General features: G+C 50.4%; 53 protein-coding genes and 1 tRNA gene (2 of these 54 running past the window's edge). 21 read left to right on the forward strand and 33 right to left on the reverse strand.

What is annotated here, in order from left to right:
* From J2X05_RS00765 to J2X05_RS00790, 6 genes are all read right to left on the reverse strand, one after another.
* Positions 1-1,172 carry the 5' portion of an alpha/beta hydrolase gene (locus tag J2X05_RS00765; RefSeq protein ID WP_310067414.1) on the reverse strand. It extends 430 nt beyond the left edge of the window, so 1,172 of the gene's 1,602 nt are visible here — the first part of the coding sequence; the start codon lies at positions 1,170-1,172; its stop codon lies beyond the left edge, outside the window.
* A gap of 49 nt (positions 1,173-1,221) precedes the next feature.
* Positions 1,222-1,596, reverse strand: a complete 375-nt coding sequence (locus J2X05_RS00770; protein ID WP_310067417.1) for a GntR family transcriptional regulator — start codon at positions 1,594-1,596, stop codon at positions 1,222-1,224.
* Positions 1,596-2,969, reverse strand: coding sequence for a hypothetical protein (locus J2X05_RS00775; protein ID WP_310067420.1), 1,374 nt, complete (start codon positions 2,967-2,969; stop codon positions 1,596-1,598). The genes J2X05_RS00770 and J2X05_RS00775 overlap by 1 nt, the downstream gene beginning before the upstream one ends.
* Positions 2,966-3,841, reverse strand: a complete 876-nt coding sequence (locus tag J2X05_RS00780) for an ABC transporter ATP-binding protein (protein WP_310067422.1) — start codon at positions 3,839-3,841, stop codon at positions 2,966-2,968. Before J2X05_RS00780 ends, J2X05_RS00775 begins: the two co-directional genes overlap by 4 nt.
* Before the next feature lie 19 nt (positions 3,842-3,860).
* Positions 3,861-4,742 carry a TraB/GumN family protein gene (locus tag J2X05_RS00785; protein ID WP_310067424.1) on the reverse strand — a complete coding sequence of 294 codons (882 nt, stop codon included), beginning with the start codon at positions 4,740-4,742 and terminating at the stop codon, positions 3,861-3,863.
* Between the two features lie 203 nt (positions 4,743-4,945).
* Positions 4,946-7,759: a DUF4397 domain-containing protein gene (locus tag J2X05_RS00790; protein ID WP_310067427.1), complete on the reverse strand. Its 2,814-nt coding sequence runs from the start codon at positions 7,757-7,759 to the stop codon at positions 4,946-4,948.
* A 277-nt stretch (positions 7,760-8,036) separates the two neighbouring features.
* Here J2X05_RS00790 and J2X05_RS00795 point away from each other — a divergent pair, with 277 nt between their 5' ends.
* From J2X05_RS00795 to J2X05_RS00805, 3 genes are all read left to right on the forward strand, one after another.
* Positions 8,037-8,639: a sigma-70 family RNA polymerase sigma factor gene (locus J2X05_RS00795; protein ID WP_310067430.1), complete on the forward strand. Its 603-nt coding sequence runs from the start codon at positions 8,037-8,039 to the stop codon at positions 8,637-8,639.
* Positions 8,636-9,307 (forward strand): ChrR family anti-sigma-E factor, encoded by a 672-nt coding sequence (locus J2X05_RS00800; RefSeq protein ID WP_310067434.1) that lies wholly within the window; start codon positions 8,636-8,638, stop codon positions 9,305-9,307. The genes J2X05_RS00795 and J2X05_RS00800 overlap by 4 nt, the downstream gene beginning before the upstream one ends.
* Positions 9,308-9,543: 236 nt before the next feature.
* A complete protein-coding gene (locus J2X05_RS00805; RefSeq protein ID WP_310067435.1) occupies positions 9,544-10,251 on the forward strand; it encodes a Crp/Fnr family transcriptional regulator in 708 nt (235 codons plus the stop codon).
* 105 nt (positions 10,252-10,356) lie between these two features.
* Here the strand turns inward: J2X05_RS00805 and pnp are convergent, their stop codons facing one another.
* The 15 genes from pnp to bioB all read right to left on the reverse strand — a co-directional run bounded on the left by pnp (position 10,357) and on the right by bioB (position 26,768).
* Entirely contained in the window at positions 10,357-12,480 is a 2,124-nt protein-coding gene (gene pnp / locus J2X05_RS00810; protein ID WP_310067436.1) for a polyribonucleotide nucleotidyltransferase, read from the reverse strand.
* Positions 12,481-12,700: 220 nt separating this feature from the next.
* Positions 12,701-12,970, reverse strand: coding sequence for a 30S ribosomal protein S15 (gene rpsO, locus J2X05_RS00815; protein WP_310067437.1), 270 nt, complete (start codon positions 12,968-12,970; stop codon positions 12,701-12,703).
* 170 nt (positions 12,971-13,140) lie between these two features.
* Complete coding sequence (truB, locus tag J2X05_RS00820; RefSeq protein ID WP_310067441.1) at positions 13,141-14,130, reverse strand: tRNA pseudouridine(55) synthase TruB; 990 nt, start codon at positions 14,128-14,130, stop codon at positions 13,141-13,143.
* Complete coding sequence (gene rbfA, locus J2X05_RS00825) at positions 14,130-14,549, reverse strand: 30S ribosome-binding factor RbfA (RefSeq protein WP_310067442.1); 420 nt, start codon at positions 14,547-14,549, stop codon at positions 14,130-14,132. The genes truB and rbfA overlap by 1 nt, the downstream gene beginning before the upstream one ends.
* Before the next feature lie 95 nt (positions 14,550-14,644).
* Entirely contained in the window at positions 14,645-17,410 is a 2,766-nt protein-coding gene (gene infB, locus J2X05_RS00830) for a translation initiation factor IF-2 (protein ID WP_310067444.1), read from the reverse strand.
* A gap of 60 nt (positions 17,411-17,470) precedes the next feature.
* Positions 17,471-18,952: a transcription termination factor NusA gene (gene nusA, locus J2X05_RS00835; protein WP_310067446.1), complete on the reverse strand. Its 1,482-nt coding sequence runs from the start codon at positions 18,950-18,952 to the stop codon at positions 17,471-17,473.
* Between the two features lie 120 nt (positions 18,953-19,072).
* On the reverse strand, positions 19,073-19,567 hold the full coding sequence (rimP, locus tag J2X05_RS00840; protein WP_310067448.1) for a ribosome maturation factor RimP: 495 nt from the start codon (positions 19,565-19,567) through the stop codon (positions 19,073-19,075).
* 284 nt (positions 19,568-19,851) lie between these two features.
* Positions 19,852-19,928 (reverse strand) — tRNA-Met (locus tag J2X05_RS00845).
* A 196-nt stretch (positions 19,929-20,124) separates the two neighbouring features.
* Positions 20,125-21,060: a putative metalloprotease CJM1_0395 family protein gene (locus tag J2X05_RS00850; RefSeq protein WP_310067451.1), complete on the reverse strand. Its 936-nt coding sequence runs from the start codon at positions 21,058-21,060 to the stop codon at positions 20,125-20,127.
* A gap of 35 nt (positions 21,061-21,095) precedes the next feature.
* Entirely contained in the window at positions 21,096-21,338 is a 243-nt protein-coding gene (locus J2X05_RS00855) for a hypothetical protein (RefSeq protein WP_310067452.1), read from the reverse strand.
* A gap of 182 nt (positions 21,339-21,520) precedes the next feature.
* Positions 21,521-22,201: a DUF2459 domain-containing protein gene (locus J2X05_RS00860; RefSeq protein ID WP_310067455.1), complete on the reverse strand. Its 681-nt coding sequence runs from the start codon at positions 22,199-22,201 to the stop codon at positions 21,521-21,523.
* A gap of 13 nt (positions 22,202-22,214) precedes the next feature.
* Positions 22,215-22,910 (reverse strand): dethiobiotin synthase, encoded by a 696-nt coding sequence (bioD, locus tag J2X05_RS00865; protein WP_310067457.1) that lies wholly within the window; start codon positions 22,908-22,910, stop codon positions 22,215-22,217.
* Positions 22,903-24,471 (reverse strand): malonyl-ACP O-methyltransferase BioC, encoded by a 1,569-nt coding sequence (gene bioC, locus J2X05_RS00870; RefSeq protein ID WP_310067459.1) that lies wholly within the window; start codon positions 24,469-24,471, stop codon positions 22,903-22,905. The genes bioD and bioC overlap by 8 nt, the downstream gene beginning before the upstream one ends.
* Entirely contained in the window at positions 24,464-25,645 is a 1,182-nt protein-coding gene (gene bioF, locus J2X05_RS00875) for an 8-amino-7-oxononanoate synthase (protein ID WP_310067460.1), read from the reverse strand. The genes bioC and bioF overlap by 8 nt, the downstream gene beginning before the upstream one ends.
* A gap of 64 nt (positions 25,646-25,709) precedes the next feature.
* Positions 25,710-26,768, reverse strand: coding sequence for a biotin synthase BioB (gene bioB, locus J2X05_RS00880; protein ID WP_310067463.1), 1,059 nt, complete (start codon positions 26,766-26,768; stop codon positions 25,710-25,712).
* Positions 26,769-26,940: 172 nt separating this feature from the next.
* Here bioB and J2X05_RS00885 point away from each other — a divergent pair, with 172 nt between their 5' ends.
* The 6 genes from J2X05_RS00885 (at position 26,941) to gcvH (ending at position 32,611) form a co-directional block, all read left to right on the forward strand.
* Positions 26,941-27,657, forward strand: a complete 717-nt coding sequence (locus J2X05_RS00885) for a ComFC family protein (protein WP_310067465.1) — start codon at positions 26,941-26,943, stop codon at positions 27,655-27,657.
* A gap of 215 nt (positions 27,658-27,872) precedes the next feature.
* A complete protein-coding gene (locus tag J2X05_RS00890; RefSeq protein WP_310067468.1) occupies positions 27,873-29,309 on the forward strand; it encodes a S1 family peptidase in 1,437 nt (478 codons plus the stop codon).
* On the forward strand, positions 29,306-30,370 hold the full coding sequence (locus J2X05_RS00895) for an FHA domain-containing protein (RefSeq protein WP_310067470.1): 1,065 nt from the start codon (positions 29,306-29,308) through the stop codon (positions 30,368-30,370). The genes J2X05_RS00890 and J2X05_RS00895 overlap by 4 nt, the downstream gene beginning before the upstream one ends.
* Before the next feature lie 24 nt (positions 30,371-30,394).
* Positions 30,395-30,961, forward strand: coding sequence for a YbhB/YbcL family Raf kinase inhibitor-like protein (locus tag J2X05_RS00900; protein ID WP_310067471.1), 567 nt, complete (start codon positions 30,395-30,397; stop codon positions 30,959-30,961).
* 114 nt (positions 30,962-31,075) lie between these two features.
* A complete protein-coding gene (gcvT, locus tag J2X05_RS00905) occupies positions 31,076-32,164 on the forward strand; it encodes a glycine cleavage system aminomethyltransferase GcvT (RefSeq protein WP_310067472.1) in 1,089 nt (362 codons plus the stop codon).
* A gap of 54 nt (positions 32,165-32,218) precedes the next feature.
* Positions 32,219-32,611 (forward strand): glycine cleavage system protein GcvH, encoded by a 393-nt coding sequence (gcvH, locus tag J2X05_RS00910; RefSeq protein ID WP_310067475.1) that lies wholly within the window; start codon positions 32,219-32,221, stop codon positions 32,609-32,611.
* 75 nt (positions 32,612-32,686) lie between these two features.
* Here gcvH and J2X05_RS00915 read toward each other — a convergent pair whose 3' ends face one another.
* The 8 genes from J2X05_RS00915 to J2X05_RS00950 form a co-directional block, all read right to left on the reverse strand.
* Positions 32,687-34,432 carry an AAA family ATPase gene (locus tag J2X05_RS00915; RefSeq protein ID WP_310067477.1) on the reverse strand — a complete coding sequence of 582 codons (1,746 nt, stop codon included), beginning with the start codon at positions 34,430-34,432 and terminating at the stop codon, positions 32,687-32,689.
* A gap of 27 nt (positions 34,433-34,459) precedes the next feature.
* Positions 34,460-35,542 carry a 3-dehydroquinate synthase gene (gene aroB / locus J2X05_RS00920; RefSeq protein ID WP_310067481.1) on the reverse strand — a complete coding sequence of 361 codons (1,083 nt, stop codon included), beginning with the start codon at positions 35,540-35,542 and terminating at the stop codon, positions 34,460-34,462.
* Between the two features lie 114 nt (positions 35,543-35,656).
* A complete protein-coding gene (aroK, locus tag J2X05_RS00925; RefSeq protein WP_310067485.1) occupies positions 35,657-36,172 on the reverse strand; it encodes a shikimate kinase AroK in 516 nt (171 codons plus the stop codon).
* Positions 36,172-38,313, reverse strand: coding sequence for a type IV pilus secretin PilQ (locus tag J2X05_RS00930; RefSeq protein ID WP_310067487.1), 2,142 nt, complete (start codon positions 38,311-38,313; stop codon positions 36,172-36,174). The genes aroK and J2X05_RS00930 overlap by 1 nt, the downstream gene beginning before the upstream one ends.
* A 36-nt stretch (positions 38,314-38,349) precedes the next feature.
* Positions 38,350-38,874: a pilus assembly protein PilP gene (locus J2X05_RS00935; RefSeq protein ID WP_310067491.1), complete on the reverse strand. Its 525-nt coding sequence runs from the start codon at positions 38,872-38,874 to the stop codon at positions 38,350-38,352.
* Positions 38,871-39,488, reverse strand: coding sequence for a type IV pilus inner membrane component PilO (locus J2X05_RS00940; RefSeq protein WP_310067493.1), 618 nt, complete (start codon positions 39,486-39,488; stop codon positions 38,871-38,873). Before J2X05_RS00940 ends, J2X05_RS00935 begins: the two co-directional genes overlap by 4 nt.
* On the reverse strand, positions 39,489-40,076 hold the full coding sequence (locus tag J2X05_RS00945; RefSeq protein ID WP_310067495.1) for a PilN domain-containing protein: 588 nt from the start codon (positions 40,074-40,076) through the stop codon (positions 39,489-39,491). It abuts the gene before it with no gap.
* On the reverse strand, positions 40,076-41,143 hold the full coding sequence (locus J2X05_RS00950) for a pilus assembly protein PilM (RefSeq protein ID WP_310067496.1): 1,068 nt from the start codon (positions 41,141-41,143) through the stop codon (positions 40,076-40,078). The genes J2X05_RS00945 and J2X05_RS00950 overlap by 1 nt, the downstream gene beginning before the upstream one ends.
* Positions 41,144-41,246: 103 nt before the next feature.
* On the opposite strand from J2X05_RS00950, the gene J2X05_RS00955 reads away from it, so the two are divergent.
* Positions 41,247-43,712 (forward strand): penicillin-binding protein 1A, encoded by a 2,466-nt coding sequence (locus J2X05_RS00955; RefSeq protein ID WP_310067499.1) that lies wholly within the window; start codon positions 41,247-41,249, stop codon positions 43,710-43,712.
* A gap of 5 nt (positions 43,713-43,717) precedes the next feature.
* Here J2X05_RS00955 and J2X05_RS00960 read toward each other — a convergent pair whose 3' ends face one another.
* Positions 43,718-44,548: a thermonuclease family protein gene (locus tag J2X05_RS00960; protein ID WP_310067501.1), complete on the reverse strand. Its 831-nt coding sequence runs from the start codon at positions 44,546-44,548 to the stop codon at positions 43,718-43,720.
* A gap of 4 nt (positions 44,549-44,552) precedes the next feature.
* A complete protein-coding gene (gene rpmE / locus J2X05_RS00965; protein WP_310067502.1) occupies positions 44,553-44,777 on the reverse strand; it encodes a 50S ribosomal protein L31 in 225 nt (74 codons plus the stop codon).
* 226 nt (positions 44,778-45,003) lie between these two features.
* Here rpmE and J2X05_RS00970 point away from each other — a divergent pair, with 226 nt between their 5' ends.
* From J2X05_RS00970 to J2X05_RS00990, 5 genes are all read left to right on the forward strand, one after another.
* A complete protein-coding gene (locus J2X05_RS00970) occupies positions 45,004-47,229 on the forward strand; it encodes a primosomal protein N' (protein WP_310067505.1) in 2,226 nt (741 codons plus the stop codon).
* Between the two features lie 109 nt (positions 47,230-47,338).
* Positions 47,339-47,887, forward strand: coding sequence for an SPOR domain-containing protein (locus J2X05_RS00975; protein WP_310067509.1), 549 nt, complete (start codon positions 47,339-47,341; stop codon positions 47,885-47,887).
* A gap of 86 nt (positions 47,888-47,973) precedes the next feature.
* Positions 47,974-48,498, forward strand: a complete 525-nt coding sequence (gene hslV / locus J2X05_RS00980) for an ATP-dependent protease subunit HslV (RefSeq protein ID WP_310067510.1) — start codon at positions 47,974-47,976, stop codon at positions 48,496-48,498.
* Positions 48,499-48,520: 22 nt separating this feature from the next.
* Complete coding sequence (gene hslU, locus J2X05_RS00985; protein WP_310067511.1) at positions 48,521-49,843, forward strand: ATP-dependent protease ATPase subunit HslU; 1,323 nt, start codon at positions 48,521-48,523, stop codon at positions 49,841-49,843.
* Positions 49,844-49,858: 15 nt separating this feature from the next.
* Positions 49,859-50,239 carry a gamma-butyrobetaine hydroxylase family protein gene (locus J2X05_RS00990; RefSeq protein ID WP_310067513.1) on the forward strand — a complete coding sequence of 127 codons (381 nt, stop codon included), beginning with the start codon at positions 49,859-49,861 and terminating at the stop codon, positions 50,237-50,239.
* A 40-nt stretch (positions 50,240-50,279) separates the two neighbouring features.
* Here J2X05_RS00990 and J2X05_RS00995 read toward each other — a convergent pair whose 3' ends face one another.
* On the reverse strand, positions 50,280-51,098 hold the full coding sequence (locus J2X05_RS00995) for an undecaprenyl-diphosphate phosphatase (RefSeq protein ID WP_310067515.1): 819 nt from the start codon (positions 51,096-51,098) through the stop codon (positions 50,280-50,282).
* Positions 51,099-51,252: 154 nt separating this feature from the next.
* Here J2X05_RS00995 and J2X05_RS01000 point away from each other — a divergent pair, with 154 nt between their 5' ends.
* Together J2X05_RS01000 and J2X05_RS01005 are read left to right on the forward strand one after the other, a co-directional pair.
* Positions 51,253-51,798: a DUF4136 domain-containing protein gene (locus tag J2X05_RS01000; RefSeq protein ID WP_310067518.1), complete on the forward strand. Its 546-nt coding sequence runs from the start codon at positions 51,253-51,255 to the stop codon at positions 51,796-51,798.
* A gap of 71 nt (positions 51,799-51,869) precedes the next feature.
* Entirely contained in the window at positions 51,870-52,811 is a 942-nt protein-coding gene (locus J2X05_RS01005) for a DMT family transporter (protein WP_310067521.1), read from the forward strand.
* Here the strand turns inward: J2X05_RS01005 and sfsA are convergent.
* Positions 52,777-53,487, reverse strand: coding sequence for a DNA/RNA nuclease SfsA (sfsA, locus tag J2X05_RS01010; RefSeq protein ID WP_310069409.1), 711 nt, complete (start codon positions 53,485-53,487; stop codon positions 52,777-52,779). The two genes, J2X05_RS01005 and sfsA, sit on opposite strands and share 35 nt — an antisense overlap.
* A gap of 252 nt (positions 53,488-53,739) precedes the next feature.
* Between sfsA and dksA the strand changes: the two genes are divergently transcribed.
* The 4 genes in view from dksA to J2X05_RS01030 are tightly spaced (at most 56 nt apart) and all read left to right on the forward strand, a layout consistent with a single transcriptional unit that may run on beyond the window.
* The gene (dksA, locus tag J2X05_RS01015) at positions 53,740-54,183 is read left to right on the forward strand and encodes an RNA polymerase-binding protein DksA (RefSeq protein WP_310067523.1); all 444 of its coding nucleotides are present in this window, start codon (positions 53,740-53,742) and stop codon (positions 54,181-54,183) included.
* A gap of 41 nt (positions 54,184-54,224) precedes the next feature.
* Positions 54,225-55,193 (forward strand): tRNA glutamyl-Q(34) synthetase GluQRS, encoded by a 969-nt coding sequence (gene gluQRS, locus J2X05_RS01020; protein ID WP_310067525.1) that lies wholly within the window; start codon positions 54,225-54,227, stop codon positions 55,191-55,193.
* A gap of 42 nt (positions 55,194-55,235) precedes the next feature.
* Positions 55,236-55,418, forward strand: coding sequence for a hypothetical protein (locus J2X05_RS01025; RefSeq protein ID WP_062061659.1), 183 nt, complete (start codon positions 55,236-55,238; stop codon positions 55,416-55,418).
* Positions 55,419-55,474: 56 nt separating this feature from the next.
* Positions 55,475-57,671 carry the 5' portion of an ATP-binding protein gene (locus J2X05_RS01030; RefSeq protein WP_310067530.1) on the forward strand. It continues 773 nt past the right edge of the window, so 2,197 of the gene's 2,970 nt are visible here — the first part of the coding sequence; the start codon lies at positions 55,475-55,477; its stop codon lies off the right edge, out of view.

Genomic DNA, 57,671 nt, shown 5'->3' on the forward strand with positions numbered 1-57,671 from the left:
AAAGGAATACCAAAAAACGGGATGCTCTGCTCGATATCACTCACTGATAATAGCGGCCAGTCTTCATTGCAAATCACACTGTAGCGCATGCCTTCCGCAATGTTCATCAACTGCGCATTCTCCGATGACAAGGCCGATAAGGCCGCAAGCAAACGATAATCTTCTTTTTCGGCAAAACTAATCGCACGCGGCAATAACACCGTTAAATCGCGCGAGTAGAGCGACATAAATATCAATGATGAAAACGTGCGCGGCGTTAAGTGCAGTGATTCCGTCTGTTGGTTGCGCGGATGTTCATAGCTAATTTCCAGCGGCTCACCCTTTGCCTGCAACGCATTCAAACGCTGCAGTACGGTTTCTGCTTTTTGCACTATGTTGCCAAACTCTGCCGCACAATCTGTTTGCGCAAGGCATTCATTATTCACCGCTACCAAAGCCGCCATAGCATCGCGTGCAAAATATTTGGGAAGGGCGATGCTCACAGGTGCCACGCCATCCAAAATAATCGTGCGCGCCTGCTCTGGATAGCGACGCGCATATTCAAGTGCAACACGGGTACCGTAGGAACCACCCCAGAGATTAATTTTTTCATACCCTAATGCGATACGCACCGCATCCAAATCCTGCACGGCATCTACTGTGGTATAGAAAGCAGCATTGTGTTGATATTTTTCGGCGCAGTTTTTCATCAGTGCAATATATTTTTCAGTCTGCTTCGCCTCTGGCAGTTTTAAATCCTCTGGCGATGCCTGTTCACAGCGCAGCGGATTGGATTTGCCGGTGCCGCGCTGATCGACAAAAATTAAATCGCGATTTTTGCGCACATCCGCAAAAAAGCTGTGGATCTGGTTAGCCATCTCAATCGAAGAACCTCCAGGCCCACCCTGAATTAAAAAGAGTGGATCGGCATTGGCTACCGGGCTGATCGCAGGCAAACGTAAAATCGCCACACTAATGTCTTTGCTATTGGCGTCGGCAGGATTTTCTTTCAGGGTTAATTCACCACACTCCGCACCATACACCAGCGGGGGCTTACCGGTTTCCACAAATCCAGGGCACGGCTTGAGAATGGAAACTGCAGCAGCTTTTCGCTCTATTTTTTCACTGCATGCGGGCAAAAGACCTAGTAGCAACAAGCACAAAATACCGTAAGCCGACCAAGAGATATTCATTCGTTCATTCCTTATTTGTACAAATGTGAATTTATTGATCACCGAGCAACTACTTATCCGCGAGCAATTCGCGCAGGCTAGCCAGTAATACTTTATCGGGAATTTCCAACTGCCGTGCCGCGAGCACCAGTTGCTCTAACTGCGGATGCAAGTGATGTAAACGTTCCTGTTCAGAATTTTTTTGTTTATCCTGCGGAGCAATTTGCATCGGTTTACCGCGCTGCCGCATGAGCAAACCTTCAACCTCCAACAAACTATAGGCTTTGGAAATCGTCATGGGATTGACTGCATGCTCAAACGCCAGCTCACGCACCGAGGGCAATTCATCGCCCTCTTTCAATTGACCACCGGCAACCATACGCCGAACCTGCTCGGCAAGCTGGCGATAAATAGGGATACCGGATTGGGGATTAAGTGTGAACATTAATTTTTTACCCGGTAAAAATTAACACTTTCCCAGCTCGATTTAACCCACGCGCGCGCCAGTAAAGTCAACATTAACAATGCGCCCGAAAACCATAGATAACCAGCATGCTCATGGCTAGGGCTCGGGCCCCAAAGAATATTCAAATAGACCATGATGCCGATGAGGCCGATATTTACAATAGGGGTAATCCAATTAAGCAGAACAAAACTGGCAGCGCATTTTATATAAACAAACAGCCCCACATAGAACGCAAGACTGCTGAACAAAAAGCCAATGAATAAAACGTACGCGCCCTTAAATAAACCCAGCAAATCATTCAATAGATAATGATTTATCAGCACAAAAACCAGCGTGACAGGAACTATAGAGGAGACCAACATTAAAAAATAACGTTTTTCGATATAAGTCAGTATTTCCCCTCTGGAATAACTACCGTTAATCCACAAGCGATACAAATTTCGAAAAAAGCTTTGGAAGATAATCCCACCGCGAATACAAATATAGATAAATGCATAAATCGAGACCATCATACTTGCTACATTGGCAGGTATTTGCCTTACCCAGTACAGCATAAACATGAGCATCAACAGAAAAAACACTAGCTGACCTAACTCGCGCTTACACCAGGCTTGAATACCGTCAGATACACCAGCCAACAATGAACCCGCAAGTGTTTTAGGGGTAGCAGAAAATACGTTGGTTATCGCCTGAATGTTATTCGCCTGCTGCCGCTGCATTTCAGCAGCGGGCAATGTCATAAAATTAATCAGATACTTTTGTGGCTGCCAGCGAACCCACCAAGCAAACATCACCAGCCATAGCAGTGCAGTCACTAGCCAATAAACTCCTGTGTTAACTGCGGACAATAAATCGGTGCTTTTTGCCGAGAAAAATACAATCCACACCAACAGCGGGACAAAACCCTGCGCGGTTTGCATATACGATCCGACCACTGCGAACAAAACTGCTGCGCATGTTAAAGCCATGGTTGTCAAAGCAAATATTGAATAAAAACTAAATTCTTTTGGATTTAATAGCACGAGGGTGATAGATAACCAAAATGACACTAACAACCAAAAAACCATGGCAATAAAAAATAATGGGTAGCGCAGATCTGCCATGTACTGAAACTGCTTACTGCTTCGTAATGCCAGCATTTGCCCCGGCACTAGCATCCCCACCATCATAACCAGTAGAAAACTAAACGCTGATCCAAGATACAGCAAAACGGAGTGGCCAAAAAAGCTCAGTATTGCGCCGGGAATTAACACCGCCAGGGTCAACACACCAAGCCATTTGACATAGCGGGCGGGCAATAGCATAACCAGTATCAAGCGCCAATATTGATTCAATACTCCTTGAGCACTCATGGATTCATCTCCAGAAAAATATCCTCCAAACTCAAATACTGCACGTCAATTTGCGCAGCAAACTGATTGGTAAGCTGTTGTTCACGCGCGGCAGACCAATTAATGAAAGTAAGCTGTGCACTATTGCCCTGTATTTTTTGATTGATTAAATCGGGCAAATCCAGCTTTTCCGGGAATTTTTCAGCGGCAAGTAAAGTAACGCGCGCAACCGATTCTTTTAGCTCATCAAGCCCGCCCTGATAGGCGAGGACACCTTCACGCAACATCCACACTTGATTGGCGACACGTTCTACATCGCCGACAATATGGGTAGAAAAAATCACTGCACGGTTTTCATCGGCAGCAATATCCACTAGCTGCTGTAAAAATTGGCGGCGGGCGATAGGATCGAGACTGGCTACTGGCTCATCCAGAATTAACAATTCCGGTTCATGAGCAAGCGCCAATAAAATAGATAATTTTTGGCGCTGGCCAACCGACATTTTCCCGGTCGCCATAGTCATTGGAATTAACCATTCAGCAATTAATTTATCTACCAGTGGTTGATTCCAGTGCGGGCGAAAACTTTTAAATAATTTCAGGTGGTCACCACCGGTTAAGCTAGGCAACAACTCGTCTTGCTGTGGTACAAAACCAATGCGCTGTTTAGTTTCACCAGCGATTTTTGTTGCATCAAGCTGCCAAAGCCTGGCCTCGCCTGCCGAGGGAAAACCAAAACCCAAAATTGTTTCCAGCAAGGTGGTTTTACCTACGCCATTTTTTCCCAATAGGGCAATGACCTGCCCAGGCAATACTTCGGCATTGATTCCTTTAAGAACAGTGACGCGTGAAAATTGACGTTGCAGATTTTTTAGCGATACACAGGCAGACATAAAAGCTCCTTTTATCTGATTAGGGTTGTGTGATGAGATAAGGTTTTACATGATATCCACGCTGTTTTAAATGCGCGAGCAAACCGTCTTTACTGCTGAGATGCAAACTGCCCACTAACACCAACTCAACCTCTGGCGATGCAAACATCTGCTCAATTTTTGGCAACCAAGCTTGATTGCGCGCAACTAATAATTGTTGATAAATTTCCGGCGTTTCTTTGCGCATATCCGCCGCCATTTCTTTATCTAACTTTTCCAATTCACCTGCACGCCAATAGCCGACGGATTTTTCCAACATGCCATCCATTCTGTGCAAATCGCGCAGCGTGGCTTTAATGATGAGATTGGCATCTACATCGGCGAGCATTGTTAAGTGCGTTAATACTTCACCAGTTGTTTCCAATTCCTGTACGGTTTTTCCACTGACAATTGCCTTCTGATAAAAATAGGCGTCCACGCCCTGCCCCACACCAAATCCCTGGCGCTGCATTTCTGCTATCGACAAACTGAGGCTCACAAACATGGCTTTAAATATGCTCATTTGCCCGAGCGGGAATTGACGCTCATCGGCAAAAGATTGCAACTCCTTCCACAACGCCGGTTTTAGATCCTGGGATAAATTTTTTCCGTCGCTGTACATAAATGCCTGCGCCATCTGCTGACCAAATTCGGGCGAGCTGGCTTTTTTCATATCGGTTTCGAGCACCAGAATTTTTGCATTTTCGTAAGCCTGCTCAAATTCGGGCGGAAGCGGATAATCGCTAATGCGCAACACATGAATAGTGCCGCCGAGATAAATTTTTTGAGCGCCTTTGGTGATTTCGTAAAGACTGGTTTCTGCGCTGGCAGAAATGCTGACAAACACTAACAAACCGGTAATTAATCTAAAACAGGATTTCATGGCTCACTCCTTGGTTGGCTGTTTATTAGGTGATGGATTAAGGGGACATCACACAAATCAATGTGTATTACTACACTAATACACGAATCCAATCCTGACAAGTGCAGACGGGAAACTTTTGCAGATACCGCCATAAATTTCAGGCAAAAAAATACCCGGACGAATCCGGGTATTTTTCATAAGCATCAGTGAATGGTTAATAATCAGGGGGCAAGTGCGTCCAAGCCAATCACACCTAACGGGCTGCTCAAGCCTGCACCGTCGCGCGCGACTGCGGTATACACCATCGCGTTGGCAAAGGTGAGCGTGGCTTTGATCGCCTCGGTTTTGGTGCCGGTGGGTGCGATGATCACATCGTAGCTACCTGCAGCCAATGAAACATATCCGGTATCAGCCTTAAACGGAACATTGGCAAATGCGGGCATAGCGTTGGCGATGGAAGCACCTGCAGCAACGACATAAATATCCACATTGCCTGCCAGGGTTGACGCATGCACCAGACGCACTTTCGCTTCCGTTGCTACTTTGCGATTGTTATCGGTCAGCAGCAGCGGCTCGATATTCGCGAGAGCACCCACGGCCAGCAAGCTGTACTCCATACCATTGGCGAGCGGGACATCGGCATTGATTACCACTGGCGTTGTTACACCGGTTGGTACCACTTTGAAGTTGTAGGTCGCCGCAGGCAGATTCAGGTAATTAGTGAACGCCGGGAAGGCAAGATTACTGATTGCCGGAGTCACGCCATTGTTTGCCAACACATCAACCGCCGGTGCATTGGCCGACGCATGCACTACACGCAAATTCGCACCTGCTGCTGCATCGCTCAGCACCGCCACATTGGCACCATCCAACACCACCAGTTGAATAGGTGATGAACCTGTACCGACATTGGGCAAAGCGCCGATCAGCAAATCTTTACCGCTGGTGAGGGCAACAGAGCCTGAATCAAACACGACTGTGTTGTTGGGCAGGGTGACGCGAATGCGATAGGTTCCCGCAGGTACTTCCAATGGGCCGAGTGTTTCTTTGAATGAGAAACTACCGACAGAAGTTGCGTCTGAGATGGCATCGCCAGGCGCAGTCACATGTACTTTCACTTCTGGCGCAGCAGCAGCCAAGTGTGCAACACGCACGCGCACGTTGTTGGCATTGGCGAGCTTGCCCATATCGCTCAGGATCAAGGGTTCGATATTGGCAACTGAATTGACCGCAATGACGTCGTAGCGAGTATTGCGCTCCAACTCCAAATCAACCGGGCCGATTACCACCGCATTGCCGCCAGGAATAACACCTTCAACTGCAACATTGTAAGTATCAGCATCCAGTTCCAGATAACCGGTCGATTTTTGGTAATCCAGACCTGACGCAGCCACCGCACCATCCACCCACAAATTCACTTTGGGGGCATCGGCAGATGCATGGAATACACGCACATGGGTTTTGTTGGGGGCCAAGCCGTCCAAACCGATCACGCCCAGTGCAGCGGTCAAGCCAGCACCATCGCGCGCAATTGCGGTGTAAACACCACCAGCCTCCAGCGCAACGCCGACTTTAATCGCCTCGGTTTTGGTACCGGTCGGGGCGATAATCACATCGTAATCGCCCGCAGCAAGGCTCACATAACCAGTGCTGGCTTTGAATGGGATGTTGCTAAAGGCAGGGGTCGCCGTTGCAATGCCAGCACCGGGTGCGGTTACATAAATATCTACATTACCGGCAAGGGTCGAGCCGTGCACCAAACGCACTTTTGCTTCGGTGGCGACTGAGCGGTTGTCGTCGGTCAACAGTAGCGGTTCGATAGTGGCCAAGGAACCCAAAGCAATCAGGGTGTAAGCAGCGCCATTCATCAGCGGCACATCGGCATTGATCACTACCGGCATAGTCGCCGCATTAGGAGTGACTTTGAAGTTGTAGGTCGCCCCGGGCAGATTCAGGTAGCCAGTCGCATCAGGGAAAGCGAGATTGGCAATCGCAGGCGTTGCACCATTGTTAGCAGTCACATCTACCGCAGGAGCATCGGCCGAGTTGTGCACTACACGCAAATCTGCACCGGCATTTTTATCGCCAATAATGGCGACCGCATTACCGTCCAACACAGCGAGGCTGATAGGCGATGACCCTGTACCGACATTCGGCACAGCACCCACCAACAAGTCTTTACCAGCGGCGAGATTCACGGTACCGGAATCAAATACCACAGTGTTATCGGCAAGGGTTACGCGGATTTGGTAATCGCCCGCAGCAACTTCTACCGCGCCCAAAGTCTCTTTAAACGCAAAGCTGCCCAATGCAGTTGACGCTGCGAGATCTGCCCCGGGCGCCGTTACAAATACTTTCACCGCAGGTGCAGCAGCTGCCAGATGCGCTACACGCACACGCACTTTGGTGTTATCGCTCAAGCTGCCGGTATCGCTGATAACCAGCGGCTCAATGCTAGCGACGCTGTTCACGGCGATAACGTCGTAGTCAGTTTTGCCAGCCAGAGGCAGATTGACTGGGCCGATCACTGTTGCATTGCCGCCAGGGATAACACCCTCCACTGCTACTTTGTAGGTGCCTTCGTCCAAAGTGAGGTAACCAGTCGATTTTTGATAATCCAAACCTGAAGCGACCACTGCATCATTCACCCAAAGATTCACCTTGGGAGCATCGGGTGACGCATGGAAAACACGCACCATGGTTTTATCGAGCGGCGTTACTGTGACCGTTGCGGTCGCGCTCTTTTTGGTATCGGCTGAACTAGTCGCCGTTACGTGATAAGTACCGGCGGTGAGCGGTGCTGTGTACAAGCCGGCCGCCGTTACAGTGCCGCCATTGGCCTCATCAACTTTCCAGGTAACGGCGGTGTTTTTACTGCCGGTAATACTGGCCGTAAATGTTTGGGTAGTCCCGGCTTTGATCGTTGCCGTCATGGGGCTGATGGATACACTCACTTTCTCTTTATCGTCATCGCTGCCGCAAGCGACTAGCACGAGACTTAGCAATGCGAGAAAAATACCTCTGATTAGCTTCATTTCCTTACCCTCTTGTTGACCGAATCAACATGTCATTAATGTTAGATAAAAGGTAAAACCCGTCGTGTCGGGTCGGTATTAGCAGGGTGGATTACGCCGCGACTTTTTTCAGGGATCAAAAAACGGAGCAAAAAAAATGCACTAGGCAATGAAAATCAGCACTGCTTGGCAAAATAGAGGGAATACATTGGCTGGAATGATCTGCACTAAATAACCCTGCGTATCAGTGGCGTATGGGCTATCTAAAAACTACTGGTAAGCGATAATGAGACTTCACATGACGACTAAAAAGGCCGTGTCAATGAATGACTCTACCGCCGCAAACGATGCGCCCGATTGGGGGGCGCTGCTGGCACGTGTAGCCGAGAATGACGATAAAGCGGCATTTCGCGCAATTTACCAACACTTTGCACCGCGTATCAAAGCCTATGCAATCAACCAGGGCTTTAGCCAGCATGCCGAAGTATTGGTGCAAGAAGTAATGACCAGCGTGTGGCGCAATGCGGATAAATATTCCGAGTCGCTTGCGTCGGTATCGACCTGGATCTTTACGATTACACGTAACCAGCGCATCGATATCTTGCGCAAGTTAAATCGCACCCGCGCCGAGATTGTGATTGAGACAGAAGACCTGTGGCAGATTCCCACGGAGGACACCACCATCTGCTCAATCCAGAATTTATCGACCGAAAAATTTGTAAAAGCCGCCATCGATAAATTGCCCGAAGAGCAAATGATCGCCCTGCGCAAAGTCTATTACGAAGGTAAAACCCACGAGGAAGTGGCAGAGGAGTTGAACATTCCTTTGGGTACGGTGAAGGGGCGCTTGCGTCTTTCGCTGCAAAAATTACGTGTTATGTTTGAGGCTAAAGAAATATGAGTGCCTATCATCCTGATGATATGACCTTAATGAATTACGCAGCGGGAAGCTGCAGTATTCCGGAATCACTCGCGGTAGCGATGCATTTGTGTTTTTGTCACGACTGCCGCCAGCATGTGAAAAACTTAAACCATTTAGGTGGCGCGCTACTGGAAACCATCAAGCCAGCCAGCACCGATGATGAGGCATTTGAAACCCTGATGTCATCACTGGAACCGCATGACCACAGCGCGCCCGTAAAAGTGAAAATGGAACCAACGCCGAACGATAGAGCGATTCAGCATTTCACCAACCCGCTGTTGCGCTACTTGCCCACATCGCTAGCGGATTTACCCTGGCAACGCCAAACGAAAGAAATCAGCAAGTTTGATTTGACTTCGCTGGTCAACGTGAAAGGCTTCCAGGTTGCACTGCAGAAAATCAGCGCCGGTGCAAAAGTCCCCAAGCATACGCACAAAGGTTTTGAGTACACAGTTATTCTGAGTGGTGGATACTCTGACGAGTTGGGTGTGTATCATGAAGGCGATTTTATCGCGCGCGATGCAAGCCACAAACACAGCCCTACCGCACTGCAAAATGAAGATTGTATTTGTTTGACGGTGTTAAATGCACCGCTGAAATTTACTGGCTGGTACCGCGTGTTAAACCCATTTATGGCGTGGAATTAAATCGTACAGCCTCACACAATCCCCGCAAACCTGCGGGGATTTTTTTGCCCGCAGATTGATTCGCTCACCCTCAGTGCACCTCGAACGAAAGCGACCCCCAATCATGCCAAACAACAATTATCCCCCTATGCCCTGTAGCGGACAGACAAGGAAAAAACCATCCAGTAGACTTTGACACCAAGACTTGTGGTGCCCTATTCCACTGACCACGAGCCTCTTTTGTTACAGGACGCTCGATGCCAAGCCTCACTACCGCCCCCGTGGTTAATCGCCTTATTGAAAGTTTATCACCTGAGGCGCGCCAACAAATTCTGCACAGCTGCGAACAGGTAGAACTAAGCTCCGGCACAGTGCTGTGCGAACCCGACCAACCGTTTCGCTACGTTTATTTTCCGTTGACCAGCTTTATTACTCTGGTCACCACACTGCGTGACCATCAACCACTTGAAATGGGTTTGATTGGTAATGAGGGTATGCTCGGCGCAACAGTCGCACTCGGAATAAATAGCGCCCCCATGCGCGCAATGGTGCAAGGCTCGGGCACTGCGCTGCGTATGACAGCTGAACAATTACAGCAAGATTTACAAAACAATGCTGCACTCACCAGCACCTTCAATCGCTACTTGTATGTATTGATGGCACAACTCGCACAAACCGCCGCCTGCGCACATTTTCACGCTATCGAACCGCGCCTGGCCCGCTGGCTACTCATGACACACGACCGCGCCCACGCCGATTATTTTCATCTCACTCAAGAATTTCTCGCCAACATGCTCGGCGTCCGCCGCAGCGGAATCACTGTCGCCGCCGGTGTATTACAAGAGCGAAAATTAATTCAATATACACGCGGGAAAATCAGCATCTTAGATCGCGCAGGATTGGAAGCAGTTGCTTGTGAATGTTATGAAGCGGTGACGAAGGATTATGCGCGGTTGTTTGAGTGATTTTTAAGAAATAGATTATTACTACATATTAAAAACTCACCACTATAAACAAAAAAACGCCCGCATCTTTCGAAGCGGGCGTTTTTAGTTCAGCGCGGAGAAAAATTACTCTTCAGTAGTTTCCGCTGGTGCTGCACCTGACTCTTCAGCCAAAGCTTCTTTGATTGAGAGTTTGATACGGCCGCGTTGGTCTACGTCGAGGCATTTTACTTTTACAACTTGGCCTTCTTTCAAATAATCGCTCACGCTGTTTACGCGCTCGTCGGCGATTTGAGAGATGTGAACCAAGCCGTCTTTGCCCGGCAGGAAGTTTACGAATGCGCCGAAGTCTACGATGCGCACTACGGTACCTTCGTAGATTGCACCGATTTCCGCTTCAGCAACAATGCCCATTACGCGCAAAATCGCAGCTTGCAATGCGTCGTTGTTGTCGGCGTAAATTTTAACGGTGCCGTCATCATCGATATCGATTGAAGATTGAGTCTCTTCGGTGATTGCACGAATAGTCGCGCCGCCTTTACCGATGATATCGCGGATCTTGTCCGGATGAATTTTGATGGTTTCAAAACGCGGTGCGTTTTCGCTAACCACTGAACGTGATTTGGCGAGCACTTTGTTCATCTCGGCGAGAATGTGTAAACGCGCGGCCAAGGCTTGCTCCAGTGCGATTTCCATAATCTCTTCGGTGATACCTTCGATTTTGATATCCATTTGCAGCGCAGTTACACCGCTGGTGGTACCGGCCACTTTAAAGTCCATATCGCCGAGGTGATCTTCGTCGCCGAGGATGTCGGTCAATACCGCAAAGCCGTTAGCTTCTTTCACCAAGCCCATTGCGATACCCGCAACAGGTGATTTGAGTGGGACACCGGCATCCATCAACGCCAGACTCGCACCGCACACAGACGCCATTGAGCTTGAACCGTTAGATTCAGTAATTTCGCTCACTACACGCAGGGTGTACGGGAAATCAGATTCTTTTGGCAACACGGCAGTAACACCGCGACGCGCCAAACGACCGTGGCCGATTTCGCGACGGCCAGTGGCACCCATACGACCACACTCACCTACCGAGAAAGGTGGGAAGTTGTAGTGCAGCATGAACGCATCTTTTTTGGAGCCTTCGAGGAAATCGATAATTTGTGCATCGCGCGCGTTACCCAGAGTCGCTACTACCAGCGCTTGAGTCTCACCACGGGTGAACAATGCAGAACCGTGCGCTTTGCCCAACACGCCAACTTCAACTTGAATTGGACGTACGGTTTTGTTGTCGCGACCATCGATACGCGGCTCGCCCGCTACGATACGCGAACGCACCAAACGGTATTCAACCATGCCGAATTCCGCTTTCACTTCATCGCTAGAGAAACCGGTAGTTTCAGTCGCCAATTCAGCAACGGCTTGGTTGCGCAACTCACCCAGACGGTCGTAACGTTTTGCTTTGTCGGTGATGCGATAAGCCATGCCGATTGATTCGCCAAAGTCTTTTACCAATGCATCAGTCAGCGCGGTTTTTGCAGCAACTGGTTGCCAATCCCAACGCGGCTTGCCCGCATCGCGTGCCAATTCGGCACAGGCTTGTACAACTGCTTGCAGTTCCTGGTGAGCATAAAGTACTGCGCCGAGCATAATGTCTTCAGGCAATTCTTTCGCTTCAGATTCCACCATCAACACGGCATCTTTAGTACCGGCAACGACCATGTCCAACTCGGAGGTTTCGAGTTGTTTGAAGCTTGGGTTGAGGATGTAACCCTCTTCCTGGGTGTAGGCAACACGAGCGCCACCGATAGGACCATTGAAAGGGATACCTGAAACAGCCAATGCTGCAGACGTGCCAATCATCGCAACGATATCGGGATCGTATTGTTTGTCAGTTGATACAACGGTACAAACAACTTGTACTTCGTTGAGGAAACCTTCCGGGAACAGCGGACGAATTGGACGATCGATCAAACGCGAGGTCAGGGTTTCTTTTTCTGAAGGACGGCCTTCACGCTTCAAATAACCACCGGGGATACGGCCAGCGGCATAACTTTTTTCTTGGTAGTGCACAGACAGCGGGAAAAAATCCTGGCCTGGTGATGCCTGCTTGGCACCTACAACAGTACAGAGCACAGATACTTCACCCATAGTTACCAGTACTGCACCGGTTGCCTGACGGGCAATGCGGCCAGTTTCGAGGGTTACGGTTTGATTGCCGTATTGAAACTTCTTAATAATCGGATTCACTCTTTTATCCTTTATATTCACTAAAAATCAATTGCGTTAATTGTTACGCGTCTATTTAAGTTTGCTCTTTTCATTCATATCAATAAAAAATCAGTACGAACTGTGCATCCTGCCCGGGCGCTAATTTTTACTCTCATCAGCGCAATTCCATAATTGCTTGTTAGATTCAAACAACAGCATTACAAAATAAAAGTGCCCGCAGAGCGGGCACTGGACAAACTTAACGGCGCAGACCTAATTTTTGAATCAGAGCAACGTAACGAGAAGAGTCTTTACCTTTCAGGTAGTCCAACAATTTACGACGCGCGTTTACCATACGGATCAGGCCGCGACGTGAATGGTGATCTGCCTTGTGGTCAGCGAAGTGGCCTTGCAGTTTGTTGATGTTAACAGTCAACAACGCTACTTGGACTTCGGGCGAGCCAGTGTCGCCTTCTGCTTGTTTGTATTCGTTAACGATTGCAGCTTTTTCAGAAGCACTCAGTGCCATGATGTTTTCCTCAATTAATATGCGATTAAATTACAGCCCGCCCGTGCATATTTACAGGTGGGTTGTTGCGGTGATTATCCAGTCCTTGAAGAACAATGGATGTCATCCGCGGCTTTTTACCCGGGCAAGCATAGCTTACGGGTAAATACTTGCGGCTTATTGCTCACCTCTTACTGTTCGTTAGAGGAGCGGTTCGCCAAAATTCGTTTAGGGGCTACACCACCTTCATCGGTGATACTGCCCAAACCGAGAAAAGCGCGGGGCGATTGTTCGGTTTCTGCACAAAAGACGCGCACAATAGCACCTTGCTCGCCAAATCGATAGACCTTGGACACCATCACAGGGTTGCCCAAACGGAAGTAATGGGCGCTGTTGGCGGGCAAGTCTACCGCCGGCAGACTGGCAACTGGCGCATCAGCGCTGAGCAGGTAGGAATCCAATGCAGCATAGCCCGCTTCGTCACCCGCCACTGCCTGTCGTTCATCAAAACGCGACTGCAACTCTTCCAGCGTAATGCACTGGTTTTCATTAAACAGACCGGCGTGGGAGCGATGCAGGGTTTTGACATGACCACCACAACCCAAAGCCACACCAAGATCCACCGCAATCGAGCGGATATAGGTACCTTTGGTACAGCGAATATCCAGCTCCACTTCGGCTTCATCGCCCGCGCGAAAGGCGAGAATATCGATACTGTGAATCGTCACAGGACGCGGTGCGCGCTCCACTTCAACGCCTTGACGCGCCATTTTGTAAAGCGGCTGGCCGTTGAGTTTCAACGCAGAATACATGGGCGGGACTTGCAAGATATCGCCGATCAATGGCTTGAGCGCCGCTTCGACTTGCGCGAGCGTGATACCGGCAGCGGATTTTTGTTCGAGGATTTCGCCATCGGCATCGCAGGTATCGGTAGTCGCACCCAGGCGAATACAGGTGCGATAGCCTTTGTCGGCATCGAGCAAAAATTGCGAGAATTTGGTCGCTTCGCCAAAACACAGCGGCAATACACCGGTTGCCAAAGGATCAAGCGCGCCGGTATGGCCAGCTTTTTCCACAAAAAACAACCGCTTGGCGCGTTGCAGCGCGTGATTGGAAGTCATACCGGCGGGTTTGTGCAGCAACAATACACCGTCAACAGGACGGCCTTTTCTACGCGCCATCAGTGCTGCTCGCCCTTGGAATCATCTTCGGGGGAAGGTTCGTCGTCGTGCTGATGCAGACTGTCTTCTTTTAACGCCCGCTCAATCAAGGTCGATAGATGCTGGCCTTTAACCGAGGTTTTGTCGTAGATAAATTGCAGTTTGGGCACAGTGCGCATGCTCAATTCTTTCGCTAAAAAAGTACGCAGGAAACCGCTTGCCTTATTCAGGATCGAAGCGGCGGCAATACTGTCTTTTTCATCGTCAACGCCGACAAAAGTCACATAGACTTTGGCGTAAGCCATATCGCGGGTGACGGTGACTTCATTGATGTTGACCAAACCAATGCGCGGATCGCGGATTTCATTGGGGATCACCTGTCCCAGCAAGCGCTGGATAGCATCGGAGACGCGGTCTGAACGGGTAAATTCTCTTGGCATGCGCCACTAACCTCTGGTTTGCCCTGAACCGGGCAGACAAAAATAACAAAGCCCCACCCCCATGACAGGGGTGGGGCGCAGGTGTTGCGACCGGCTTAGAGCTGGCGCGCCACCTCTTTCACTTCATAGACTTCGATCTGATCGCCGACTTTAACGTCGTAGTTCTTCACGCCGATACCACACTCGAAACCGTTGCGCACTTCACTCACGTCATCTTTGAAGCGACGCAGGGATTCAAGTTCGCCGGTGAAGATCACCACGTTGTCGCGCAGTACACGGATCGGCTTGTTACGCGATACGGTACCTTCAATCACCATACAACCAGCAACCTGGCCGAACTTCGGTGAGTTGAAGACTTCACGTACGTTGGCGATACCAACAATCGTCTCAACACGCTCTGGATCAAGCATACCGCTGAGCGCTGCTTTCACTTCGTCCAGCAATTGGTAAATGATGCTGTAGTAGCGAATATCAACACCTTCAGACTCCGCCATACGGCGGGTAGTGCTATCGGCACGTACGTTAAAGCCCACAATGATGGCACCGGACGTAATCGCCAAATTCACATCATTTTCGGTAATGCCGCCAATACCGGAAGAGATAATATTCACTTGCACTTCATCGTTACCGATGTCGTTAAGTGACGCCATAATCGCTTCAAGTGAACCGCGTACATCAGCCTTAACTACCACAGTCAGATTTTTCTTCTGGCCCGCTTCCATGTTGGAGAACATATTCTCCAGCTTGGATGCCTGGAAGCGCGCAAGTTTCTCTTTACGCTCTTTCTCGGCACGGAACTGGGCAACTTCACGGGCTTTACGCTCGTCAGTCAGCACCACAAAATCATCGCCAGCGCTTGGAGCTGTATCCAGACCCAGAATTTCAACCGGAGTAGATGGGCCGGCTTCAGTCACTTGCTGACCGCGCTCGTTGCTCATCGCACGGACACGGCCATAGCTTTGACCAGCCAGGATCAAATCGCCCTGCTTCAAAGTACCTTGCTGAACAAGGATAGTAGCAACAGTGCCGCGACCTTTATCGACGCGCGCTTCAATCACCACACCTTTAGCCGCAGCACTCGGAACTGCATGCAATTCCAGTACTTCGGCTTGCAGCGAGATAGCTTCGAGCAGTTCATCAATACCTTGGCCAGTATGGGCGGATACCTGAATAAATTGGGTATCGCCACCGTAGTTTTCAGGGATAACGCCCTTCACTACTAATTCATTGGTTACACGATCCGGATCAGCAGAAGGCTTATCGCATTTGTTGATGGCAACAACGATAGGCACATTGGCTGCCCGGGCATGAAGAATTGCTTCTTCAGTCTGCGGCATTACACCATCGTCCGCTGCTACTACCAGAATCACTACGTCAGTTGCCTTAGCGCCACGGGCACGCATGGCGGTAAACGCGGCGTGGCCGGGGGTATCAAGGAAAGTGATTTCACCACGTGAAGTCGATACACGGTAAGCACCGATATGCTGGGTAATACCACCGGCTTCACCCGCTGCCACTTTGGCTTCGCGGATGTAATCAAGCAGTGAGGTCTTACCATGGTCAACGTGACCCATAACTGTAACAACCGGCGCGCGCTGTACCAGATCACCTTCGGTTTCCAGCGATCGTTCCAGTGCATGTTCGATATCGTTTTCGCTAACGAGCACTGCCTGATGACCCATATCTTCAACCAGCAATACCGCGGTATCCTGATCAATCGACTCGTTCATCGATGCCATCACGCCCATCTTCATCAAGCGCTTGATCACTTCACCTACTTTAACCGTGAGGCGCTGCGCCAGTTCTGATACGGCAATCGTCTCGGGTACATTCACTTCATGGACGATTTTGGTGGTTGGCTTTTTAAACGCATGCTTGTTGTGTTTTTTGTGACTTGCACGCAAATGACTGCGACGAGCTAATACATCACTGTCTTCACCATCTTCAGCAACAAAATCCAGCAGTTCGATTTTTGGATTCTTTTTGGACGGTGCACCTTTCTTAACCGCCTTGCCTGCACCGCGCTTGTTGCGATCAGAATCTTCTGTATCGTCGTCATCGCGCTTATGGTTTTTCTTGTGGCCGTGGCCACCATGCTTGGTATCTTCTTTATCCGCTGGAGGAGCAATAACTGCCACCGCAGGCTTACCTTTGGCAGGACCGCGTGCATCAGGACGAGCCGTTTTCGCCGGCGCCTGGGCAGCGGGTTTCTCTGCTGGTTTTTCCGTGCGTACCGGATTGCGGCGCGCTTCTTCAGCGGCACGCTTGGCATCATCGCGCGCTTTCACTTCAGCTAAACGTGCAGCCTCTTCAGCTTGACGGCGCTCAATTGCCGCACGGCGCTTCTCTTCAATACCATCGGTAAAGGAGATGCGATGGGAGTGGGCTTCAGCAGCCGGCGCATCTGCAACAACCTCATCTGCCACTGATTCAACTTCCGGCACCGCAGCTACAACAGGTTCGGGCGCAAGCACCACCTCAGCGACTACCGGCTCAGGTGTCACTTCAATTTCCTGCTCGAAATCTGGCTCATGCTCTGCAACGGCGGATTCGCCCACTTCGTCCTCACGTTTCACGTAGGTGCGCTTTTTACGCACTTCAACATTTACCGTTTTACGTGCATTACCCGTACCGGTTTTAATCGTCGTGGTAGTTTTGCGTTGCAAAGTGATTTTTTTAGGTTCCAGCGCGGCTTCGCCATGACTGCTCTTTAAGAAATTGAGCAAGCGCTGTTTCTCATCGTCAGAAACTTTCGCCTCGGCGCTTTTGTGCTGCAAACCAGCTTCGTTCATTTGCTTTAGCAAACGCTCGACCGGTGCGCCTATTGATTTGGCGAGTTCGTTAACGGTTACTTCTGCCATTGTTTTTCCTCAGGGATTGTTCGTTGCCTACAGGGTTTCGCTCACTAGAGTGGCTCACACTCAGGCAAACCAGGGCTCGCGCGCTTTCATAATCAGTGCGGCGGCACGAGTCGCATCAACACCTTCAATTTCCAACAATTCATCAATCGATTGCTCGGCCAAATCTTCCATGGTGACAATGCCGCGACGCGCAAGATTTGCAGCCAACGTATCATCCATACCTTCCATATTTAACAAATCTTCTGCTGGCGCAACACCTTCGAGACGCTCTTCCGTTGCCAAGGCTTGCGTCAAGAGCGCATCTTTCGCGCGTGCGCGCAATTCTTCAGCGACATCTTCATCAAAGCCGTCAATTGCCAACATTTCTTCCAGCGGAACGTAAGCAACCTCTTCAAGCGTAGTGAAACCTTCTTCTACCAATACGCCGGCAATATCTTCATCGACATCCAGCGCACTCATAAACATATTGATGTAACTGCCAGATTCCGCTTCTTGTTTTGATTGCCATTCAGCAATGCTCATGACGTTGATGTTCCAGCCAGTCAATTCACATGCAAGACGCACATTTTGACCACCGCGACCAATAGCCATCGCCAAATTTTCTTCGTTTACCGCCAGATCCATTGAACCGGCGTCTTCATCAACCACAATCGATTCGATTTCAGCAGGTGACATAGCGTTGATAACAAATTGCGCCGGATTATCATCCCACAACACGATATCAACACGCTCGCCACCCAACTCATTGGATACGGCTTGCACACGCGAACCGCGCATACCTACACAAGCACCCACTGGATCGATACGGCCATCATTGGTCTTGACGGCGATTTTTGCACGCAGACCAGGGTCGCGCGCAGCGCCTTTGATTTCAATCACTTCTTCAGCAATTTCCGGCACTTCAATTTTAAATAATTCTACCAATACTTGAGGATTCGAGCGGCTCAGCAACAACTGTGGGCCGCGCGCTTCAGTGCGCACCTCCAACAACAGGGCGCGAATACGATCGCCCATGCGGAAAATTTCACGTCCAATCAATTGGTCACGCGGTAACACGCCTTCGGCATTATTACCCAAATCAACAATAATGCTATCGCGGGTCACTTTTTTCACAGTACCACTGATCAAATCACCCATGCGGTCGCGATACTCATCGACCATTTGCGCGCGCTCAGCTTCACGTACCTTTTGCACAATCACTTGTTTAGCAGTCTGTGCAGCGATGCGGCCGAACTCAGCATTCTCAATCTTTTCGCGGTAGGTATCACCCACTTTTAGCGATGGATCTTTATCGCGCGCTTCATCCAGATAAAGCTGGGTACCCAGTTCAGCCATAACATCATCGGCAACTAATTCCCAGCTGCGATAGGTTTCATAATCGCCAGTAGTGCGATTAATAATCACGTCGATGGATGAGTCCTCATCGAAACGCTTTTTCGTAGCCGTAGCGAGTGCAATTTCAATCGCTTGAAAAATTAATTCTTTATCGACGCCTTTCTCATTGGATACTGCATCAGCGACCAGCAAAATTTCTTTGTTCATTGGTTTGCCTCTGTTAACTCCTCAAGCTAGTGAAGTGCTAGACCCACTAGATAATTACGTTTTCCGTTTTACTATTTCCACCAAGCTATGCTCGCAACAAACTGCAAACACTCACTGAATTTAATCTTTGTCTGTTAAATTATGCTCGCGCATCAAATCGTCGTAACGTGGCTCTACATTCGCTTTATCGATAACATCAATCGACAATTGCACTTCCTTGTTATCCACCTGCAAAAACACATCGCCATTTTCCACTTTAGTGATTACGCCTTTAAAACGACGGCGACCATCACGCGCAATTCGCAAACGCACACTGATAGTTTCACCAAGGTAGCGCACGTACTGCGACTCTTTATAAAGCGGGCGATCCATACCTGGGGATGACACTTCAAGTGTGTATTCACCATCAATCGGATCTTCTACATCGAATACAGCGCTCACCTGACGGCTGACGCGCTCGCAATCATCCAGCGATACACCGTTGGGTCCATCGATAAAGATACGCACAGTGGTGTAACGCCCCTGCGTCAAATATTCCAACCCCCACAACTCGCAACCTAAGGCAGTAGCGACAGGTGAAACCATTTGCTCTAACAATTCTTGCTTGGAAGCCATGCTTTAATCCGCACTAAAACCAGCCCTGCAAAATGCAGAAGCCCAAAAAACAAAAATGGGCACAAGGCCCATTCGAACGTTTACTGCATTCACCGCACAGGCCGTACGGTGGGGGCGATGCCCGCAAACAACAAATACAAAAAAGCCCCAAAAAGGGGCTTCTCGACCGAATTTGCTTTACAAGAAAGCAAATTCGTAACCTCTTGATTTCTGGCGAGAACCGGGAAATCCCTTTTCTTCACCGCTTCTTGCTGATATCTACCGCAAGCAAGAAACTAAAATTTTGGTTGCGGGGGCAGGATTTGAACCTACGACCTTCGGGTTATGAGCCCGACGAGCTACCAAGCTGCTCCACCCCGCGACTGAAACTCACATTTGCCAACCGCTCAAGTGAGGCCGCGAATTATAGGGAGACATCTATATGCGGTCAAGGAAAATAAACACTTGAACACAACAAAAGCCAATCTGGATGCTTTATTGAGCGATGCGTCTAATTAGACGGCAGACCGCGCACTCATAACGAAAATTAGCAACAAAAAATGACAGTTCCATTAACACTAAACGGTTTTATTCAAAAAACTGCCTATGCCGGGTTCCGAGTTGAACACACCAATTTCAATCAAGCGACGATTGAGATCTATATTGCGTTTGGCACCTTCGTTAAAAAATTCTGCGCGCGCCTGACGCTGATCCAACAGACGCTGCTCAGCTTCAAACCGTTCCTGATCGGCTTGCAACCGCGCCTCCTCATCCGCCAAACGCTGCTTTTCATCCTCGGCTTTTGCCCGAGCCCGTTCAGCGTCTTGTGAATCACCAGCGCCAGCAGGCTGATTTTGCCCATTAGCCTCGCCAATGTCTCCACGGCGCTGCTCCGACTCAATCGTTTTCTGCTCGCGCAACTCAGCGCGTGCCTGCTGCTCCATCTGCGCCGCTTGCGCAGCCACATTAGCGTCTTGCGATGATGGCTCCGCCGGAGCATTTGCCGCCCTGCGCAGCTGCTGCGCTTTGCGCAATGTCGCCTCGGGGTCACCGGGAATAGGGCTGGTGTCAATTTGCACCTCTCCACCCACCGCATAACTCACACCATCAGGGCCGCGCACAAAAGAATAGGTCGGACTGCTTGCATACTGGCCTGCTACCGCAGCATGTGCTTGCTCATGGGCACGCACTTCGCGGTCGCGCGCAGCCAATACCTGAATTTGCTCGCGCTCAGCCTGTTGACGCTCCTGCTCTGCACGGCGCTTCAATGCCGCATCTTGCACTGCCTGATCGCCACCTTGCGCACCGCGTCCAACACGGTCACGCTCGACGTCATCGTTGGGGCGCTCATCGGGCAGACGACGATTTTGCCCTCGTCCCGCTTCAGCCATTTGTTCAGTGGGACGAAAGGTGGACGATTTTAGATCAGTAGTTTCCTGACCAACAGGCGCTCGTCCCATAGGCACAAACGGCGCTACAGTATTGGCGAAGTTAGACGGGACATTATTGATCACTCAACTCACCTCACAGAATTCGAAACCGTTTACCTTCAGGCTTTGATATCCAACAATGTACCTATAGTTTCGTCGGCAGCTCTCACCACCTTGGCAGAACTATCAAATACCTGGCTTTGGGCTTTGATGTTAATCAGTGGCTCAACAACATCATTTGCTTGTGGGTTATCGCGCTGGGTAGTGCCGGCCTGCGCAATTTGCTGTGCTGATTGCAGCATCGATGACTGGCTTTTTTGCATACCAATCAGACCCTGGTTGACTACAGAACCTACGTCCATCAGTTTGCCCTCTTTAAATTGGCTATCAAGAATGAGACCAAAGGGAAATAGTAAAAAAACACTACCCCAACCTTATGTAATAGTTTACGCCGGGAAATGCTTAAAAAACAGGCGGGATTGCCGCTTAACTATCCCCTTTTAAGACGAGTTTGGCTTAAAAAAACCAGCGATATAACTTGAAACTATTCGCTTTTTCCAACCAAACCAAGGGTTTGCTGATATTCAGAGATGGCGCGCGCCTGCTCAAAGATGCTCTGGGCAGTCAGTTGCAAGCCGCTGCGCACCGGCAACCCGGCCGCCTGCAAGGCGCGCCCACTCCAGGTATTGCAGTTGCTGAACAGGCTGTAATGGCCGCTCGCCTGATAGAAGTTACCCGCATCGGTCACATAGGCCTGCAAAGGAATGACGAGGCCGGACTCATCCAGCGCAAAGGATTTATCCAGAGAGCGAATCAACTTGCGCACCCCCTTGTCAGTAATTGCGATGGGCACGCGGGTCTCCGGCGGGATGGATGCAAACGGCGGCTGCGCATAGGCAATCACCTGCAGCGCTGAATGGCTCGATGCGATCAGTGCCTTGGTTGCAGAACCGAAGGTTTTACTTTTGCCGGTAAAGTAATTGCCATCGCCCCAGCCGATGCGAATATAGCGTTGGTTAGCAGCCTCTTGTTGCAAATAACGGCTGTGGCGCGCGACGGTTGTTGCATCAATTAAAATACTGGTATGCCATTCGCGATAAATAAAATAGATAGTGTGCTCCGTACCGGCGACAGGAATTTTTTGTTTTGCAGGCATAGAGGTGCAACCCGCAAGCGCACAAAGGATAAAAAACCAAATCGCAAAATTACGAACAGATATAGCCATGACGATTAGCGATTCACATGGAAAAAAAGTGCGCCAATGATTCCTGATCAAGCGCATTCGCAACTGTTTCGGGTACCGCACTTTCCAACCAGGGCACCACCCCCAAACAAGGCGCTGGTATGCGCGCTGCCAAGCTGTGAATATTTTCTTGCAACACCGGCATATCCGCATCAATACAATTGGCTACCCAACCCGCCAATTGCAAACCATCATTGCGAATCGCTTCTACCGTTAAGAGCGCATGATTGATACACCCCAAACGCACACCCACTACCAATATCACCGGCAAGCGCAAAATTTTTACCACATCGGCCAGCGTCTCTTGCGGATTTAACGGAACGCGCCATCCGCCCGCACCTTCCACCAAGGTAAAATCGACTTGATTTAAGCTGCCGCGACAAAATCCTGCCAGACGATCCGCCGATAAAACCCGCTTCTCTTGTTGTGCGGCAATATGCGGAGCAATGGCAGATTCCAATGCAATAGGATTTATTTGCTCATACACCAGCGGTTGGGTAATGACTGATTGCAATAAAAGCGCATCAGCATTGCGCAGACCCGCTTCGGTTTTTTCGCAACCCGCAGCAAGTGGTTTTAACGCAGCCGTTTTCAAGCCATGATTTTTTGCCGCAACCAACAAACCTGCAGCAACTAACGTTTTACCAACGTTAGTATCCGTGCCTGCGATAAAAAATGCTTTTCTAGCCATGATGTTTGTGTGCCGCCTCTTTATTTGCAGTCAAATAAATGACATCGTAAGTTGCAGATAAACCTTGCTCCGTGCGAAATGCTTCATACGCTTTTTTAAACGCAAGCAAACGCGAGCGCCCGGTTAGGCCTTCCGGCTTACCAGAATTAATATTATGCGCACCCAACGATTTTAGCTCGCGGGTCAATTCGCTTAAACGATCGTAATAAAGAATACGATTTTCTTGTTGCGCATCAGCCACCGCCATGCGCACCGACTTAACAGCAGAGATAATATTTTTCTGCGATTGAAAGCGATTCACATGCACATAATCATCCACCTGCTCCCATGCAGATTTTAATTCATGCAATGTGTGCGGCCCGAGCGTCGCAATGTGCAGCTGCCCGTCCGGTTTAAGCACACGCGCAAGCTCCGCCATTAATTGCGGCAAATTGTTACACCACTGGATCGCGAGACTGGAAAAAATGAGATCGACACTATTATCAGCTAAAGGCAACAACTCTGCGTCTGAGCACATCCATGCTATTTCTTTTTGCTGCTGCGCTGCGTAATGCAACATACCTTCCGCGATATCCAAACCCACAAGCTGAGATTCGGGGTATTTCACCGCTAACTGCCGCGTGAAAAATCCGGTACCTGAGCCCAGATCCACCACCACCGACTGCGCTGGTAATCCATCAGGAAGCTGTGTAAATAACTGCGCGCCTATATCGCGCTGCAATTGCGCAACTGAATCGTAGGTTGCTGCAGCGCGACTAAATGAACGGGCAACCTTTTTTTTATCCAGCGGTGTTTCATTCAAGGAGGTTGCATCCAATTCGGCAACCGACAGAATTTTCTCTTTCGCAAACCGGGCGATAGCGTCAATCACCACATGCGGTTTACTCCAGTGCAAAGCGTGAGCGGTATTTCCCAAAATCTGGATTTCTTGCTGCGGATTGATCTGCGCCATTAATTCTGCAGCAGCCACCGGCACCAGCGCATCTTTTTCAGCCAACAAATGCAAACCAGGCTGCGTGAGCTGTGCAAAGGTGACGCGATTATCAAGCTCCGTTAATAGCTGCAATGCTTGCAACCAGTTATCGGTCACTGAACCTGTGTCATTGCGGCGCAATTGTTTTAACAGGTTGCGCTCCTCTGCATCGCCCTGCGCCAACAAACCGCAAAATAATTTCAGGGTTGCCTGTGGGTCTTGTTCAAAGCTTTGGTTAAATTGGCGATTGATTTCCGCCGGCATAGCGGCGGGATAATCCGGAGCAGCCACAAATTTTAAGTTGGCCGCCAAGGTAATTACCGCTCGGACACGCTCTGGAAAGCGCGCCGCCAATTGCACCGCAAGCATACCGCCAAGTGACCAGCCCATCACAACCGCATCTTGTGGCAATTGCGCAGCAATCTTATCGAGCACTGCAGCGAGCGAAAATTCCGGCAATACCGGGCTTGCGCCGAAGCCGGGTAAATCAATCAAGGTAATAGTGGCGAATGATTGCAGGGATTCCAATATCGGTTGCCAGGTGAGGCTATCGCAGCCCCAGCCGTGAATTAACACCAGATTAATCATGCGCGACCTCGTGCATGATTTCAGCCAATGCAGCTAGTAAGAGATCTACCTGAGCAATGCTATGCTCTGCGGAAAAAGTGATGCGCAAGCGCGAGCTGCCTACAGGAACTGTGGGGGGGCGAATGGCAATAATTAAAATGCCGCGCTCGGCCAATTTTTGCGATATTAATAAAGCTTTGGCTTCATCGCCGATAACAATCGGCTGGATGGGTGAAAACGAATCCATTAACTGTAAATTCAGCGCTTGTGCGCCTGCGCGAAAATGCGCAATTAAGTTGTTGAGATGGTCACGCCGCCAGTGTTCGGTTTGGATTAAACGCAGACTAGCCCGTGTAGCAGCGGCGACGGCGGGCGGCATAGCAGTGGTATAAATATAGGGGCGTGCAAATTGGATAAGCGTTTCGATTAAAGTTTCACTGCCCGCGATAAATGCGCCGAAACTGCCAGCGGCCTTACCGAGCGTACCCATTAAAATTGGCAACTGGCTTTGCGTTAACCCAAAATATTCCGCGCTGCCTGCACCAGTTTTTCCAAGGCATCCAAAACCGTGTGCATCATCCACCATCAGCCAGGCATTATTTTTTTGCGCAAGTGCGGCGAGTTCAGGCAGGGGCGCGCAATCACCATCCATACTGAATACACCATCAACGACAATTAATTTTCGCTGCGCATCGGTTTTATCCAAACGGTGTTGCAAATTTTCCAAATCATTATGCAAAAATCGCTGGAAGCGTGCACCACTTAATAAACCGGCATCCAACAAACTCGCATGATTTAAACGGTCTTCAAATACCGCATCACCTTGACCGACCAGTGCGGTAATTGCGCCCATATTGGCCATATAACCGGTGGAAAATAACAATGCTCGCTCACGGCCGGTAAAAGCGGCTAACTCTTCTTCCAATGCGTGGTGTTCGCTTGAGTGCCCGGCAACCAAATGCGATGCACCGCTGCCCACACCAAATTTTTCAGCTGCTTTTTGCAAGGCCGCAATAACATCAGGGTGATTAGCCAAACCTAAATAATCGTTGCTACAAAACGCGAGATAGTTTTTGCCATCAACAACTACTTGTGGTGTTTGCGGTGACTGCAACAATTTGCGCGTACGATAAAGATACGCTGCGCGGCGTTCGGCGAGGGCGGGAGCGAGCGTTTGATCGAGATGAGAAGACATGAGTAAGCACGCGTAGGGCGGGTTAGCGAAGCAACCCGCCGTAGGGATAATCACAAAGTGAAACTTATTTTGCAGCGTTGTAAAACATCGAATCCATTGCCGCTTCTTGCAACTGATGCACTATCGATGCCTCCTGCTCGCTTTCATCTTCATGCACTTCATAAGCTTCGGGCTTGATGCCGAGCTTTTTGAACAACTGCATATCTTTGTTGGCTTCAGGGTTGGGCGTAGTCAGTAATTTCTCACCATAGAAAATCGAGTTAGCGCCAGCGAGGAAAGCCATCGCCTGGGTTTGTTCGTTCATTTGCTCACGACCAGCAGAGAGGCGCACGTGCGATTGCGGCATCAAAATACGGGCGACGGCGATGGTGCGGAGAAAATCAAACGGATCGAGATCCGCTTCATTTTCCAATGGCGTACCGCCGACTTTTACCAGCATGTTGATGGGCACAGATTCGGGATGTTCCGGCATATTGGCAAGCTGCTGCAGCAGACCGGCGCGATCATTTTCTTCTTCACCCATGCCGACAATACCGCCGCAGCAGACTTTCATACCGGCCTTGCGCACGTTGGCCAGGGTTTCCAATCGGTCTTGATAGGTGCGGGTAGTAATGATTTCACCGTAGTATTCGGGCGAGGTATCGAGGTTGTGGTTGTAGTAATCCAAACCCGCATCAGCCAATTCCTGCGCTTGTGATTCGTCGAGCATACCAAGCGTCATGCAGGTTTCCAGACCCAAGGCTTTAACACCCTGCACCATAGTCGTCACGTAGGGCATATCTTTGTTTTTCGGCGAGCGCCAGGCGGCGCCCATGCAGAAGCGGGTAGCACCGGACGCTTTGGCCGCTTTGGCTTCCTCAATCACTTTTTCCACTGCCATCAACTTTTCTCGCTCAAGACCGGTGTCGTAACGGGCTGACTGCGGGCAATAGGCGCAGTCTTCCGGGCAGGCGCCGGTTTTGATCGAGCAGAGCGTGCTGACCTGCACCTCATTGGGATTGAAATGGGCGCGGTGCACGCTTTGCGCCTGGAACATCAGGTCGCTAAAGGGAAGTGCAAACAGGGCGGTGATTTCGGCGCGGGTCCAATCGTGTCTGATGGTCGGAGCAAGGCTGGCATTCATAGGTGCGTTCCATTGTGTTCTGGGCAAAAGTGTTCGGACTATGACCGCATCTTAACTGAGCAAAAAAAGCTGTCAACCCAAAAGCTCAATTCGGGTTTACAACTCCATTTTGACAAAAGCGCAGGCAATATCGACAATGCCACCACCAAGGATGTATTTGATAGGGATTTTTATGCTGCGCTTGACCCTCACCAACCTGCTCAACCACCTGCTGCCAGCCCCTTGCTTGATGTGCGGCCTCGCCAGCGCCGACTTTCAGCTACTCTGCCCCGAATGCGATGCCGCCCTACCGCGCTTGAACCGCGAACCCTTTTTATGCCGCTGCTGCGCCCTGCCACTAACCAGCGATGCCGCCTTGTGCGGAAAATGCCTGCAAAAACCGCCAGCTTTTCGCCAATCCAGTATCGCCTTTCGTTACGAGCATCCACTTGACCACCTGATTCACCAGTTTAAATACCGGCGCCAGCTGAGCAGCGGCAAGCTACTCGCACGCTTGCTGGCCGAGACCTGCAGGCACAGTGAGCGCCCGGATTTTTTAGTGCCTGTGCCTATCCACTGGCGAAAACGCTGGCAGCGCGGGTTTAACCAGAGCGAGCTTATGGCCTATTGGGTAGGTAAACACCTGGAGATTCCAGTGCTGTCAGCCTGCCGACAAGAGCATTATCACCATTCGCAGAAAGGGTTAAGCCGCGCACAGCGGTTAAAGAATTTACGCCAGTCATTCAGCATAAAACCGGCAAATTCGTTAACAATCCAAGCTGCGAAGATTGCGCTGATTGACGATGTCGTCACCACCACCGCCACGGCACGCACCTTGAGTGAACTATTGCTTAAAGCCGGCGCCAAACAGGTGGACATTTGGGCCTTGGCGCGCACGCCGGATCACTAGGCAAGCTAGATTGAACCGCCGCTGATACACGGGCGTATTAGTCCGCTTGCAATGCAACATTTGCAGCGAGCGAGACAAATCTTGCTACCTGGGTAGAGAAATAGTCGCTACTATCCCGTCACAGCCACTATCCTTTACCGCGATGATTCTTTATATCGCCTATGGCCGTTTATGCTGACTCTTTTTTTATTACCCTAATTGCTGCAAGGATTTTCATGAGCTTTTCCTATCGCCTGCTGACCCACGCCATCGCATTGGCTATCAGCTTGAGTATGCCCGCCTTGGCTGAAACTGCCCCACCCCTTGCATCGTCTGCCGCCCAGCAACTCTATGCTTCTGCCCAGCAAGACTTACTGCAGTTGCGCGTATTGCTGAAAAACGGCAATAGCCAATCTTCGGTTGGTTCGGGCTTTTTAATTGGCAATTCGAATTTGGTCGTGACCAATTTCCATGTGGTATCGCAAATTGCGCTGGAGCCAGAAACCTATTTTGGTGAATACAAGGACACCAGCGGTAAGAGTGGTGCGCTTGAATTACTGGCAGTCGATGTATTGCACGATTTAGCTGTAGTGCGCATTGCGCGCAATGGCAGTGGTTTTTTCAAAGTGCCGCACGCTGTCAATGGCGGCGAGCAACCCGCACTGGTGAAATTAAATCAAGGGCAACATTTATATTCGCTCGGCAATCCTCTCGATTTGGGGTTTACCATTTCTGAAGGCACTTATAACGGTATCAGCGCACGCGGTTTTTCCGACCAACTGATGTTTACCGGCCCAGTCAACGCAGGCATGAGTGGCGGCCCCAATGTGACCGCAGACGGACAAGTCGCCGGTGTAAATGTTGCGCATCGGCGAGACGGCGAATTGGTAAGTTTTTTGGTTCCGGTGCGCTATGTACAAGCATTGCTCGCACGCGTGACGGGCGATATGACACCACCTACCGATTTCAAACCGGTGATTGGTGAACAGTTGCTGGAACACCAAGCGGTGATGGTGGATAAATTATTGGAGAAACCATTCAGCATTAAAGATTTAGGACCCTATCGTGTTCCGGTGCGCGAATCCGACCAAGTGCGCTGCTGGGGCAATACTGACAGTTCGGCGAAAAAGGCCTACACCATTGCGAGCATCAACTGCTCGATGGAATCGGCGATTTTTGTATCGGGTGACATGCAAACCGGTCATATCAGCATGCATCACAAATATGCACACAATAAAAACCTCAACGCCATGCAGTTTGCGCAGCTCGCCACCAATATGTTTAACGGCCAGGTGTATAGCACAGCAAAAAGCGAAACCATTACACCCGCAGCCTGCACAGAAGATTTTATTAAACACAATAATATTTCGCTGCGCGCGCTGGTATGCGCCGAGGCTTATCACAAATTTAAGGAGCTCTACGATTTCACGTTGATCACCGCGAGCACTGACGACAGCCAAAAAAGTTTGCAAAGTATGATCAATATCCAAGGCGTCTCCTACGGCAACGGCATGAAATTAATTAACCAATTTTTGCAGGGAATTGATCGCACCACAAAAACGGATGACGAAACAAAACCTGTACTCGATGACAGCATTAAAACTGATGCAAGCGACACTTCCAATACTGAATCAGCGCAAAATAAATCCGACACTATGGAGGCCGCACAATGAGCCACTCCATTTTTGTTGAGCAATTAACACCTGATGGCGAAGTATTACATCGCAGCAAAGTGACGCATCTGCCAATCACCATTGGCCGCGCTTACGACAACGATATTATTCTCGATGACCCACATACTGCCGCGCATCATGCGCAGATTGAATTGAATCAACTGGATGAACTGATCATCGCGGATTTAGGCAGTTACAACGGCATCACTTACGCCAATACCCGTGAGAATTTTTTTGTTGTGGGCGGCGATAATATTTATCGCCTCGGCCACACACGATTGCGGATTCGCACAGCCAACTACAAAGTGGCCGCAGAAGTAACCGATTTGACCAACCACCGCTGGGAAGGTTTGCTACCAGCACTTACTGGTTTGGCCTTGTTGTTAGTAACTGGACTGTTAAGCACCTGGCTCGCAGATCTCAATCAAGGCACGCTCAGCAAATACTTGCTGGAGCTGGTCAGTGTGTTTGGTTTTGCGATTGGCTGGAGTGGAATCTGGGCGCTGTTTGGCAAACTGTTTACCGGCCACGCACGTTTTGGTCGCCATTTATTTATTGCCAGTGCGGGTCTGGCATTTCTGGAGTTATGGGAACACCTCAGCGGCTTGGTTGCCTATGCATTCAGTTGGGAAGCGCTGCTCACATTTAGCGTACATCCGCTTATTTTTATTTGCGCGATTGTGCTCTATTTCCATTTTCTGACTGCGGGGAATAAACGTCCGAACCGCTTAAAAATCTACTTGGCGGCCATCGCGATCCTGGGTTCCGCTATCACCATGACCAAGGAATACCAAGCGAGCAATCACTTGTCGGATGAGCTTTATATGAGCCGCATTTATCCACCGGCAGTGCGTATTAGCCGTGATCACAGCCTGGAAGAGTTTATGGCGGATATGCAAAGCCTGAAAGAAAAAGTTGATGGGGAGCGCAAAGACAATCCTGAAAAAGACGGCGCTGAAAAAAAGAGCTCCGAAAAAGATAACCCGGATCAAGACGGTGGTGATGCAGTCGAATCGGATGCACCGGCGGATACGCCTACAAAACCTGAAAGCAATAACTGAACTAACAAACAAAAGGAGTAAACCATGTTGAAAAAACGCAATGTAAAAATCGCATTGGGATTATTCGGTGCGTTGGCTTTAAATAGCCTGGTTGCAGCGGCCGATTTCACCTTATCCAGCCCGACGATCAAACCAGAGTCCACCCTCGGAGCCGATCAGGTATTCAATGGTTTTGGCTGCACCGGCAACAATATTTCACCGGAATTGATATGGGCTAATGCACCCGAAGGCACCAAGAGTTTTGCACTCACGGTTTACGATCCGGATGCACCTACTGGCTCTGGCTGGTGGCACTGGGTAGTTTATAACCTACCCGCTACCACCACGAAATTAGCAGCAGGTGTTGGTACGGCGGATGGCAAAAAACTCCCTGCGGGCAGCCTGCAGGGTCGCACGGATTTTGGTGCACCCGGTTTTGGTGGCGCCTGCCCGCCAGTGGGCGATAAACCGCATCGCTACATTTTTACCCTGCACGCACTCAAAACCGAAAAGATAGAAGTCCCCGCTGATGCTACCGCCGCGCTAATCGGCTACATGATCAACGCCAATCGTATCAGCCAAGCCAGCTTTACCGCTTACTACGGGCGCTAAACACGCTATCGGCGTCGGCATTGTTATCGCCCGCGCCGATTCGTTGGACAGCATCCGCCCGCCCGCCTAGAATGGCGCCCTTTTTCCAACCCACCCTTCTGCGCAGGTATTCCAATGGGCAACAAAACCGCTCTCTATGCCACCCATCAAGCCATGGGCGGCAAACTCGTGGACTTTGGCGGCTGGGATATGCCACTTCATTACGGCTCGCAAATCGAGGAGCACCATAAGGTGCGTCAATCGGCGGGGATGTTTGATGTCTCCCATATGACTGTGGTGGATGTGACGGGCGGCGATGCCAAAGCCTATCTGCAATATCTGCTTGCTAACGACGTTGCCAAGCTGGATTCGCTATTCGGCAAAGCACTCTATAGCGGCATGCTCAACCATGATGGTGGCGTGATCGATGATTTGATCGTCTATAACCTCGGCGATTGGTACCGCGTTGTCGTTAACTGCAGCACCCGCGAGAAAGACCTCGCCTGGATGAATCAAGTTGCAAAGACGTTCTCTGTCGCTATAACCGAGCGCCCAGAGTTGGCGATGATCGCGGTGCAAGGGCCAGATGCAATTCGCATCGCCTCATCGCTGCTAAGCGCTGAACAGGCGGCGATAATCGCTAGCCTGCAAGTATTCCAAGGCCTGCCTGCGGGCGATTGGTTTATTGGCCGCACAGGTTATACCGGCGAAGACGGTCTGGAAATCATGCTACCAAACGAAGCAGCAGCAAGCTTCTGGAAGGCTTTGGCCGATGCAGGTGTCGCACCCTGCGGTTTGGGCGCACGGGATACCTTGCGACTCGAAGCAGGTATGAATCTTTACGGCCATGAGATGGATGAATCCGTATCGCCACTCGCCGCCAATATGGGCTGGACTATTGCATGGCAACCAGACTCACGCGACTTTATCGGCCGCGCGGTATTGGAAGCACAAAAGGCAGCTGGATCAACCCAAAAGCTGGTGGGATTGGTACTGCGCGAACGCGGTGTGTTGCGCGCTGAACAGATCGTCACAGTAGCAGGTAGCGATGAAAAAGGCGTAATCACCAGCGGGACATTTTCGCCCAGCTTGGGCTATTCTATTGCTTTAGCGCGGGTGCCCCGCAGCATAGGCGCCCACTGTCAGGTCGAGATGCGCGGCAAGCTAGTCACCGTCGAGGTAGTCGCACCCAATTTTGTACGCAATGGAAAAGCCCTTATCTGACCATAACGTTGATCGTTTAAAAATTCTTATCGGAACTACCACAGGAACAAGATCATGAGTGATATTCGCAAAGAACTGAAATATTTGAGCAGCCACGAGTGGGCGCGAGTTGAAGAAGATGGCACAGTCACCATCGGCATTACCGACCATGCACAAGATGCATTGGGTGATGTGGTGTATGTAGAAACCCCGGAAGTCGGCACCCGCATAGCACTGGGCGAAGAAGCAGGCGTAGTGGAGTCCGTTAAAGCAGCTTCCGATATTTACTCGCTGGTATCAGGTGAAGTCGTTGCCGTTAACGAAGCACTGCAAGATGCCCCAGAAACCGTTAACAGCTCACCATACGATGATGGCTGGTTCTTCCGCGTTAAGCCTGATGATTTGGCTGAACTTGATGAAGCACTCGATGCAAGTGAATATCGTGAACTGTTGGAAAGCGATGAATAATTTTTTATTTTTCACTCTCCATCAAAAAAACGCGGCATTTGCCGCGTTTTTTATTGCCTAATTTTTTTCCTCGCATTACAGCGCCGATTTAATTTCATTTTGGATTGTTTTTACATCGCGAGGCCAAGGGCCTGCATCACGCTGGACATCGGGCAATCTGGCAATTGCTTGGCGCGCCTGAGCAGAACTGATGTAACGGCCAGTAATCACCACAAACCAATCCTTGCCTTGACGCTTGCTCTTGAACACCAAAAGATCTTTTTTATTCGCTTGGGCGGCAACAAAATCTCGCGCCGCTTTTTCACTGCTGACGCCCAATAATTGGATCGTGTACTCACTGGGCCTCCAAGAAAGAATATTGCGCTCTTGCGCACCCGCACCAATCGCCGCAGTGGATACTGATTTTACGGTGGGCTTAACGATGTCCGGTTCGGGTTTAATAACTTTCACTTCTGGCGGCGCCGCTGGTTGAGGCGCGACCTCTACGGGTTTCGCTTGCGCAATCGGCATAGGTTCAGGCAATGCTTGTGTTGGCTTAGGCTGCGAAGTGGGCAATTGAGCCAAAGGAACAACTTCCTCTTTTGGCATGTCTTCACTAATCACACTCGTCGATGCAGCTGATTCCACAGTTTGTAAGGGTTCTGTTATCGGCTGCACTTGTTGATTGGGCTGCAGGGGTTGCGGCAAGGTCTGTAACAATGGCTGCACAGGAGTATCTGTAGAGCTTAACTCCGCATTTTTATTATCCACACCCGCTGACGCCACAGATGCTGGCTGGGTAGTTTCTGGCTGAGGTGCTGCTGTGGGAAGCGCGGTTGAATTGGCTAGAGATGAATTCGTGGGTGCCTGTGTTTTGTCATCGCCCATATACAGAAATGCTACACCTACCACCGCAATCAACATGGATATTGCAATGATATGTACTACCGGCAAAGGGCGTTTGCTGGATGGAGACGGAGGCGTTACTGACTCGAGCAAGCGCTCCTGCGCCAACTCATGCAATACACTTAGCTGCCCATGGGTCTGCCGCCACCAAGGCTCGACCATCGGCTCGGTAAAGATCTCAGGACCAAGATAATCAGCCATCTCCATGCGGAAATTTAAATAATCAACTGTCTCCAACAAACCAAATGGTTGTAGATGGAAATCATTGATTAATAAATTTTCCGGACTCAAACGCTCCAGGCGATGCATTAATTGTGGCTCGCCAAACAGCGCAAGATGCAAACGATTTTGTTGCGGAAAATTACTGAGTAACGAGGTCAATACCGAGATGGACTGGTCATCCAACAATTGGGCATTGTCCAAAACTACAACTGCCAAACCATCATCATCTGAAACAGCTTCTTCGGCAATAAATGCTTCGAGAGTCGCCAACAGACTTTCAGTTGAAGGGACGTCACTGGTCTCAATACCAAAGGATTGAATGATCGACAACAAAATTTGTTCGAGACTCTGACCAGAGCGCAAGCTCAAAAAACAAATTTGATCCTGGTCTGAAAGCGAATCCATAAACGCGTGGGCAATGCGGGTTTTGCCCAGGCCATGCTCACCCAAAACAGCGAGCACACTATTACTGAATTGGCAGAGGTGTAATAACTGGTCGAGCAACTGACGACGACCCGCGCCGGTAAACAAGGGGAATGAATAATCATGGGCGAAAGGATCTTCTGACAAACCATAGCGCTGCCGATAATCTGCCAGGAGCTGATCCTCAGGATGTTCATCATCCGGCTCATCAAACAAATAACCCTGTTGTGAATCGCCGTGATCGAGTAGGCGACTGTCCGGCTGGGCACGCAGCGGTGACTCTCTCGTCATGATGTCTGTCTCTTGTAATCTGTTTCGTTAATTCGCTTTGCACGCTTCAAAAGTATCTTGCAGCATTCCGGGATCGATATCACTGGTAACAATTGCTTTACCCATAGACTCCAGCAACACCAAACGTAAACGCCCATCCAATACCTTTTTATCGACCCCCATTAATTCCATAAATTGTTCAGGAGTCATATCAGCTGGTGCTTTTACCGGTAAATGTGCTCGCTGCAATAACTGAATAACCCGCGCCAACTCTTCTGAACTAATGGCGCCGCGACGCCAGGACAAATCCGCAGCCATTACCATGCCTGCTGCAACAGCTTCACCGTGTAGCCAGTTGCCATAACCCTGCGCAGTTTCAATTGCATGACCAAAGGTGTGGCCCAAATTTAAAATCGCCCGCAAGCCGCCTTCACGCTCATCTTGTGCGACCACATCGGCTTTATTTTCGCAGGAGCGTTTTACCGCATATCCAAGCGCTGCCATATCACCCGCGAGCAGCTGATCCATATTATTTTCCAGCCAGACGAAAAATTCGTAGTCAGAAATCAAGCCGTATTTAACTATTTCTGCAATGCCTGCGGATAATTCACGCGCAGGCAACGTCGTTAATAATGAGGTGTCAGCAAGTACACAGAGTGGCTGATAGAAAGCACCAATCATATTTTTACCGAGCGGATGATTTACGCCGGTTTTACCACCAACAGATGAATCAACCATCGACAATAATGTTGTTGGAATCTGGATAAAATCAACACCGCGCTGGTAACACGCCGCAGCAAAGCCAGTCATATCACCAACCACCCCGCCACCGAGTGCAATCAACGTCGTAGTACGGTTATGGCGCGCACTGAGCAACTTATCAAAAATACTGGCCCACACATCCAGAGTTTTGTGGCTTTCACCATCTGGCAAGGTCACACTATCAACTTGATAACCATCGAGCGCAGCGCACAGTTGATCAAGATACAGCGGCGCTACAGTTTCATTGGTTACCACACAAACCTGACGTCCGCGAATATGTTGGCGAATCAAGCCGGGCTGCGACAACAATTGCTCGCCGATATAAATTGGATAGCTGCGGTCATCCAGATTAACGGTTAAAACCTGCATAAAAAGAGCCTTTAACTGGGATATAGAAAATCAGCCGCACTTTATCACAAAGTGCAGCTGATATCAGGGATGGAAAATGCAGGGAAAAGCAGACAAACAAAGAACTTGAACGGATCAGGCGTCCTGCACAAGCGATGCGATTTCCTGTGCAACTGCCTTCGGAGAGCGGCGATCAGTATTCACAACGAAATCCGCCGCATCTTGATACAGCGGATCGCGCAAGGCGAGTAAATCAATGATTTTCTGGCGCGGATTTTCAACTTGTAACAAAGGGCGCTTTTTATCGCGCGCGGTGCGCTCAACCAGTTGGTCGATAGAAGCCGTGAGATAACAAACAAACCCCGATGATTTCATCATTTCACGGTTTTGCGCACGCAAAACTATTCCACCGCCGGTCGCAATAACAGCATCACGCTCATTGGCCAATTCCAATAACACCGCTGTTTCGCGCTCACGAAAGCCCTCTTCACCTTCCATATCAAAGATCCAGGGAATATCAGCCCCCGTTCGCTCTTCTATAACACGGTCACTATCTCGAAAACTCAGGTTTAATTCTGCAGCCAATAAACGGCCTATGGTAGATTTGCCGGCCCCCATGGGGCCGACCAGAAAGACATTGGGTTTACGCATTAGTTTGCAAGAGTATCCGACATCAACTTGGGAGTAACAAAAATCAACAACTCGGTTTTGAACTGATTATCCACAGTTTTCTTGAATAAACGACCAAGATAGGGGATGTCACCCAATACAGGGACCTTATTCTCCCCCTTGGTTCCCTCTAATGAAAAGACTCCACCCAAAACTACCGTCTGACCATTATTTACCAGAACCTTGGTCTGTAAGCGAGTGATGTCCAGTGTTGGACGACCAGATACCTCAATGGAAGCAACTGAATCTTTCCACACATTCAAGTCCATAATAATCCGATTATCCGGTGTAATTTGCGGGGTTACCTCTAGCTTTAACACCGCCTCACGGAAACCAGTCGTGGTACCACCACTAGGCGCGGTTTCCAAAAACCCGATTTCTTTACCTGACTTAATAATGGCCAATTGTTTATCACTAGTGATGACTTTGGGCTGAGAGACAATCTCGGCATAACCAGAGTTTTCCAATGCGCTTAGCTCCAAATCCAGATAGGTACTATCAGTAAGAATGCCGATCGCAGCGCTTGCATAAGGGTCATTCACAGCCAAATCAACCACGTTATTCTCTGTAAGATTCAAAGTATTATCGTCATCATCAGGTCCTGGATTAAACCAGCGCGATGGATGAGTACCGTCTTCATCATCCAATCCTTCTTGGGAACCCGCAAAATCGATTACACGATTTCTATTTGCATTATAACCAACCCCCCCCCAACGAATACCCAGCTCCCGTTCAAAGTCGGTGTTAGCAATTACAATTCTCGCCTCAATCATCACTTGACGAATAGGGATATCTATTTGATCAACTAAACGCTTAAATGCCTCAATACGTTCCGCTGTATCAGTGATAATAATTGAATTAGTACGCTCATCTACTACACCTTGGCCACGTTCAGACAAAACACTGCCAGTTGCACGATTGCCGCCTTGACCACCGCCACCGCCACTGCCACCGCCATCACTAAACAGCTCAAACATTTCTTTAGCATTGGCGTAACGTACACGGATATATTCAGTCCGCAATGGAGCCAACTCTTCAAGTTGTTTCTTGGTGGTAATTTCCTGACGCTCACGCTCAGCAATTTCTGCTGCTGGTGCAACCATCAACACATTACCTACTTGACGTTTATCCAAACCTTTATTTTTGAGCACCATTTCTAAAGCTTGATCCCATGGAACATTCTGCAAGCGCAAAGTAATACGCCCTTGCACAGTATCGCTAGCTACCAAGTTCAATTCGGTAAAATCAGCAATAATCTGTAACACAGCACGAACTTCAATGTCCTGGAAATCCAGCGATAATTTTTCACCGGTATATTCAAAATCTTTTTTCTTCTCCTGCTTTTCCTGCTCTGTCAGCGGTTTGATGCTCAATACATATTCATTGTCTGTTTGATAGGCAAGATAGTCAAAATCGCCACCTGCACTGACATTAAGCACAGAGGTCTCACCTTCTTGCGTAGCACTAACCAGAGATACAGGAGTAGCAAAGTCAACTACATCCAAACGACGACGCAGCTCTGGAGGTAGCCACGCATCCTTGAACGATAACTTTACTCCTGCACCAGTGCCTACCATATCGGCACTAATTTTGGGATTGGACAGGGTAACAATGACACGGCCCTCACCCGCAGTGCCTCGACGAAAATCGATATTGGTAATCTTGGTTTGATTACCTAAAGTATCGTTTTCTTTAAAAGTAGATTTGGTAGCAACTTCGACAGCAGGACGACTTGCCTGCCCAGTATCAGAGCCTTTTGCTGCACCAACCTCGACGATAAAACTATTACCATCAGTGCGCGTTGTGTAGGAAGCCAAATCATTGAGATTTAATATCAGTCGGGTACGGCCTTCACTCGTCAGCACCATCGCACTTTGGCCATTATCGACAGCCAAAGGAAAGCGGCGCTCTTTCAGCCCGCTCACCACTTCAGGAAAGTCGAGCACGATACGAGCCGGCTTTTCGATGGTATAACCTTTAGGTTGCGGTGGTGGCGTATCGAACGACATACGCACCTCAAAACGCTCCCCAGGCAGCTGGAAAAAATTAATTTCATTCAGAGTGCTTGCCAGTGTTAACGGCGACACCAACAAACAAATAAATGCCACAACAAATTTACGCATATTCAACCCCGGAGTGAATAGAGCACACATGTCCGCTTATTCCTTCTCTTCTAATTTAATAATTCTGGGACGTTCAACCCAACCATTGGAACCATCACCCACAATTTCCATCACTTCAATTTGCGTTGAGCTGGTGGATATTATTTTGCCGTGGTTCATCCCCAAGTAATTTCCAACAGTTGCTGGCACCACACTATTTGCACCATCATCAATAAGCGCCCACAACTGGCCACCTTTGCTGATAGTGCCAACCATTTTGAGCGAAGTAATATTAAAACCTTCGAGAAACTCTTTTTCTCTTGTTAAGTCCGGTGCAACTGCACGACCACCTTTAGCAGCCGATTCATCTATGGGAATAGGCTTTTCAAAAGGGCTACGCAAAGTCATAGCGCTGTAAGTAAATGGTTGATAAGGACTAAACGTAGGTAAAGGTTCAATTTGTCCTTTGGGTCTGCGCTTTGTTTCTTCCATAAAATCAATCAAGTCCTGCTGAGAGGATTGACCACAACCTGCCAATGCCAGCACGCAAACAAATTGTGTTATTAACAGTGACCGTTTCATTTCGCGGCCTCCTGAGATTTATAGCGATAGGTTTTCGCTAAAATTTTCATGCTCAACGTTTTATTTTCTTTAGATGCAGTAATCGAAAAATCATGTAAGGTTACGATGCGCGGCATACCAGCAACCCCGCTGACAAAGCCGCCCATATCGTGATATCCACCATCGGCAGATATGTTGATTGGAACCTCAATGTAATACTCTGCAACCACATCAGGCTGAAAATTGATATTAATGTTGGTCAAGCCACTTTCACTACCACGCGTACCAATATCTTCTAGCAATCCCGGAACTTCTGTTTTTGCTGGCAAGCGCGACAACAAAGAATCAAAAGTGACCTTCATCTCTTCCATCTGCGCTTTGTAAGCATCCAGATTCGCAGCTTCGAAACTTCGTTTCTCAAAAGTCCCTCTTAATGTCTGCTCTTGCGCAGCAACAGACTCAAGCTCTAAATTTAAATCGCTGATTTTCAGGTAGTAAGTTCCCGCAAAAACCACCGCAATCAGTAGCAAACAAACAAATACTTTAGCTGGCCATGGCCAGACACCTATTTTTTCAAAATCGATGTTATTTACATCAAACTCTTTAAGCTGGTCGAGGGTATCTTGAAATGACATTTACTTTACCCCCCCAGCGGTTTTTGCAGGATCAGCTGCAGGATCAACTGGCGCAGAGGTTTCAACAGTCATTTTGAATTTACTCGCATCCTCGCCCTCTTCAGGAGCAGCATCTACAGAAATCAAATTATGCGATGCATACCAATCGGAAGCCTCAAGGTTGCGCAAGAAGCTTGCTATGCGATTGTATGATTCAGCCACACCTTCAATGGTTACCACATTACCCTTGCGTTCCGCTGAACTGATCCAAACACCATCAGGAATAGATCTGGCCAGCTCATCAAAGTAGCGGACTATGACTGGACGAGTACCTTCAAGATCAGTAATCACTTTGATGCGCGCCAGTAAATCGTCGCGCACCTTTTTAATCTCGCTGATTTCTTTTACTTGCGCATCAAGCTTGGCAATTTCCTGATTAAGCATTTGATTGCGGGCATTCTGGTTCTCAATCGCTGATTGCACGCTCGACACCCAAAGATAAGCACAAAATGCTGCGGCCAAACCAATGCCACCAACAATCCCCAGAAATTCACGCTTTTTCTCTTGCCGATAGGCTTCGCGCCAAGGCAATAAGTTAATCTTGGCCATTAGTCAAAACTCCTCATTGCCAAACCGGTAACAATCATCAATGCAGGAGCGTCGTTCGCAAGCGAAACAGCGTTTACTCTGGATGAAACTGACATGCGCGCAAAAGGATTGGCTACCACGGTTTGCGTGCCTAATTTTTCTTCGATCAACCCAACCAAACCCTCTAACGATGCAACGCCTCCCGCAAGAATGATGTAATCCACGTCGTTGTACTGACTTGCGGAGAAGAAGAATTGCAATGAGCGGGTAACCTGCTGTACCACCGCATCTTTAAAGGGGGTAAGAACTTCCATTTCGTAGTCGTCGGGTAATCCACCTTGTTTCTTGGCCAGTCCGGCCTCTTCACGCGATAAGCCGTAACGACGCTGGATTTCTTCAGTCAACTGGCGACCGCCAAATAACTGCTCGCGGGTATAGACTGTTTTACCATCCACCAGCACGCTCAATGTGGTCATAGTGGCACCGATATCGATGATCGCGACAACCTGACCTTCCTGATCCTCCAATTGCTCGGCGATCAACTCAAAGGCGCGCTCCATACAGTAGGCTTCAATATCCACTTTTTCTGCAATCAAATCAGAGTCCGCAAGAACTTGTTGGCGAACCTCCACGTTTTCACGGCGACACGCAGCCAATAGCACCTCTACCTGATCGGGATTGCGAGGGGATATGCCCTGCACTTCAAAATCGAGTGCAACTTCCTCCAACGGGAAGGGGATGTATTGATCGGCTTCTGCCGCGATCTGGCTTTCCATGGCGTCGTCGTTCAAATCCATCGGCATATCGATCATTTTGGTGATCACCGCCGAGCCAGCAACAGCGACAGCCGCATGCTTGAGCTTGGTTTTGGATTGTTTGACCATGGATCTGACAATCTCCGCCACTGCGGCGGGGTCAGCAATGTTCTTCTCTACCACCGCATTGGGCGGTAGCGCTTTTACGGTATAGGACTCAACGCGGTAGCGATCGCCACTGCGACTAAGTTCAAGCAATTTGACCGAGGTGGAACTAATGTCCAACCCGACCACCGGCTTAGCCTTCTTATCGAGGAAACTTAAAATGCCCATTTTTCTATCTATATCCGTAACTTAGACGTTGTTTATGTTATAGCACTTTAACTTAAGCCTGCAACAAACCGATGAATATGTAAACAGGCAAAAAGCCCGTATAATGCCCGCCACCTGCGGCGACCGCGCTAACTCATTAATTCACATAGAAAAAATGTTCAGTAAAAAATCCTTCTTCGGCATTATTTTCTGGCTGTTACTGGCCGGTTTCGGCGTTACCTTGGTGACATTCGCCGGACTCTATCTCTATTTGAGCCCTAAATTGCCATCAGTTGATTCATTGAGGGAGGTTAAATTACAGACCCCTTTACGGGTTTATTCAAGCGACGGCAAGCTGATAGGTGAATTTGGCGAACAGCGTCGCACTCCCCTGACCTACAATCAGATACCACCCCTGTATATAAAAGCACTCCTCTCCGCCGAAGATGCAGAGTTCTTTGAGCATCATGGAGTTTCTCTAAAAGGCATGTTGCGCGCCGCATCACAAATTCTGAAGTCCGGCGCCATTCAATCGGGAGGAAGTACTATTACTCAACAGTTGGCGCGTGATTTCTTTCTCACTCGCAAACAAATCTTCTCACGCAAGTTTAACGAAATCCTCTTATCCCTTGAAATTGAACGGAAATTTACCAAGGAAGAAATCCTTGAATTGTTCAACAATAAAATGTTCTTTGGGAACCGTGCCTATGGCCTGCAGGCGGCTGCACAGATCTATTACGGCAAGGATATCCACCAACTCAGTGTCGCCCAATACGCCATGATCGTAGGGGTATTAAAAGCGCCGTCGGCGTACAACCCGCTCGCCAACCTCAAGCGTGCGATGATTCGGCGCGACTGGATTATCGGGCGTATGTATGAGCTGAAGCACATAGATCGAGCTACTTACGAGGCGGCGATCAACGAACCTAATACCGCCAGCTACCATGGCACCACACTAGATGTACAAGCTCCTTATATTTCGGAAATGGCACGTCAGGAAGTACTGGATCGCTTTGGTGAAAAGGCCTATACCGAGGGCTATAAGGTTTACACCAGTGTCGATAGCGCTATGCAAGCCACCGCACAAGCTGCGGTACTCAAGGGTTTGTTGGGATATGACCTGCGCCACGGCTATCGCGGCCCGGAGCTACGCCTCAAACCTTCGTTAGATGCCGACCTGATTGACTGGCAAGACCAGCTCCAAAGTATTCCCACCCTGGGCGGGCAGGAGCCAGCAGCAGTGGTGGATGTACAGGAAAAATCGCTGCGCGTGCTGATGAGCAATGGTGATTACGTTGATTTGGGCTGGGAGCAGGGGCTATCGAATGTGCGCCCTTACTTCACTGAAGATAGCCGCGGCGCCGCCTACAAAGCAGTGACCGAATTCCTTAAACCGGGCGATGTTGTGCGCATCACCAAAGATAACGACGACCAATGGCGCTTTAGCCAGGTACCCGCAATTCAGGCGGCATTGGTATCCCTCGACCCTATGGATGGTGCGATTCGCTCGCTGGTTGGCGGCCTCGACTTCAACCAAAGCCATTACAACCGTGCGATCCAGGGTGCGCGCCAACCCGGTTCCAGTTTTAAGCCGTTGATTTATACCGCGGCACTGGAAAATGGGTTTACCCCGGCGTCGATTATTAACGACGCACCTATAGTGATTGAAAACACCAGCACCGGCATCGCTTGGCGCCCGGAAAATGATGACGGCAAGTTTGTTGGCCCTATGCGCATGCGCCAAGCGCTCTACCGCTCACGGAATTTGGTATCGATTCGCTTGCTACGCAGTATCGGCATGCAGACCGCTCTCGACAGCCTCGCGCGCTTTGGTTTTAACCCCAAAGAATTCCCCCGCGACCTGACTCTGGCGCTGGGTACCCATGCACTTACCCCCATGCAGATGGCGACCGTCTACGCGACCTTTGCTAATGGCGGTTTTAAAGTTGACCCGTATTTGGTGACACGAATTGAGGATGATAAAGGCAAAGTAGTTTACGAGGCGCGCCCGAAGCGCGTATGTAAAGAGTGCGAGATCAACCAACTCAGCTATGCCGATGATGGCAGCTTGATACCGGCAACACCCAGCCTTGATAGCAATTTGCGGGCACCGCGTATTATTGATGCACGCGTTGCCTACCTGATCGACTCGATGCTGCGCGATGTAGTGGATAAGGGTACTGGCCGCCTCGCCAAACAACTCGGGCGCAATGATATCGCCGGCAAAACCGGTACTACCAATGGGCCACGCGACAGTTGGTTCTCTGGCTATAACCCCAATATCACCACCAGCGTCTGGGTCGGGTTTGATGCCAATACCCTTTTGGGACGCAAAGAGTTTGGCAGCTCGGCGGCACTGCCTATCTGGATCGATTTTATGCGCACCGCTCTGGAAGGTGTGCCCGACCAATTGCCGCGCCAACCGGAAGGGATAGTGACTGTGCGGATCAACCCGGATACCGGTAAACCCGCTATGCCGGGCGATCCCGATGCGATTTTTGAGGTGTTCTTAGGGGAAGATACCGGGCGTACATCAGCCGCAGGTACCGAGACTACTGAGCAGGCAACCTTACCCGAAGAGCTTTTCTAATCAGGTTAGTCTGCGATTACTTTTATGGATGAAGGTGATCGCAGCTGCATCACCAAAGGCTTGAACTGCTGCGAGCGCCTGGATTTTTGTGAGCCTATCCAACCGCGCACCTCCGCCGATTTACCCTTTAGCGCCAACCAATCCTGCTGTCGATAGCCAAATAATGGCCAGTCCTTTTTAGCAACTCTGGCGACCAACTTGCCTTCAAACTCTAACCACACTGCCGAGTTGATATCCACCCTGGCGATGCGCCCGCGCACCAACCTGAAGCCAGCCTCATCGCCGCGCAGAGATAATGTCGGCAGAGACTTCCAGTAATTATCCCTCCATACCCCTAAAGATTTTTGTCGCGCTTCCCGCTCTGGTGTCAACAGGCAATGCTCATGGGCAGTGTTGGGCGGAACGGCAATCTGCAATGCCATGCCGCTGCGCAATTGCGCTACGGCCAAGCTATTTCCGCGCCTATCGTACACATGCGCCAACAAACGACCGTAGTGATCATGGGTCTCGCGCTCAAATCCAAGACGAACCTTACCTTTGCTCGCATCGACAAACGCCTGCGCCGCTGCGCGCGACTCACGCCCGAGCGGCTGACCGGGTCTGTTGCCATGCACAATTTCCGGGGCGTTAATCCCCAGCACCCGCACCGAGCGGCCGTCCTGTAATTTCAGGGTGTCCCCATCCGATACCCGCACCACCTGCACCAACTCACCAGCAGGAAAACCGCATTCAGCAACCGCAAGAGCGGGCAAAAACAAAGAACACAGGCATAAAAAAACGCCGGAAATTTTCATTCCCGGCGTTTTTACTAGCGGTGCTAGCAGAGTGCGGATCAAGAAATTAGTCTTTCTTGGCACCAGCGATACGGCTGCCGAAACGCTTGGTGAAGCGATCGATACGGCCACCGGTATCAACAACTTTTTGCTTGCCGGTGTAGAATGGGTGGCAGGCGCCACATACGTCAACGTGAAGGGCTTTGCCCAAGGTTGAACGGGTGGTGAAGCTGTTGCCACAGCTGCAGGTTACAGCTACGTCAACGTAATTTGGATGAATGTCTGCTTTCATGATGAATGCCTTGTGTGATCTGCGCCGCCACCTGGTCAGTTGCCGGGCACCGCGCATAGGTTTAAAAAACGGCTGTTTTCGGGAGCGGCGATACTACCAGAAAACCCTAGGCGCGCAACTGAAAAACGCCATTTCGCACAAAAAACCATCAGCCAATCAGCAATAAACTGCGAACACAAGATCGATTACGTTATGCTGCCCGCCTCGTTTGATAATTGCTGACTCCATGACCCAAACCTCATCAACAGAATCCTTGCTGCTGGAAATCGCACTGCCCGTACCCCTGCGTCGCTGCTTTGACTATTTACCTCCCGCAGATATAACGCCATCCGCACTGCAACCAGGGGCATTGGTGCGCGTCCCTTTTGGCCATCAGGAACTGATCGGCGTACTGATAAAAGTCAAAACGGAAAGCGCGCAAGATCTGGGCAAACTGCGCCACGCGTTGGCGATTATCGACCCCCGCCCCGCACTGGATAGCGAGTTACTAGACCTCTGTCTCTGGGCCGCCGACTACTACCAATGCGCCCCCGGCGAAGCCTTGCAAACCGCCCTGCCAGTGCTCCTTCGCCAGGGCGAGCCCGCACAACTGCGCGGGGAACCGGTATTTCGCCTCACCACCGAAGGCAAAGGTTTGCCCGAAGGCGCACTTAAACGCTCACCAAAACAAGCCGCATTGCTAGCCGCCTTGCAAACCCACCATCAACTCAGCCGCAACGATCTCGATTTGCTGGACATTCCCCGCTCCATCGCCAAAAGCCTGATCGACAAGGGCCTCGCGCGGATCGACGAAATAGTGCCCAGCCAAGCGCCACACCCGGCAGAGCTGTTGCGCGAACAACCGCTGGTATTGAGCGATGAACAGCAAGCCGCGTTTGCACAGATCGACTACGGTAGCTTTAAAACTTACCTGCTCGATGGCGCTACCGGCAGCGGCAAAACTGAAATTTATTTACAGGCGATTGAACAGTCGCTCAAGCAAGGCAAACAAGCCTTGGTGCTGGTGCCAGAGATTGGGCTCACGCCGCAAACACTGCAGCGTTTCCAGCGTCGGTTTAATTTGCCCATTGTGGCCTTGCACTCCGGTTTAAACGACCGCGAGCGGCTGGATGCCTGGCTGCAAGCGCGCGACGGTATTGCGCGCATCATTATCGGCACCCGCTCGGCGCTGTTTACGCCGCTCAAAGAACCGGGCATTTTAATTATCGACGAAGAACATGACGGCTCTTTTAAACAGCAAGATGGCTTCCGCTATTCCGCGCGCGATCTCGCTGCCGTACGCGCCCATCGCCTTGGCATTCCGTTGATTCTCGGCTCGGCTACGCCCTCATTGGAAACCCTGCACAATGCAATACAAGGGCGCTATCAATACCTGCGCCTGAAAGCGCGCGCGGGCAATGCCAAACCTCCGGAGATTCAGCTGCTCGATATTCGCGGCGAAATCCTCCATGAGGGTTTTGCGCAGGCCAGTATCGATGCCATTGGCGATACGCTCGGCAAAGGCAACCAGGTGCTGGTATTTCTCAATCGCCGCGGCTACGCACCCACGTTGGAGTGTCACGATTGCGGCTGGTTAGCTAACTGCAATCACTGTGATGCACGCATGACCGTGCACCAGACACCGCGCCATCTGCACTGCCATCACTGCGATCACCAGCGCGGCATTCCCAAGCGCTGCCCGAGCTGCAATAGCAGCAAAATTCAACCTATCGGCCAGGGCACCGAGCGCAGTGAAGTCGTGTTGCAGCAATTATTTCCGGCACACAAAGTCATCCGCGTAGACCGCGACTCAACGCGCAATAAAAACAGCATGCAAAAACTGTTGGTCGATGTGCACAGCGGCGAACCATGCATTCTTGTCGGAACCCAAATGCTTGCCAAAGGCCACCATTTTGCCGATGTGACCCTGGTGGTGATTATCGATGCCGACGCTGGTTTATTCAGCACCGATTTCCGCGGTGCCGAGCGCATGGGGCAGCTGTTATTGCAAGTCGCCGGGCGCGCCGGGCGCGAGGAAAAAAGTGGCAGGGTGATTTTGCAGAGCCATCACACCGATCACCCGCTAGTGCAAACACTGGTGCAGCAGGGTTATCACGCGTTAGCCGATTTGATTTTGCATGAGCGCCAGATCACCCAGTTGCCACCCTATCGCCACCTTGCATTGATTCGAGCTGAGAGCAAACAGGCGATTGCAGCGGTGAACTTCCTGCAGACCGCACGCAAAATCGCCGAGCAACTGCAAGCGCCGCACCCGCTCTTGAATTATCTCGGCCCGCTGCCGGCAATGATGGAAAAGCGCGGCGACCGCTTCCGCTACCAATTGCAAATCAACAGTGCGCAGCGCAAACCCTTGCAACAGTTACTCAGCGAATTAGCGCTGCAACTGGAAGTATCGCCGCTCGCCAAACGGGTGCGCTGGTCGATTGATGTTGATCCACAGGAAATGGGCTAAACCCTAAGTGGCACAAGCAACAGACAGATGGGGAAATTGCAGGCTTAGTGACTCACCCGCGCAATCCCTTTACAATCGCGCCTCGATTTAGCACAGACACACAAATTCCATGAGTAGAGATTTCGCCAAAAAAGGCCGCGCTCCAGCGCGCCGCACATCATCCAGCAGCACCAGCGCGACACCTCCCTGGTTGTGGTTCGTGGCAGGTCTGGTATTGGGTGCGTTTACGGCCAGCCTCTACTTCATTAAAAATCCGGTTGCGGCGCCGGCGCCCAAAGAAGAGCCCAAGCCCAAGGTGACCGAAAATAAAACGCCCAAACCGCGTTTTGATTTCTACAAATTGCTACAAGAAAGCGAAACCATTGTGCCAGCGAGCGAAACGATCAACGAGGAAAAACCGGCACAGGAGCAGACCACCGAGTACATTCTGCAGGTCGGGTCATTCCCTCGCGCTGAAGATGCAGACAAATTGCGCGCGCAATTAATTTTGCTCAACCTCGACGCTAATATTGAAAAGGTAGAGATTCGCAAAGGTGAAGTCTGGCACCGCGTAGTAGTCGGTCCTTTTAATAACCAAAACGAACTCACTAGCGCCCGCTCGCAACTGGTCAAAAACGAATACAACGCGCTGGTACTTAAACGCGCTAAAACCAAATAATCCCTACATCCAGGTGCACGCCTTGAAAAAGGCGGGCACGCCCCCATTTTTCTGGCTTCTCTGATGTAAATTAAGAAGGAAGTCCAGTGACAACAATTCTCTCTGTGCGCCGCGATGGGCAAGTCGTTATCGGCGGCGACGGCCAGGTTTCCCTTGGCAATACCGTAATGAAAGGCAATGCGCGCAAAGTGCGCCGTCTCTACAAAAATCAGGTGATCGCCGGATTTGCTGGCGGCACCGCCGATGCATTCACCCTCTTCGAACGCTTTGAAGCCAAACTCGAAGCACACAATGGTCAACTCACCCGCGCCGCTGTCGAGCTCGCCAAAGAATGGCGAACCGATCGCAGCCTGCGCCGCTTGGAAGCTTTACTTGCGGTTGCCGATAAAGAAGCCTCACTAATCATCACCGGTAATGGCGATGTGATCCAACCGGAAGACGATTTAATCGCGATAGGTTCGGGCGGCAATTACGCGCAAGCCGCCGCGCGTGCATTAATGGAAAACACCCAGTTGGATGCGCGCAGCATTGTCGAAAAAGGCCTGAAAATTGCGGGCGATATTTGTGTCTTTACCAACCAGACACACACCATTGAAACACTCGAATATTAATTCCATCTCTTAAGAGTTTTTTATGTCCTCCATGACTCCGCGCGAAATCGTGCACGAATTAGATAAACATATCGTCGGCCAGGCCAACGCCAAACGCGCGGTTGCAATTGCACTGCGCAATCGCTGGCGTCGCATGCAAGTTCCCCTCGATATGCGCAATGAAATTACACCAAAAAATATTTTGATGATCGGCCCAACCGGCGTGGGCAAAACGGAAATCGCGCGCCGTTTGGCCAAACTCGCCAACGCACCGTTTATCAAGGTGGAAGCAACTAAATTTACCGAAGTCGGTTACGTCGGCCGTGATGTGGAATCGATTATCCGCGATCTCGTTGATGTCGCCATTAAAATGCGCCGCGAACAGGCGACAAAAGCGGTACAACATCGCGCCGCCGAAGCTGCCGAAGAGCGCATCCTCGATGCACTTTTACCGCCTGCACGCAATCTCTCGGCTGAAGAAACCAAACACGAATCCGGCACGCGTCAGATATTCCGCAAAAAATTGCGCGAAGGTGAACTGGACGATAAAGAAATTGAAATTGATATTGCCGCGGCCAGTGTGGGTGTAGAAATAATGGCGCCACCGGGCATGGAAGACATGACCAATCAATTGCAAAGCATGTTTTCATCGCTCGGGCGCGACAAAACCAAAAAAGCGAAACTCACCGTCAAAAAAGCCTTTAAACAATTGCAAGACGAAGAAGCCGCAAAACTGGTGAGCGATGACGATATCAAAGCACAGGCGATTGAAGCCGCCGAGCAAAACGGAATTGTGTTTATCGATGAAATCGACAAGGTCGCACGCCGTGGCAATGTGAGTGGCGCCGATGTATCGCGCGAAGGTGTACAGCGCGATTTGCTGCCATTAATCGAAGGCTGCACCGTAACCACCAAACATGGCACCATCAAAACTGACCATATTTTATTTATCACCTCAGGTGCATTTCACCTGAGCAAACCCTCGGATTTAATTCCGGAATTGCAGGGGCGTCTACCAATCCGTGTTGAGCTGAGTGCGTTAACACCGGATGATTTTGAACGCATCCTCACCGAACCCACAGCATCGCTTACCGAACAGCAAGAAGCGTTACTGAAAACCGAGGGTATCAACATCACCTTTACCAAAGATGGTATTCGCCGCATTGCCGAAACAGCATATGAAGTGAATGAGCGTACCGAAAATATCGGCGCACGCCGTTTACACACCATCCTGGAGCGTTTATTGGAAGATGTTTCATTTGAGGCGGGTGATGGCAAAACCCAAGTGGAGATCAATTCCGCTTATGTTGAAGCTCATGTGGGTGAGCTGGCCAAGAATGAAGATTTAAGCCGTTTTATTTTGTAATTAAGTGCACTCGCAATGAACAAAATACCCACCAAGATTCAGCTACACAAACAATCGCAACAGCTTGAGCTGCATTTTGACGGCGAGCAATTTTTATTGCCCGCCGAATTTTTGCGCGTGCATTCACCCAGTGCTGAAGTGAAAGGCCACGGCCCGGGGCAAGCAGTACTGCAATTTGGCAAGAAGGATGTCGCCATCAGTAAAATTGAGCGCGCAGGCAACTACGCACTCAAGCTGGTGTTTGATGACGGTCATGACAGCGGAATTTATACCTGGGATTATTTTTACGAGTTGGGCAAAAATCAGGAGAAAATGTGGCGGGAATATTTGGAAGATTTACACACCGCGGGTAAAAGTCGTGAAAAAGATACCAGCGTAGTGAAATTTATCCATTGATATTGCCGCACGCCAAATCAAAGCGGCGGCAAAGAAAACCTTATATCGTCCAACTCACCCAACCGGTGTAAGCGCTGATCAAAATAAACAACCCGAATGCAATTCGATACCAAGCAAAAATTTCATAGCTGTGATTGGCTACGTAGCGCACCAGGGTGCGCACTGCAATCCAGGCGCTGACAAAAGCGGTGATAAATCCGGCCGCAAACATCGGGAAGTCGCCCATTTCAAGCATATCGCGATGTTTGTAGATATCGTAAAAGGTCGCCGCAACCATGGTTGGCACCGCGAGAAAAAATGAAAACTCTGCTGCGACTTTGCGATCCAACCCAATAAATAAACCACCGATAATGGTCGCGCCCGAGCGCGAGGTGCCCGGAATCATCGACAGCACCTGGAACAAGCCCACTTTTAACGCATCCTTCCAGCTCATTTGATCCACATCCATTACACGGATCTCGTGCTTGCGCCGCTCCGCCCACAAGATCACCAAGCCGCCGAGGATCAACATAGTCGCCACACTCAAGGCATTGAACAAATAGGTTTTGATCAACGAGATAAACATCACGCCCACTACCGCAGCGGGCAGAAATGCAATTAACAGATTGAGGATAAAACGCTGCGCCTGTGGATCGCTAAACATACCGCAGGCCACCTGCGTAAATTTGCGCCGATACTCGACCACCACTGCCAAAATAGCCCCCAACTGGATGGCAATTTCAAATACGCGGCCGTCGTTATGAAAATTAATTAAATCGCCAACGACAATTAAATGCCCGGTGCTGGAAATCGGTAAAAATTCTGTGACGCCTTCAACAATCCCCATGATGATGGCTTTAAAAATCAGCAGTAAATCCACAATAACTCCCTGATCGTAAACAATTGGCTGGCATGATTGAGCGGGCGCAAGTCTGCGTTAATTACACAGTGTTTGCAAACTCTGTGCCCATGCGTAGGCAGAGGCTAGGCTATACTCGCACACCACCTATTTTTCTTCTCATGAGGACAAGGCTATGCGCCACTTAGTTTCCATCGGTTTGATGTCAGGCTTGCTACTACTGCTCAGCGCCTGTGCCAACATCAAATATGCCGACGACTATAAAACCGGCACTGACTTCAGCGGCCTAAAAACCTACAACTGGCGCGCTATCACAGTTGATGTAGGCGGAATCGATAAAACCTTCCTGCAAAACCTTGTCGATGAACAGTTGCGCGCACAAGGATTTGTACTCGCAGACACTAGCGCCGACTTATTAATTGATATGCAGGTATTTTCGCGCGTGAGCACGGGCGGCAACACCAGTATCGGGATAGGTATTGGCCTGCCCGTTGGCAACCATGGCAGTATCGGTTTGGGAACCGGCCAAACGCTGGGCAAAGGCAAGCAGGAAGGCGTAATCGTGATCGATATCACCCAAACCAGCAGCAACACGCTTATCTGGCGCGGCAATGCTGAGGGCATTCCACTGATTAATTTCTCGCCCAAAGCCGAACAAAAATTGCGCGAAACTGTCAGCAAACTCTTAACGCCATTTCCACCGCAAACCACTGCACAATAACGCATGCTTCGTGAGGCTGGATTGCGCGCAATCCAGCTCATTATTCATTTTCTTTCTGTTGATTTTCTTTTATGCCGAATTCACAACGCCTTTCTGTCGAAGGTATTTTGCTTTTAATCGGACTTGCTATTGGCTGGGGATTAAATTGGCCGATTATGAAATTTATTATCGGCGAAATTCCACCACTGACCTTTCGCGGATTTTGTTTGTTTTTTGGTGGACTGGGGATTCTGGGGTTGGCGCGCGCGTCGGGATTAACACTCAGTATTCCCAACGGTTACTGGAAAAAAGTGTTGTGGATTTGTCTGCTCAACATAGTCGCCTGGAATGTGATGGCCACTTACGGTTTGAGTATGTTACCCGCCGGGCGCTCTGCACTCTTGGGCTACACAATGCCGATCTGGACAGTACTTTTATCCGTGTGGGTGCTGCACGACAAATTTACCCTGCGTATCGGCATCGCATTGTTATTGGGAATTGCCGGCGTATTTGCATTGATGAGCGAAGCATTAATGAATTGGTTCAGCGCGCCTATGAGCACGCAATTAATCGTGGGGGCGGTGCTGATGGTCGCTGCCGCTTGGTGTTGGGCCGCAGGCACTGTGTTGATGAAACGATGGGAGGTGCCGCTCAATACGGTGGCTCTCACCGGCTGGTTATTATTGCTCGCCAGTGTGCCGATTATTATCGCGGCATTTTTTGTTGATGGCGCACTGCAGAAAATGCCCTCCACACTCGCGCTCTGGGGTGTGGTCTATAACGTGTTTTTTGCATTTATGTTTTGCTACTGGGCCTGGGTACGGTTGGTGACGCTGGTGCCGGTGAGTGTGTCATCGCTCTCGTCGCTGATTACACCGCTGATTGGCGTTATTTCCGGCATTTTATTATTAGGCGAACAACCCGGCTGGCCGGAATACAGCGCGACGGTTTTAATTTTAGGTGCGGTGGCTGTGGTGAATTTCAGCAGCGCAAAAAAAATTAATTCAGCACCGGCAAACAGCGATCCAATTTAATAATATTTTGCTCAGGTTGAATGCGTGCGGCATAGGCGATAACTTGTACACCGGCCGAGCACGCCGCATGCAATGTTGCCGCATAAACAGGATCTATATGCGCGGCGGCGCGCACCAATTGAATCCCGGTATGTTGCACACAAAATAATAAAACTGCCCTGTGCCCCTGCTCCACCATCGCCATCAATTCACGCAGATGTTTACTGCCGCGATCACTCACGGCGTCAGGAAAATAACCTTCGCCTTCGGCTTCCATCAGCGTCACATTTTTTACTTCCAGATAACACAAACGCGCATCATCACTGTGCTCGCTTAACAAAAAATCGATGCGCGACTTTTCACTGCCATAAACGACTTCGCGGCGCAGGGTTCGATAGCCACGCAGTTCCACAATCACATGCTCCCGCAATGCTTGCTCGACCAGCTCGTTGGTGCGCGCGGTATTAATCCCCGCAAGATGGCCGCCCGGCGTACTCACCACTTCCAGTGTCTGCGGATATTTGCGGGTTTTGTTATCGCTCACGGAGTACCAGCAGGGACTTTCCGGCAGCACACAATTTTTCATCGACCCGGTATTGGGGCAGTGGCTGGTCAATTCGGTGCCATCAGGCAGGCGGATATCCGCCAAAAAGCGCTTGTAGCGTTTGAGCAAAAGGGCAGGATAAAACTGGGGCATAGTTGGCAAGCGCACATATATAGAAGACGAATGGATGGTAAATTGAAGCACAAACGCGCCAAATTGGGGCTATAGTTTTTGTTTGGAATGGGTTTGGATAGGTCTTTAACAGGATAAAGCCCATCAGCTGACAGGCGCGCGAAAAAACGCTAGCACTCGCATTTGTTATCTGATAGCTTGCTCCCCCTTCTAATTCTGCCCACCTGCTGGTGCAGATTATTGCCGATCCAGGAAGTCTTGCGAGGCGCTACTATGGCGAAAAAATCACCCTCTACTGAAACCTTTGCACTGCGCCCTTTCACTCCTTATGTGGAGAAAAAAGGCGAAGAGTACATGAGCGAAGGCCAGAAGCTGCACTTTAGACAATTGCTGCTTAACTGGCGCTCAGAGTTAATGGAAGAAGTAGACCGCACCGTAACCCATATGAAAGACGAAGCGGCTAACTTTCCCGACCCCGCCGACCGCGCCAGCCAGGAAGAGGAATTCAGCCTCGAACTGCGCACCCGTGACCGCGAGCGTAAACTGATCAAGAAAATCGACAGCACCTTGGAGCTGATCGAAAACAATGATTACGGCTACTGCGATGCCTGCGGTGTAGAAATCGGTATCCGTCGCCTTGAAGCGCGCCCGACTGCCACTCTCTGCGTGGATTGCAAAACCCTCGCAGAAATCAAAGAAAAACAAATCGGCGGCTAATGCCGGTTTGATCGAGGCGGGCAGTGCTCGCCTCTTTCATCATGTCAGCAACACCTCCCACACTTACCCCCTATCGGCTACCCGATTCCCCATCGCCCGGCACTGAAGGCTCAGGCTATATCGGCCGCTTCGCACCCTCACCCTCAGGGCCCTTGCATTTTGGTTCATTGGTCAGTGCACTCGCCAGTTATCTGGATGCCAAAGCCAATGGTGGTAAATGGTTGGTGCGCATGGAAGACCTCGACCCGCCGCGCGAACAACCCGGTGCCGCCAGCACAATACTGAAGACGCTGGATGACCACGGGCTGCATTGGGACGGAGAGATCGTCTACCAAAGCCAACGCAGCCAAGCATATGAAGCCTGCCTTGATGCCCTCTTACAAGCCAGATTCGCCTATTACTGCACCTGTTCGCGGCAGGACTTAACGGCAATGGGCGGCATTTATGATGGGCGCTGCCGCAACCGCCCAGTCGATTCACACCACCAGATTTGCTCGCTGCGCCTGAAGCTCTACGATCTGCCAGATCGCCCTACCGCTGAAATTATCCAATTCGATGATTTGATCCAAGGTACTCAAGTACAAAACCTGCGTACCCAGGCAGGTGATCAGATACTGAAACGGCGCGATGGCTTCTACGCTTACCAACTAGCGGTGGTGGTAGACGATATCGCCCAAGGGATCACCCATATTATTCGCGGCAGCGATTTACTTGAAGTAACGGGCCGGCAGCTATTCTTCTTTGATTTGCTGGGAGCGCCGCTGCCGCAGTTCGGCCACGTACCGCTGGCAATTCAGCCCAACGGCCAGAAACTCAGTAAACAAAACCATGCCAAAGCAATTGATGGCAAACTCGCCAGCAAGAATCTGTGGCGTGGGCTAGAGTTTTTAGGGCAAAATCCCCCCGCCGATTTGGCGGATGCTTCCACCTCGGAATGTTTGGACTGGGCTTTGCATAATTGGCAGCGTCAGGCTGTACAAGGCTTGAGTCATCTGTACCAAGAAGAATAAGAACCCTCAACCCGCCGCGCCTCGCGCAAGGGAACACGAATTATGAACAATCAACGCCTGGTTATTTTGCTACTGCTGGTGGCTTATATCTTTTCGCCCAGCCTGTTTAACTGGATTATCAATCCCGAAGGCGCTTGGTACCGCCCTTATTTGGTGTGGGTGGCCGTGATTGTGATTGCATTTGTGATGCAGATACGCCGCAAGAATTACCACGAGTTTGATTGACACAATTAATAAAGAAAGCCGGCCTCTCCCACAAGACTGATAAGAAATAAAACAACATGACTTTTGATCTCAGCCAGGTAGCACTCATCGGCATCAGCTATTTACTGCTGCTGTTCGGCATCGCCTGGATCACCGAGCGCGGCTGGATTCCCGAGGCAGTGACCTCGCACCCGATTACCTATATTTTGTCGCTAGGCATTTTTGCCAGCGCTTGGGCGTTTTACGGCGTGATCGACCTCGCCTTCCAGTACGGCTATGGCGCGCTCGCCTACTATTTGGGGACGGGTGCCCTCTTTCTGTTTGCACCGGTAGCGCTGGCGCCGCTGGCGGAATTGGCGCGCCGCCATCAAGTGCATTCGCTCGCCGATTTGCTGGTATTCCGCTACCACAGCCACAGCGTGGGCGCGCTCACCACTCTCTGTATGCTGTGCGGGATTCTGCCGTTGATGGCGCTGCAAATTCAGGCGATCGCCGACACCATGCATATCCTCACAGTCAGTGGCAATCCATCGCTACCGCTCGCCGGCACCGGCCTCACCTTCAAAGACATAATGGCGCTCTGCTACTGCGCGATTCTCGCCTTCTTCACCATTTCATTCGGCGCCAACCGCGAACAGCATCGCGGCCTGATTACCGCCATGGCATTTGAATCGCTACTCAAAGTTTGCGCCCTCTGCGCAGTAGGTTTAGTGGCAGTATTCGGGGTGTTTGATGGATTGGAAGGGCTCGACCAATGGCTGCTCGACCACCCCGAAAACCTCGCCTTGCTGCACACCCCCATCCACACGGATTCGGCACATACGCTGTTGCTGGTGTTTGTCGCTACGGCGGTGACCATGCCGCACATTTTCCACTTGGGCTTGGCGGAAAACCCGCTGATGCGCAACTCGCATACAGTGACCTGGGCCTTCCCGCTGTTTTTATTGCTGATGGCACTGCCGATTTTCCCGATCCTTTGGGCGGGCACTGAACTCTCGGTACCACTACCGCCGCAGTATTACACCCTGGGCATACCGATTCTGTTTGACTCGCCCGGCCTGACCCTGCTGGCTTTTATCGGCGGCCTCTCCGCTGCGACCGGCGCCATGGTGGTTATTTCACTCGCGCTCTCCACCATGGTGATGAACCACTGGCTATTACCCAGCCTGAAGCTGCGCACCCGCTCCGATCTGTATAGCCAACTGATCTGGCTGCGCCGGATTTTGATCGCTGCGATCTTCTTTGGTGGCTACATCCTTTACTGGATATTGGACAACCGCCTCAGCCTTGCCGATTTGGCGATGACCGCCTTTATCGAAACCCTGCAATTCCTGCCAGGCACCTTTGCGATTGTGTTCTGGAGCAAGGGCAACAAACGCGGGATTATTGCTGGCTTGATCGTAGGCACCAGCATCTGGGCACTGGGGTTACTGTTGCCGATACTGACGGGGTTGGAATTTATCCAATTGCCGCTGCTCAGTTGGTCAGTTCCCATTGGTATCGAATACTGGAGCGAAGTGACACTTATCTCGCTCGGGCTGAACACCTTCTGTTTCGTGATCATCTCCATGCTCACCCGCCAGACGGAAGACGAGCAATACAGCGCCGATCTCTGCGCCGCCGATGAAATCAGCCACCCGGTGCGTCAGGCGTTGGATGTGCATTCAGCCTCGGAATTCAAACATCGCCTCGCCAAGCCACTCGGTAAAGTAACCGCCAGCCGCGAGGTGGATATTGCACTGAAAGAGTTGAACCTGAGCATCGATGAGCGCCGCCCCTACGCGCTGCGCCGGTTGCGCGACCAGATCGAAGGCAATTTATCGAGCCTGATGGGTATCCATGTCGCCAGCGAGATTATGGATAAATGCATTCCCCACTCGACTGTAGAAACCCAGACCACCGTCGATATCAACCTGATCGAAAACCGCCTCGCTGAATATCGCAACCATTTGACCGGTATGGCGGCGGAGCTGAATACCCTGCGCCTCTATCACCGCAAAACACTGGAAGAACTGCCCATGGCAGTCTGCTCCCTCGGGCGCGATATGGAAGTGCTCATGTGGAACCGCGCCATGTCGGAGCTAACCCAAACGCCGGGCGAGGATGTGACTGGCTCCTATCTGGAGGATATTCCCGAGCCCTGGTGCAGCCTGTTGATCGATTTCAGCCAGAGCAAAGAGCCGCATTTTTATCGCCGCGAAATCGAGCTGAACAAGCGCCCGCACTGGATAAGCCTGCATAAGGCCAATATCGAAGGCCCTATTACCGCCGGTG

Source organism: Cellvibrio fibrivorans (assembly GCF_031457055.1).
GTDB lineage: Bacteria > Pseudomonadota > Gammaproteobacteria > Pseudomonadales > Cellvibrionaceae > Cellvibrio > Cellvibrio fibrivorans.

Excerpts from the sequence above, each read along its gene's own strand:
- J2X05_RS00770 (WP_310067417.1), bottom strand. The coding sequence starts at position 1,596 with ATGTTCACACTTAATCCCCAATCCGGTATCCCTATTTATCGCCAGCTT.
- J2X05_RS00775 (WP_310067420.1), bottom strand. The coding sequence starts at position 2,969 with ATGAGTGCTCAAGGAGTATTGAATCAATATTGGCGCTTGATACTGGTT.
- J2X05_RS00780 (WP_310067422.1), bottom strand. The coding sequence starts at position 3,841 with ATGTCTGCCTGTGTATCGCTAAAAAATCTGCAACGTCAATTTTCACGC.
- J2X05_RS00785 (WP_310067424.1), bottom strand. The coding sequence starts at position 4,742 with ATGAAATCCTGTTTTAGATTAATTACCGGTTTGTTAGTGTTTGTCAGC.
- J2X05_RS00790 (WP_310067427.1), bottom strand. The coding sequence starts at position 7,759 with ATGAAGCTAATCAGAGGTATTTTTCTCGCATTGCTAAGTCTCGTGCTA.
- J2X05_RS00795 (WP_310067430.1), top strand. The coding sequence starts at position 8,037 with ATGACGACTAAAAAGGCCGTGTCAATGAATGACTCTACCGCCGCAAAC.
- J2X05_RS00800 (WP_310067434.1), top strand. The coding sequence starts at position 8,636 with ATGAGTGCCTATCATCCTGATGATATGACCTTAATGAATTACGCAGCG.
- J2X05_RS00805 (WP_310067435.1), top strand. The coding sequence starts at position 9,544 with ATGCCAAGCCTCACTACCGCCCCCGTGGTTAATCGCCTTATTGAAAGT.
- rpsO (WP_310067437.1), bottom strand. The coding sequence starts at position 12,970 with ATGGCACTGAGTGCTTCTGAAAAAGCTGCAATCGTTAACGAATACAAA.
- truB (WP_310067441.1), bottom strand. The coding sequence starts at position 14,130 with ATGGCGCGTAGAAAAGGCCGTCCTGTTGACGGTGTATTGTTGCTGCAC.
- rbfA (WP_310067442.1), bottom strand. The coding sequence starts at position 14,549 with ATGCCAAGAGAATTTACCCGTTCAGACCGCGTCTCCGATGCTATCCAG.
- infB (WP_310067444.1), bottom strand. The coding sequence starts at position 17,410 with ATGGCAGAAGTAACCGTTAACGAACTCGCCAAATCAATAGGCGCACCG.
- nusA (WP_310067446.1), bottom strand. The coding sequence starts at position 18,952 with ATGAACAAAGAAATTTTGCTGGTCGCTGATGCAGTATCCAATGAGAAA.
- rimP (WP_310067448.1), bottom strand. The coding sequence starts at position 19,567 with ATGGCTTCCAAGCAAGAATTGTTAGAGCAAATGGTTTCACCTGTCGCT.
- J2X05_RS00855 (WP_310067452.1), bottom strand. The coding sequence starts at position 21,338 with ATGGACGTAGGTTCTGTAGTCAACCAGGGTCTGATTGGTATGCAAAAA.
- J2X05_RS00860 (WP_310067455.1), bottom strand. The coding sequence starts at position 22,201 with ATGGCTATATCTGTTCGTAATTTTGCGATTTGGTTTTTTATCCTTTGT.
- bioD (WP_310067457.1), bottom strand. The coding sequence starts at position 22,910 with ATGGCTAGAAAAGCATTTTTTATCGCAGGCACGGATACTAACGTTGGT.
- bioC (WP_310067459.1), bottom strand. The coding sequence starts at position 24,471 with ATGATTAATCTGGTGTTAATTCACGGCTGGGGCTGCGATAGCCTCACC.
- bioF (WP_310067460.1), bottom strand. The coding sequence starts at position 25,645 with ATGTCTTCTCATCTCGATCAAACGCTCGCTCCCGCCCTCGCCGAACGC.
- bioB (WP_310067463.1), bottom strand. The coding sequence starts at position 26,768 with ATGAATGCCAGCCTTGCTCCGACCATCAGACACGATTGGACCCGCGCC.
- J2X05_RS00885 (WP_310067465.1), top strand. The coding sequence starts at position 26,941 with ATGCTGCGCTTGACCCTCACCAACCTGCTCAACCACCTGCTGCCAGCC.
- J2X05_RS00890 (WP_310067468.1), top strand. The coding sequence starts at position 27,873 with ATGAGCTTTTCCTATCGCCTGCTGACCCACGCCATCGCATTGGCTATC.
- J2X05_RS00895 (WP_310067470.1), top strand. The coding sequence starts at position 29,306 with ATGAGCCACTCCATTTTTGTTGAGCAATTAACACCTGATGGCGAAGTA.
- J2X05_RS00900 (WP_310067471.1), top strand. The coding sequence starts at position 30,395 with ATGTTGAAAAAACGCAATGTAAAAATCGCATTGGGATTATTCGGTGCG.
- gcvT (WP_310067472.1), top strand. The coding sequence starts at position 31,076 with ATGGGCAACAAAACCGCTCTCTATGCCACCCATCAAGCCATGGGCGGC.
- gcvH (WP_310067475.1), top strand. The coding sequence starts at position 32,219 with ATGAGTGATATTCGCAAAGAACTGAAATATTTGAGCAGCCACGAGTGG.
- J2X05_RS00915 (WP_310067477.1), bottom strand. The coding sequence starts at position 34,432 with ATGACGAGAGAGTCACCGCTGCGTGCCCAGCCGGACAGTCGCCTACTC.
- aroB (WP_310067481.1), bottom strand. The coding sequence starts at position 35,542 with ATGCAGGTTTTAACCGTTAATCTGGATGACCGCAGCTATCCAATTTAT.
- aroK (WP_310067485.1), bottom strand. The coding sequence starts at position 36,172 with ATGCGTAAACCCAATGTCTTTCTGGTCGGCCCCATGGGGGCCGGCAAA.
- J2X05_RS00930 (WP_310067487.1), bottom strand. The coding sequence starts at position 38,313 with ATGCGTAAATTTGTTGTGGCATTTATTTGTTTGTTGGTGTCGCCGTTA.
- J2X05_RS00935 (WP_310067491.1), bottom strand. The coding sequence starts at position 38,874 with ATGAAACGGTCACTGTTAATAACACAATTTGTTTGCGTGCTGGCATTG.
- J2X05_RS00940 (WP_310067493.1), bottom strand. The coding sequence starts at position 39,488 with ATGTCATTTCAAGATACCCTCGACCAGCTTAAAGAGTTTGATGTAAAT.
- J2X05_RS00945 (WP_310067495.1), bottom strand. The coding sequence starts at position 40,076 with ATGGCCAAGATTAACTTATTGCCTTGGCGCGAAGCCTATCGGCAAGAG.
- J2X05_RS00950 (WP_310067496.1), bottom strand. The coding sequence starts at position 41,143 with ATGGGCATTTTAAGTTTCCTCGATAAGAAGGCTAAGCCGGTGGTCGGG.
- J2X05_RS00955 (WP_310067499.1), top strand. The coding sequence starts at position 41,247 with ATGCCCGCCACCTGCGGCGACCGCGCTAACTCATTAATTCACATAGAA.
- rpmE (WP_310067502.1), bottom strand. The coding sequence starts at position 44,777 with ATGAAAGCAGACATTCATCCAAATTACGTTGACGTAGCTGTAACCTGC.
- J2X05_RS00970 (WP_310067505.1), top strand. The coding sequence starts at position 45,004 with ATGACCCAAACCTCATCAACAGAATCCTTGCTGCTGGAAATCGCACTG.
- J2X05_RS00975 (WP_310067509.1), top strand. The coding sequence starts at position 47,339 with ATGAGTAGAGATTTCGCCAAAAAAGGCCGCGCTCCAGCGCGCCGCACA.
- hslU (WP_310067511.1), top strand. The coding sequence starts at position 48,521 with ATGTCCTCCATGACTCCGCGCGAAATCGTGCACGAATTAGATAAACAT.
- J2X05_RS00990 (WP_310067513.1), top strand. The coding sequence starts at position 49,859 with ATGAACAAAATACCCACCAAGATTCAGCTACACAAACAATCGCAACAG.
- J2X05_RS01000 (WP_310067518.1), top strand. The coding sequence starts at position 51,253 with ATGCGCCACTTAGTTTCCATCGGTTTGATGTCAGGCTTGCTACTACTG.
- J2X05_RS01005 (WP_310067521.1), top strand. The coding sequence starts at position 51,870 with ATGCCGAATTCACAACGCCTTTCTGTCGAAGGTATTTTGCTTTTAATC.
- sfsA (WP_310069409.1), bottom strand. The coding sequence starts at position 53,487 with ATGCCCCAGTTTTATCCTGCCCTTTTGCTCAAACGCTACAAGCGCTTT.
- dksA (WP_310067523.1), top strand. The coding sequence starts at position 53,740 with ATGGCGAAAAAATCACCCTCTACTGAAACCTTTGCACTGCGCCCTTTC.
- gluQRS (WP_310067525.1), top strand. The coding sequence starts at position 54,225 with ATGTCAGCAACACCTCCCACACTTACCCCCTATCGGCTACCCGATTCC.
- J2X05_RS01025 (WP_062061659.1), top strand. The coding sequence starts at position 55,236 with ATGAACAATCAACGCCTGGTTATTTTGCTACTGCTGGTGGCTTATATC.